General features: G+C 59.9%; 50 protein-coding genes (2 of these 50 only partly in view). 24 read left to right on the top strand and 26 right to left on the bottom strand.

Annotated features, from left to right (window positions below; genetic code table 11):
• On the bottom strand, nucleotides 1-942 hold the 5' portion of the coding sequence (locus GH983_RS02610) for a L,D-transpeptidase (RefSeq protein ID WP_054148744.1). It extends 51 nt beyond the left edge of the window; the window shows 942 of its 993 coding nt (coding positions 1-942); the start codon lies at nucleotides 940-942; its stop codon lies beyond the left edge, outside the window.
• Between the two features lie 188 nt (nucleotides 943-1,130).
• Here GH983_RS02610 and GH983_RS02605 point away from each other — a divergent pair, with 188 nt between their 5' ends.
• From GH983_RS02605 to GH983_RS02565, 9 genes are all read left to right on the top strand, one after another.
• Nucleotides 1,131-2,045 carry a LysR family transcriptional regulator gene (locus GH983_RS02605; RefSeq protein ID WP_054148743.1) on the top strand — a complete coding sequence of 305 codons (915 nt, stop codon included), beginning with the start codon at nucleotides 1,131-1,133 and terminating at the stop codon, nucleotides 2,043-2,045.
• A gap of 118 nt (nucleotides 2,046-2,163) precedes the next feature.
• Nucleotides 2,164-2,862, top strand: a complete 699-nt coding sequence (locus GH983_RS02600) for an SH3 domain-containing protein (RefSeq protein ID WP_246727484.1) — start codon at nucleotides 2,164-2,166, stop codon at nucleotides 2,860-2,862.
• A 42-nt stretch (nucleotides 2,863-2,904) separates the two neighbouring features.
• Nucleotides 2,905-3,243, top strand: a complete 339-nt coding sequence (locus GH983_RS02595) for a hypothetical protein (RefSeq protein WP_246727482.1) — start codon at nucleotides 2,905-2,907, stop codon at nucleotides 3,241-3,243.
• A 108-nt stretch (nucleotides 3,244-3,351) separates the two neighbouring features.
• On the top strand, nucleotides 3,352-5,418 hold the full coding sequence (locus GH983_RS02590; RefSeq protein ID WP_246727480.1) for a M13 family metallopeptidase: 2,067 nt from the start codon (nucleotides 3,352-3,354) through the stop codon (nucleotides 5,416-5,418).
• A 136-nt stretch (nucleotides 5,419-5,554) separates the two neighbouring features.
• Nucleotides 5,555-6,028 carry a hypothetical protein gene (locus GH983_RS02585; protein WP_246727478.1) on the top strand — a complete coding sequence of 158 codons (474 nt, stop codon included), beginning with the start codon at nucleotides 5,555-5,557 and terminating at the stop codon, nucleotides 6,026-6,028.
• A gap of 77 nt (nucleotides 6,029-6,105) precedes the next feature.
• Nucleotides 6,106-8,070, top strand: coding sequence for an alpha/beta hydrolase (locus tag GH983_RS02580; RefSeq protein ID WP_153761528.1), 1,965 nt, complete (start codon nucleotides 6,106-6,108; stop codon nucleotides 8,068-8,070).
• 11 nt (nucleotides 8,071-8,081) lie between these two features.
• Entirely contained in the window at nucleotides 8,082-8,978 is an 897-nt protein-coding gene (locus GH983_RS02575) for a CPBP family intramembrane glutamic endopeptidase (RefSeq protein WP_246727477.1), read from the top strand.
• A gap of 73 nt (nucleotides 8,979-9,051) precedes the next feature.
• Nucleotides 9,052-9,822, top strand: coding sequence for a CPBP family intramembrane glutamic endopeptidase (locus GH983_RS02570; protein ID WP_054148739.1), 771 nt, complete (start codon nucleotides 9,052-9,054; stop codon nucleotides 9,820-9,822).
• 334 nt (nucleotides 9,823-10,156) lie between these two features.
• On the top strand, nucleotides 10,157-11,818 hold the full coding sequence (locus GH983_RS02565) for a phosphoethanolamine transferase (RefSeq protein ID WP_246727599.1): 1,662 nt from the start codon (nucleotides 10,157-10,159) through the stop codon (nucleotides 11,816-11,818).
• 102 nt (nucleotides 11,819-11,920) lie between these two features.
• Here GH983_RS02565 and GH983_RS02560 read toward each other — a convergent pair whose 3' ends face one another.
• Together GH983_RS02560 and GH983_RS02555 are read right to left on the bottom strand one after the other, a co-directional pair.
• Nucleotides 11,921-12,460: a cytochrome b/b6 domain-containing protein gene (locus tag GH983_RS02560; protein WP_153761526.1), complete on the bottom strand. Its 540-nt coding sequence runs from the start codon at nucleotides 12,458-12,460 to the stop codon at nucleotides 11,921-11,923.
• Nucleotides 12,461-12,463: 3 nt separating this feature from the next.
• On the bottom strand, nucleotides 12,464-12,730 hold the full coding sequence (locus GH983_RS02555; protein ID WP_054148736.1) for a PepSY domain-containing protein: 267 nt from the start codon (nucleotides 12,728-12,730) through the stop codon (nucleotides 12,464-12,466).
• A gap of 156 nt (nucleotides 12,731-12,886) precedes the next feature.
• Here GH983_RS02555 and GH983_RS02550 point away from each other — a divergent pair, with 156 nt between their 5' ends.
• Together GH983_RS02550 and GH983_RS02545 are read left to right on the top strand one after the other, a co-directional pair.
• Entirely contained in the window at nucleotides 12,887-13,555 is a 669-nt protein-coding gene (locus GH983_RS02550) for a response regulator transcription factor (protein ID WP_153761525.1), read from the top strand.
• The gene (locus tag GH983_RS02545; RefSeq protein WP_153761524.1) at nucleotides 13,545-14,900 is read left to right on the top strand and encodes a HAMP domain-containing sensor histidine kinase; all 1,356 of its coding nucleotides are present in this window, start codon (nucleotides 13,545-13,547) and stop codon (nucleotides 14,898-14,900) included. Before GH983_RS02550 ends, GH983_RS02545 begins: the two co-directional genes overlap by 11 nt.
• Nucleotides 14,901-15,699: 799 nt before the next feature.
• Here GH983_RS02545 and phnF read toward each other — a convergent pair.
• Entirely contained in the window at nucleotides 15,700-16,473 is a 774-nt protein-coding gene (gene phnF, locus GH983_RS02540) for a phosphonate metabolism transcriptional regulator PhnF (protein WP_054148733.1), read from the bottom strand.
• Between the two features lie 13 nt (nucleotides 16,474-16,486).
• Nucleotides 16,487-17,653 carry an alpha-D-ribose 1-methylphosphonate 5-triphosphate diphosphatase gene (locus tag GH983_RS02535; RefSeq protein ID WP_069042113.1) on the bottom strand — a complete coding sequence of 389 codons (1,167 nt, stop codon included), beginning with the start codon at nucleotides 17,651-17,653 and terminating at the stop codon, nucleotides 16,487-16,489.
• 119 nt (nucleotides 17,654-17,772) lie between these two features.
• Here GH983_RS02535 and GH983_RS02530 point away from each other — a divergent pair, with 119 nt between their 5' ends.
• The 3 genes from GH983_RS02530 to phnE all read left to right on the top strand — a co-directional run bounded on the left by GH983_RS02530 (nucleotide 17,773) and on the right by phnE (nucleotide 20,239).
• The gene (locus GH983_RS02530; RefSeq protein ID WP_054148732.1) at nucleotides 17,773-18,630 is read left to right on the top strand and encodes a PhnD/SsuA/transferrin family substrate-binding protein; all 858 of its coding nucleotides are present in this window, start codon (nucleotides 17,773-17,775) and stop codon (nucleotides 18,628-18,630) included.
• 78 nt (nucleotides 18,631-18,708) lie between these two features.
• Complete coding sequence (locus tag GH983_RS02525) at nucleotides 18,709-19,455, top strand: phosphonate ABC transporter ATP-binding protein (protein ID WP_054148731.1); 747 nt, start codon at nucleotides 18,709-18,711, stop codon at nucleotides 19,453-19,455.
• Nucleotides 19,448-20,239 carry a phosphonate ABC transporter, permease protein PhnE gene (gene phnE, locus GH983_RS02520; protein WP_171901562.1) on the top strand — a complete coding sequence of 264 codons (792 nt, stop codon included), beginning with the start codon at nucleotides 19,448-19,450 and terminating at the stop codon, nucleotides 20,237-20,239. Before GH983_RS02525 ends, phnE begins: the two co-directional genes overlap by 8 nt.
• Nucleotides 20,240-21,297: 1,058 nt before the next feature.
• Here the strand turns inward: phnE and GH983_RS02515 are convergent.
• Both GH983_RS02515 and GH983_RS02510 read right to left on the bottom strand, forming a co-directional pair.
• Nucleotides 21,298-22,671 carry a sensor histidine kinase gene (locus GH983_RS02515; protein ID WP_069042115.1) on the bottom strand — a complete coding sequence of 458 codons (1,374 nt, stop codon included), beginning with the start codon at nucleotides 22,669-22,671 and terminating at the stop codon, nucleotides 21,298-21,300.
• On the bottom strand, nucleotides 22,668-23,339 hold the full coding sequence (locus GH983_RS02510; RefSeq protein WP_153761523.1) for a response regulator transcription factor: 672 nt from the start codon (nucleotides 23,337-23,339) through the stop codon (nucleotides 22,668-22,670). Before GH983_RS02510 ends, GH983_RS02515 begins: the two co-directional genes overlap by 4 nt.
• A gap of 143 nt (nucleotides 23,340-23,482) precedes the next feature.
• Here GH983_RS02510 and GH983_RS02505 point away from each other — a divergent pair, with 143 nt between their 5' ends.
• From GH983_RS02505 to GH983_RS02495, 3 genes are all read left to right on the top strand, one after another.
• Nucleotides 23,483-24,586, top strand: a complete 1,104-nt coding sequence (locus GH983_RS02505) for a tripartite tricarboxylate transporter substrate-binding protein (protein WP_153761522.1) — start codon at nucleotides 23,483-23,485, stop codon at nucleotides 24,584-24,586.
• Nucleotides 24,587-24,693: 107 nt separating this feature from the next.
• Nucleotides 24,694-26,688 carry a tripartite tricarboxylate transporter permease gene (locus tag GH983_RS02500; RefSeq protein WP_153761521.1) on the top strand — a complete coding sequence of 665 codons (1,995 nt, stop codon included), beginning with the start codon at nucleotides 24,694-24,696 and terminating at the stop codon, nucleotides 26,686-26,688.
• Between the two features lie 73 nt (nucleotides 26,689-26,761).
• Nucleotides 26,762-27,835 carry a 4-oxalomesaconate tautomerase gene (locus GH983_RS02495; protein WP_153761520.1) on the top strand — a complete coding sequence of 358 codons (1,074 nt, stop codon included), beginning with the start codon at nucleotides 26,762-26,764 and terminating at the stop codon, nucleotides 27,833-27,835.
• A gap of 541 nt (nucleotides 27,836-28,376) precedes the next feature.
• On the opposite strand, the gene GH983_RS02490 is transcribed toward GH983_RS02495, so the two are convergent.
• Nucleotides 28,377-29,696, bottom strand: coding sequence for an MFS transporter (locus GH983_RS02490; protein ID WP_153761519.1), 1,320 nt, complete (start codon nucleotides 29,694-29,696; stop codon nucleotides 28,377-28,379).
• A gap of 12 nt (nucleotides 29,697-29,708) precedes the next feature.
• The gene (locus GH983_RS02485; RefSeq protein WP_054148722.1) at nucleotides 29,709-29,984 is read right to left on the bottom strand and encodes a metal-sensing transcriptional repressor; all 276 of its coding nucleotides are present in this window, start codon (nucleotides 29,982-29,984) and stop codon (nucleotides 29,709-29,711) included.
• A gap of 119 nt (nucleotides 29,985-30,103) precedes the next feature.
• Here GH983_RS02485 and GH983_RS02480 point away from each other — a divergent pair, with 119 nt between their 5' ends.
• Genes GH983_RS02480 through GH983_RS02470 form a run of 3 tightly spaced genes read left to right on the top strand, consistent with a single transcriptional unit; the run spans nucleotide 30,104 to nucleotide 31,905 of the window.
• Entirely contained in the window at nucleotides 30,104-30,445 is a 342-nt protein-coding gene (locus tag GH983_RS02480; protein ID WP_153761518.1) for a hypothetical protein, read from the top strand.
• A 47-nt stretch (nucleotides 30,446-30,492) separates the two neighbouring features.
• On the top strand, nucleotides 30,493-31,224 hold the full coding sequence (locus GH983_RS02475) for a HupE/UreJ family protein (protein ID WP_153761517.1): 732 nt from the start codon (nucleotides 30,493-30,495) through the stop codon (nucleotides 31,222-31,224).
• 18 nt (nucleotides 31,225-31,242) lie between these two features.
• On the top strand, nucleotides 31,243-31,905 hold the full coding sequence (locus tag GH983_RS02470; RefSeq protein ID WP_153761516.1) for a transmembrane anchor protein: 663 nt from the start codon (nucleotides 31,243-31,245) through the stop codon (nucleotides 31,903-31,905).
• Between the two features lie 60 nt (nucleotides 31,906-31,965).
• Here the strand turns inward: GH983_RS02470 and GH983_RS02465 are convergent, their stop codons facing one another.
• A complete protein-coding gene (locus GH983_RS02465) occupies nucleotides 31,966-32,754 on the bottom strand; it encodes a glutaredoxin family protein (protein ID WP_153761515.1) in 789 nt (262 codons plus the stop codon).
• 53 nt (nucleotides 32,755-32,807) lie between these two features.
• Here GH983_RS02465 and GH983_RS02460 point away from each other — a divergent pair, with 53 nt between their 5' ends.
• Nucleotides 32,808-33,212, top strand: a complete 405-nt coding sequence (locus tag GH983_RS02460; RefSeq protein ID WP_153761514.1) for a MerR family transcriptional regulator — start codon at nucleotides 32,808-32,810, stop codon at nucleotides 33,210-33,212.
• A gap of 22 nt (nucleotides 33,213-33,234) precedes the next feature.
• On the opposite strand, the gene GH983_RS02455 is transcribed toward GH983_RS02460, so the two are convergent.
• From GH983_RS02455 to GH983_RS02425, 7 genes are all read right to left on the bottom strand, one after another.
• Nucleotides 33,235-33,681 (bottom strand): DUF411 domain-containing protein, encoded by a 447-nt coding sequence (locus tag GH983_RS02455; protein ID WP_153761513.1) that lies wholly within the window; start codon nucleotides 33,679-33,681, stop codon nucleotides 33,235-33,237.
• Between the two features lie 154 nt (nucleotides 33,682-33,835).
• Entirely contained in the window at nucleotides 33,836-34,210 is a 375-nt protein-coding gene (locus GH983_RS02450; RefSeq protein WP_153761512.1) for a hypothetical protein, read from the bottom strand.
• 19 nt (nucleotides 34,211-34,229) lie between these two features.
• The gene (locus tag GH983_RS02445) at nucleotides 34,230-37,382 is read right to left on the bottom strand and encodes an efflux RND transporter permease subunit (RefSeq protein WP_153761511.1); all 3,153 of its coding nucleotides are present in this window, start codon (nucleotides 37,380-37,382) and stop codon (nucleotides 34,230-34,232) included.
• Nucleotides 37,383-37,389: 7 nt separating this feature from the next.
• The gene (locus tag GH983_RS02440) at nucleotides 37,390-39,069 is read right to left on the bottom strand and encodes an efflux RND transporter periplasmic adaptor subunit (RefSeq protein ID WP_153761510.1); all 1,680 of its coding nucleotides are present in this window, start codon (nucleotides 39,067-39,069) and stop codon (nucleotides 37,390-37,392) included.
• A gap of 81 nt (nucleotides 39,070-39,150) precedes the next feature.
• Nucleotides 39,151-40,440, bottom strand: coding sequence for an ATP-binding protein (locus tag GH983_RS02435; protein ID WP_194842773.1), 1,290 nt, complete (start codon nucleotides 40,438-40,440; stop codon nucleotides 39,151-39,153).
• 73 nt (nucleotides 40,441-40,513) lie between these two features.
• A complete protein-coding gene (locus GH983_RS02430) occupies nucleotides 40,514-41,251 on the bottom strand; it encodes a response regulator (RefSeq protein ID WP_069042129.1) in 738 nt (245 codons plus the stop codon).
• 382 nt (nucleotides 41,252-41,633) lie between these two features.
• Nucleotides 41,634-42,278, bottom strand: coding sequence for a trans-aconitate 2-methyltransferase (locus GH983_RS02425; RefSeq protein WP_153761508.1), 645 nt, complete (start codon nucleotides 42,276-42,278; stop codon nucleotides 41,634-41,636).
• Nucleotides 42,279-42,852: 574 nt separating this feature from the next.
• Between GH983_RS02425 and GH983_RS02420 the strand changes: the two genes are divergently transcribed.
• A complete protein-coding gene (locus tag GH983_RS02420) occupies nucleotides 42,853-43,884 on the top strand; it encodes a CNNM domain-containing protein (RefSeq protein ID WP_153761507.1) in 1,032 nt (343 codons plus the stop codon).
• 22 nt (nucleotides 43,885-43,906) lie between these two features.
• Here GH983_RS02420 and GH983_RS02415 read toward each other — a convergent pair whose 3' ends face one another.
• The 8 genes from GH983_RS02415 to GH983_RS02380 form a co-directional block, all read right to left on the bottom strand.
• Nucleotides 43,907-45,358, bottom strand: coding sequence for a phospholipase D-like domain-containing protein (locus GH983_RS02415; protein ID WP_153761506.1), 1,452 nt, complete (start codon nucleotides 45,356-45,358; stop codon nucleotides 43,907-43,909).
• 80 nt (nucleotides 45,359-45,438) lie between these two features.
• Nucleotides 45,439-45,690, bottom strand: a complete 252-nt coding sequence (locus GH983_RS02410) for a hypothetical protein (RefSeq protein ID WP_153761505.1) — start codon at nucleotides 45,688-45,690, stop codon at nucleotides 45,439-45,441.
• 52 nt (nucleotides 45,691-45,742) lie between these two features.
• Complete coding sequence (locus GH983_RS02405) at nucleotides 45,743-46,759, bottom strand: mechanosensitive ion channel domain-containing protein (protein WP_153761504.1); 1,017 nt, start codon at nucleotides 46,757-46,759, stop codon at nucleotides 45,743-45,745.
• A gap of 898 nt (nucleotides 46,760-47,657) precedes the next feature.
• A complete protein-coding gene (locus GH983_RS02400; protein ID WP_069042134.1) occupies nucleotides 47,658-48,461 on the bottom strand; it encodes an inositol monophosphatase family protein in 804 nt (267 codons plus the stop codon).
• A 32-nt stretch (nucleotides 48,462-48,493) separates the two neighbouring features.
• Nucleotides 48,494-49,552, bottom strand: coding sequence for an ABC transporter ATP-binding protein (locus tag GH983_RS02395; protein ID WP_069042135.1), 1,059 nt, complete (start codon nucleotides 49,550-49,552; stop codon nucleotides 48,494-48,496).
• Complete coding sequence (locus GH983_RS02390; protein WP_153761503.1) at nucleotides 49,549-51,780, bottom strand: iron ABC transporter permease; 2,232 nt, start codon at nucleotides 51,778-51,780, stop codon at nucleotides 49,549-49,551. Before GH983_RS02390 ends, GH983_RS02395 begins: the two co-directional genes overlap by 4 nt.
• Before the next feature lie 81 nt (nucleotides 51,781-51,861).
• On the bottom strand, nucleotides 51,862-52,887 hold the full coding sequence (locus GH983_RS02385) for an ABC transporter substrate-binding protein (RefSeq protein WP_054148703.1): 1,026 nt from the start codon (nucleotides 52,885-52,887) through the stop codon (nucleotides 51,862-51,864).
• Between the two features lie 108 nt (nucleotides 52,888-52,995).
• Nucleotides 52,996-54,018, bottom strand: coding sequence for an ABC transporter substrate-binding protein (locus tag GH983_RS02380; RefSeq protein ID WP_371418411.1), 1,023 nt, complete (start codon nucleotides 54,016-54,018; stop codon nucleotides 52,996-52,998).
• Nucleotides 54,019-54,232: 214 nt separating this feature from the next.
• Here GH983_RS02380 and GH983_RS02375 point away from each other — a divergent pair, with 214 nt between their 5' ends.
• Together GH983_RS02375 and GH983_RS02370 are read left to right on the top strand one after the other, a co-directional pair.
• Complete coding sequence (locus GH983_RS02375; protein WP_153761502.1) at nucleotides 54,233-54,973, top strand: response regulator transcription factor; 741 nt, start codon at nucleotides 54,233-54,235, stop codon at nucleotides 54,971-54,973.
• Entirely contained in the window at nucleotides 54,970-57,120 is a 2,151-nt protein-coding gene (locus GH983_RS02370; RefSeq protein WP_153761501.1) for a PAS domain-containing sensor histidine kinase, read from the top strand. The genes GH983_RS02375 and GH983_RS02370 overlap by 4 nt, the downstream gene beginning before the upstream one ends.
• A gap of 311 nt (nucleotides 57,121-57,431) precedes the next feature.
• On the opposite strand, the gene cysG is transcribed toward GH983_RS02370, so the two are convergent.
• Nucleotides 57,432-57,671, bottom strand: partial view of a siroheme synthase CysG gene (gene cysG, locus GH983_RS02365; RefSeq protein WP_069042141.1) — the end only. Its footprint extends 1,236 nt past the window's final position; only the last 240 of its 1,476 coding nucleotides appear in the window; its start codon lies off the right edge, out of view — the gene reads right to left on this strand; the stop codon is at nucleotides 57,432-57,434.

The raw sequence follows: 57,671 nt of genomic DNA, 5'->3' as shown, positions 1-57,671 counted from the left end.
AGCGTCCGTCAGAATGAGGACTGCGCCGGGGTGCAGAACCCTTTGCATGGCCGACACGAAAGGCGGGTCGGCGGATATCCGGGAGAGAAGGTTTGCAGTCGTGCTGACAACAGCCTCGTCCTCGTTCGGATTGGCAAACGCAATCCAGCGCATGCCCAGGACGGCGTCATCGAGGTCGTCAAGCAGGAATACATGGCTGCTGAATTTGTCCCTGCCGCTCACGGTGATCCTTCCCTCGGCGCGGATTTCAGAGTTTTCGACCAGCAAGGCCCGCCCATCGAAGGTCGACATGATGACCGAAACCACGGGCTGCTTCTTCAGGTCCGTCCAGTCGTTCGGCCGCTGTTTGCCGTGCAGCGCCGCCACGGCATCGCCGAATTCCCGGGCGGCGTAGGCACCGAGCACCATGCCCGGATGGGTGAGTTCCTGCGGATCTGCGGCAGCGCCCGAAATGATGACGGGTGTGCCGAGATGGGTGATGTCGAAGAGACGTTCGGAAAAGGCCATAGGCAGGCGCACGCAGCCATGTGAGGCCGGATATCCCGGCAGATTGCCGGCATGAAGCGCGATGCCAGACCACGTCAGCCGGCTCATGTTTGGCATTGGCGCGTCGTCATAGGTGCTGGACTTGTGGTGCTTGTCCTTCTGCAGCACGACGAAAACGCCGGTCGGCGTCTCATGCCCCGGCTTTCCGGTGGAACAGGTGGCGACCGCTATGCGGATACCGTTGCGATAGACATGCACGCGCTGCTCCGGCAGCGAGACGACGATCGCCACCGGCCCGGTCCGCTGTCGTTCGGGATGCCAGGTGAATTCGCCGGGCTTCAAGGCCGCGACCTCCTTCATCACCTCCCCGGCCAAGAGTGCGACCGGACTGCCTAGAAGCGCGACCGCCGAAATGCCCTTCACAAAAAGACGCTTGTCATCGTCTGTCTTCGTCATGGTCGATCTCTCGTTCACAATTTCGACGTGAGAGACCATTTCAGGGCCGACCGCGGGTGTCCAATGAGTTTCTCTCTTGAATTTTAAATAATCCTCATGAAACGTTAGTTTCAGGCGCACCCACTCTCGCTTGTGCCGGGGTGCAGGGCGCCCGATATCGAGCGCATTGCCGCATCAAGGATTACGCGATGGATTTCAGGCATAATCTCAGGGCCTTGCACACGTTTGAAACGGTATCCCGCCATCTGTCCGTGGCGGCGGCGGCGGACGAACTGGGCGTCACGCAAAGTGCCGTCAGCCATCAGTTGCGGCTGCTCGGAGAGATCGTCGGAGAACGACTGATCCAGAAAAGTGGTCGCGGCATCGCATTGACAGACGCTGGCCGGGACCTTGCGCGACGGCTGCAGCCGGCCTTTGCCGAGATCGACCGATCCTTGGCCGTAGCGATCGGCGGCACACGCGATCGGGTGCGGCTCGCGATTTGCAGCAGTTTCGCCCAGGCCTGGCTGGTACCGCGGCTGCATTCCTTCTATGCGGCCCATCCGGATATCGATCTGCAGATCATCATGTATGCGCAGGATCCGGAACTCACGGATGCAACGGGTGATGCGTTCGTGACGACGCTCCCCAAGGATCGCGGCTATTACGCGCAACTGCTCTGGCCGGAGAATCTGGTTGCAGTCGTGTCGTCAACAGTTGCAGCGCGAAACAAGAGCTTCGATTACATTACCACCGAACTGCAGCCTGGAAAGATCGGCTCGGACTGGCAGACCTATGCGCGACACAGCGGCCGGGCGGATCTCCTTCCCCTCACCTGCCGCTGGCTGTTCGCATCCCACTATGTAATCGCGCTCGACATGGTTCGCCAGAACCTCGGTGCGGCGCTCGTACCAGACTTTCTCGCACAGCCCGACATAGAAACGGGAAGAATGGTGCTTCTGGACGAAGCACTGCTTCCCACCCACGAGGATTATCACCTGTGCATCAAGGAAAGCCGCAGAACTGAACCTGCTCTCGACGCCTTGCTGCGGTGGTTCAAGCAGGAGCTCGGCAGATCGGAGCGCCGCGCGACGGACAACCGTTTGAAACTGGTGCAACCATGAAACCCTCTCACATTGGACGAATATAATTCACTGGTTCGCAGGCTTTAGGCATGTCAGTCTCGGGACATCGAGAGGTTGCAATTCGATCTCTTGAAGCCTTCCCAACGGGAGATGTCGGATGCGTATGTGGCGTGCGTTCGTGGGTGTAGTGGTCGCGATGGCGCTTGTCGTCATTGCAGATTTCGGGCAGCAAGCGGCACTCGCGCAGGAACGCAGCGCCCGGGTCGAATTCGGCCGGGGCCAGAGCTCAACGGTCATCCGCGGGACGGTCCGGGGCTACGAAGGCGCCAATTACCGCATCAATGTCCGTGGCGGCCAGAGGCTCGCCGTCACCATGGATAGCTCGAACAGCAGCAACTACTTCAACATTCTCGGCCCCGGCGGTGGCGAGGCCCTTTTCAACGGCTCAATCTCGGGCGATTTTGCCGACATCATCGTGCCCGACAGCGGAGACTACACCGTGCAGGTCTACCTGATGCGCAATGCCGCGCGCCGCAATGAGCAGGCGCGCTTCACGCTGCGCATCGAGGTCACCGGCGGCAGGCCGATTGCGCCGCCCGCACCTGATTTCGCCGACGGCCTGTCCGGCGGGCCGGACTTCTTCCAGGTGGCGGGCATTTCGCGCGGCGATGCCTTGAACATCCGCACCCGCCCGAGTGCCCAGAGCCCAATCGTGACGCGCGTGGTCAATGGCGAGATCCTGCGCAATGGCGGCTGCCGCATGACCGGACAAACACGCTGGTGCCGGGTTTCCCGGCCTGATGGCAGCAATGCCGGCTGGGCGGCTGGACGGTTCCTGGTCGAGGCGAGCAACTGAGCCAGATCAGGCCCTGATGAAGCAAAACAGGAGGGGAGACGGGTGATCAGGTTCATAACGACATCAGGAATGATCTGCCTTGCTTTGGGGCTGCTTGCGGGCTGCACCTCGGACGGAACATCGCAACTGCCGCCAACGGCTGCCGCTACTCCGAGGTTGATGGACGAGAGCGTGCCGCCGGCTGCCCGTAGCGCCTGTCTGGCAGCAGTATCCAACACCACGAATAATGGCGATGTCGAGATCATCGAAATGATCTTCTCGGAAGCCAACTCGCAGGTCACCGTTGGCGTTGGACCGACGCGCGCACCGTGGAACTGCATCGTCTCCAATAGCGGAGTGGTCGCCAACGTGATGTCCATGACGAACGAGGGCTCTCTGTGAGAACCGCTTCCTAACGGTGCCGGCTCGCTCCGGCACCGGATCTCCGCACTATGAGCGGAGGACCCGGCCACGACACGTTTTCATCATTGATCAAAAACGAGGACCCTCATGCAGCGCCTGACGCCTCTCGTCCTGCTGTGCCTGTCTGCCGCCATGTCCGCGCAGGCGGCCGAATTGGTTCCGGTGCCAGAGATCGGCCCGGACCAGCTATCGTTCTCTGTGACCAACATGGACATGTCGGTCGATCCGGGCACCGATTTCTACCGCTATGCGGTGGGCGGCTGGCTCGACCGTGTCGAACGTCCCGCCGACCGCGTCAGCATCGGGACCTTCGACTTCATGGGGCTGAGACTGACGGCGCAGATGAAGAACCTGATCGCGGAGGCCGGGGAGAAATCCGCAACCGCGACAAAGGGAAGTCCGCTGCAGCAGGTCGGCGCTTTTTACAACTCCTACATGGATGTTGCCGCCCTCGACGCGAAGGGCATAGCGCCCATCGAGCCTGAACTGGCCAGGATCGACGCCATCGCGAGCCTCAACGATCTCGCGACCTATCTCGGGCACTATGTTTCCGTTGCTGGAGAGGTTCCCCTGGTCGGCATCGTTCCCTCGGCAGATCAGGCCGATACGACGAAGATGGTGCTCTTCATCGTCAAGGGTTCCCTAATCTTCAATCAGGAAAACCTCTACGAGGCTCCGGCGGGTTCGGCACTCGATATTGCTCTGAGGGGCAACCTGAAGACCGTGCTGGAACAGGCCGGATACGAAACTGCCCGTGCGGCGACCGTCGTCGACATGGTGGCCGATCTGGAGCGCGAGCTGCATGGAGCGACTCTGACGCCGGTCGAATCGATGAACCCGGACAACAGCTACCAGCCCAAACCCTTCGACGCTGTTCAGGCCGAGATCCCGGCACTCGATCTCACGAAAATCCTCGCAGCCGTCAACGCCGCGGTGCCGGAGACGATTGTCCAGACGCAACCCCGCTATCTTGCGGCACTTTCGCGGGTGCTGGCGGACAGGCCACTCTCCGACATCAAGGACTACCTCAAGGTCAGGGTCATCAACCACTTCAAGCCGTTCCTTGGGACACGCTTCGATGGCAGTGCCCGCGAATGGAACCGGATCGTCTTTGGCATTGACCGGCTCCCGCCGCGCGAGGAGCTCGTCCAACAGAGCCTGCAGGCCAACATCGGTCATCCCGTTTCGCGTCTCTATGTCGAGCGCCACTTCTCCGAGGAGACGAAGGTCAAGGCGACAGACATGGTGGAGCGTGTCCACCAGACCTTCGAGAACCGCATGAAGGGCCTGACCTGGCTCAACGACGACACCAAGAAAGCGGCCCTCACAAAGCTTGAAAAACTCTCTTACAAGATCGGCTATCCGGAAGACTGGATCGACTATTCGACCGTCGACATCCGCGCGGATGATCTGGTCGGCAACATCATGCGGATCAATGCCTTCGATACCGCGCGCTCCTATGCGAAACTCGGCAAGCCGGTGGAACACGAGGCCTTCGCGGATTCCACCTCGACATTGCCCGTTATCATCAATGCCGGCTACGACATGCAGATCAACGGCTTTGAGGTGCCAGCCGCGATCCTGCAGCCGGCGGCTTTCGAGGCGACGAAAGATGCGCCCACCTATTTCTGCCGCATCGGCGCGGTGCTCGGGCACGAGATGACCCATGGCTTCGACAGCCGGGGCCGGCTCTATGATGCCGATGGCAATCTCAACAACTGGTGGAAGCCGCAGGACGCGAACGCATTCGACAAAGAGGCCGCCAAACTCATCGAACAGGCTGGTGCCTATGAGGTGCTGCCGGGTCTCAAGCTGAACGGTGCGCTTAGCGTCGGGGAGAACATGGCGGATGTGGGCGGCATCAACTTCGCCTTCGACGCGCTCAAGGACTATCTGGCGGAGCATCCGGAAGAAAATGTCTCGATCGATGGCCTGACGCCCGAGCAGCGCTGCTTCATCTCCTGGGCCCAGTTCTGGGCGATGAAGGTGACGGACGAGGCCATCCGCAGCGTCTTTATGAGCAATGCGCATCCGCCCGGCTTCTACCGCGCGACGGCAGCGCTCAAGCATGTCGACGGGTTTTACGAGGCCTTCGACATCAAGGAGGGCGACAAGGAATGGGTGCCGCCGGAACGGCGCGTGAAAGCTTGGTGAGCGGATCGCCGACCGGCAGACATCAGGATCATGAACCAGACGAGTGCAAAGGAGAGGGACTATCAAACGCATCATCGCATTGCTGGCTGCCACGACACTGGCTTTTCAGATGGGTCTCCAGCCGGTTGAGGCCGGCATGAGCGACAAGGACAAGGCGGCCGCGGCCGCTGCAGCCATCGCCATCCTCGGCATCGCCGCTCTCGCCCACAACAAGCATCATTATGAGGAGGGCTATGAGCCGGGCGGCGGCGAGGAGACGGCTGAATTCGAGCGCGGCTATCGCGACGGCGTTCACGGTTACCCCTATTGGGAAGGAAACCGGACAAGCGGTTATGCCGCAGGCTATCAGGCCGGTGATCGGGAGCGCGAGAACTCGATGGCGCATCGCCAGCAGGCGTCCGCTGCCAAGGCGCCACCCATGGCCTATCAGGGTTGCGCCCAGATTGTGGCCCGCAACTTCGCGGTCGGCACCCATCAGGTCCACTTCACCAAGGCGCGCTCGCCGGGCAAGCATGAATGGATGATCGAGGCCGCAGTCGGGCGCCAGTACATGACCTGCAAGATGCGTGACAGCGGTGAGTTGATCGACCTGAGGGGCGGCCGCCTCTAACGCCTGCTGGCAGGTCGCGGACACAGGTGCCGCGACCCGTTTCATGACCGAAGATGCAGTAAAACAGGGGCTTTACGATGGACTATACCGGCATACTGGCCTTGATCTCCTTCCTCACCGGCAACGCCGAGGACGGGTTCGCCACGTTGAAAGCGGGTACGGCTGGAAGCACGCAGATCACCCAGATCGTCTGCCCCCGCCCGCTCCCGGTGGACGAGATCGAAGGTAAGACAGTATTTTGCGGCAGGGTCCAGGTTCCGGAGGATCATGCCAAGACGGACGGAAAGAAAATCAGCCTCGACTTCGCGATCCTAAAATCGCATTCGCTCTATCCGGAACCCGATCCGGTCGTCTATCTGCAGGGTGGGCCAGGCGCGAGCGCAATGGTGCAGATCCCGCTTCTGGCCCAGACCTTCGAACCCTTCCGGAAGACCCGCGACGTGGTGTTCTGGGACCAGCGCTCGGCAGGCCTGTCCGGCCATTCGGTGAAGTGCTTCAACGCTCTGGCAGCCAATGCCGCCAGCATCGCCAAGAAGCAGTATACGACCACCGCCATTGACGGATCGAACGTCAACAACAATACGATTGCCGATTGCCTGCGGGAGATCGAGGCCGCCGGCATCGACATCTCCAAGTACAACACAACGGAAAACGCCAGGGACATCCCGACAATCATCAAGGCTCTCGGCTACGAGAGCTACAACATGTATGGCATTTCCTACGGCACGAAGCTGGCTCTGGAAGCCATGCGGGTCGCACCCGAGGGCATCCGCTCGGTCATTATAGACGGTGTGGCGCCTTCCTGGGTAAAGCTCTACGACACCTTCGCGCTCAAGGTCAGCGAGCCAATCGAACACGTGGTCGAACAGTGCAAGGCGGATGAGACCTGCAATGCGACCTTCCCGGAGCTCGACAAGATCATCATCGAGACCCTGCATGCGGCCAAGGCCGGCAAGGTCATCCACCAGGGCAAGCCAGTGGAGCCGAAGACGATCTTCCGCCCTTTCGAGGAGCGCAATGCAAAATACGGCAACCTGTCGATGACGCCCTATCTGCCTGCCTTCATCTACGAATTGCATCGCGGTAAGGAGATGCCGACCGTCGACCTGCTGGTCGGTCGCGACTTCATCATGCCGATGCCGGGCGATGACGACGTTGCCAAGGCTTCCGCGACACTGCCCAAGGCGCAACGCGCCCTGATCGGCACATTGGCCGACAATGCCATGATTTCTGCCAGGATCGCCCGTTCCAACCAGAACGTCATCGAAGAACTGCGCAACGAGATCGATGCGGAAAAGAACTATGGCCCCGTCGCCATCTTGTTCGACACCGAGCTCGAGAAAGCGCTGATTGCCGCGCGCGGAACCGATGCGACAAAAGGTGTCAGCATGGTGGCCGATTACGCCGCACTGCAGGTCATCACGCCATCAAAGGAAGCCCTCGGCACCTTCGTCAAAACCCATACCACGGGCGAAGCCACGGCCCGGTTGACCGCTCTGATTGACAGCATGAGCGAGGCCGAACTCACCGGCTACTTCGCCATCATCCAGCGGGATGTCGCAAGATCAGAGGAAGGTTTCTTCGGCGACCTCTATCTCTTCAACTACGCCTGCCAGGAGGACCTGCCGTTCAACAGTTTCGAGGGCTACCAAGCCTTCACCGCTGCCCAGAAATACCCCTATATCGGGGATGACGCCGACGAAGCGGCCCGCTTCGTCTTCGGTTCCTGCATTCCCTTCAAGCAGGTTCAGCGCGACAACTGGCAGGTCCCGGTCAAGAGCGACATTCCGACCCTGTCGATCGGCAGCCTCTATGACAGCCAGACGCCGGCGAGCTGGGCCGAGATCGCGACCGAGGAGCTGAGCAATGCTCAGGTCTTCATGATCCCCGAGGCCGGCCATGGCGCCCTAATCTACCAGTCCTGCGTGGCCGACATGGGCGTGGCCTTCATCAACCAACCCGGGCGCAAGCTGTCGAACGATTGCGCGGAAAGCATCAGCATCGAGTGGCACATCCCCGACTGGGCAAAGGCAGCGAAGTGAGGTCAGGCACTTTGGCCCGTCAGGAACAGACGAGGGATTTAGGGGATGCAACAAAGGGTGCGCCGCCACTCTGGCTGCGCATCCTGCAGTTTCCGCTGACACGCATCCTTGTGCTCGCCCCACTGCTATTCCTCTTGATGGGCATCAGCAATGGGTTCTGGAGCGTACAATTTGCCGATCGGCCTCTGCTGGCGATTGCCAGCGCGGCCCTGATGGCGGCGCTGGCAATCGCCGTCTATGTGGGCTTCGTCCGTTTCGTGGAAAGGCGCACCGTGGACGAACTGGCCCTGTCGGCGATGGGCCGCGAACTGGGCCTCGGCCTGTTCGCTGGCGCCGGCCTATACACACTGTGTGTCGTGATCCTGGTCCTTCTCGGGGTCTACAGCATCGACGGCATCAATCCCGCTTCGCTCATGCTTCCGTCCGTGGCGATGGCATTGAGTTCGGGTGTCTTCGAGGAACTGCTGCACCGGGGCACGATCTTTCGCAATGTCGAAGCGCTTGCGGGAAGCTGGATTGCGCTGGTTGCCTCGGCGCTGATCTTCGGCCTGGTGCATCTTGGTAACCCGGACGGCAACATCATCGGCGCGCTCGCCATCACCATCGAGGCGGGCCTGCTGCTTGCCGCTCTTTATCTGGTCACGCGAAGGCTTTGGTTGAGCATCGGTGCCCACATCGCGTGGAACTTCACCCAGGGCGGCATCTTCTCCGGCTCGGTGTCAGGCGCCTTCGAACAGCCAGGCCTGTTCAAGGCCGTGATCGAAGGGCCGCAGCTTTTGACCGGCGGAAAATTCGGGATGGAAGCGAGCCTTGTCGCGCTCGTCATCTGTACTGCGACGGGCCTTTTGGTCCTACTCATGGCCGTGAAGCGCAAAAACATGGTGCCGCCGATGTGGAAACGGACCTGACGAGATGCCGGGAAGAGGCGCAATACTGCCGAGTATCGCCACGGCAAAGGCAAGTGAACAAAGGTAGGTTCAAATGAATTTTGCACACGGGAAGGCCCGTCTCCCTCTCAGCCTCATCGTCTACGTGCTCTGGGCCGCGATCACCATTGGCGGCGGGATCTGGCTGAGCGGCGGGCAAAAGCAGTCCTTGATTGAAGGCCTTTCCAAGGGACCACTGTGGAACGTTATCGCAGCCTTTCTCTTCCTCGTCCTCGTCATCATCACGGCGGGTTGGCGCGATATGAAATTCGGGGCGCCCGACCCGATGAGCTCGCTTCGGATCATGTGGTTCCCGGCACTTTACGTCATTGCGTTCCTCAGCATGGCAGGCCTCCTCGGCTTGCCACCGTTGAGCTTGATGCTTCTGATTTTTCTCAGCACCGCATTCGTCGGCCTGTCAGAGGAGACAATGTTCCGTGGTGTGCTGTTTGAGGCTCTGCGGACCCGGGTGAAGATCTGGCCCGCGATGATCTGGACATCGATCCTGTTCGGCTCCGTCCACATCCTCAACGCATTGACGACGGGCGAATTCCTGAACGCCTTGCTGCAGGCCTTTACCGCGACCCTGAGCGGCTTCGCCTTCATCGCCATTCTCGTTCGCACCGGCTCGATCTGGCCGGCGATCATCTATCATGCGCTGTGGGACTTCGGCACATTCGCGATCTCTGCCAGCAGCGAGGCAAGCGGTGCCGCGTCGAGCGGCGAAGTCGACAGATGGGCCTTCCTGCTGCCTGTACTGCTCGTCCTGCCAAACTTTCTCTATGGGATGTACCTTCTGCGACACGTTCGGAACGAGGATGTTTGAGTAGGAAGAAGCCTTTCGCCCAGTGACTAGAAAATGGCTTCACTGTGCCTTTGTGCCAGCAGCGTTTGTCGCCGACGTCATGGTCTCTGCCGTAGTCGATGCCAAAAGTCGGGAATGCGGCGTGATGCCACTCCCGCGCTGTGTCCGCTGCCAGGCGAGGGCAATGAAGACCGAACGACCGAAATGGAGGCGCATAGCAGAAATCATTACGGCAGGGGGGCCTGGGCATACTGCTGGGCTCGAAGCTGATCTGGCTGACCGTCGAGAACGCATTCCTCCATAAGCAACGTTCAGGTGTCTGTCAGCTTTGCACGGCAGTGCATCGGATCTTGGGATCCATGCACGAAAGGAAGCGGGCTTGTTGAAGACGCTTTTGAAGTTCAGACCGCGCTTGCGCAGCGAATGGCTGAGCATACTCACCGCAGTCTATCTGCTGTTTTTCATGAACGGGACTTTCTGGGGCAAGTCCTTCCTCTACCTCCAGGGGCAAGGCTTCGCGCTTGTTGGGCTGGCGGTCGGTCTTTTGGCCGCCTTTGTCGCGCTGACCGTCACGTTCTCAGCCAAATACCTGATCAAGCCGGCCCTGATCCTCATGGTGATCACCAGCGTGGCGAGTGCGTGGTTCATGGATCGTTTCGGCGTGATCGTCGACACTGAGATGATCCGCAACGCGGCCGAGACCAACACGGCCGAGGCCGGCCACCTGATGACCGGTGCCTTTGTCCTTCATATGGGGCTCTTTGGTATCCTGCCCTCGCTGTTCATCGCCTGGGTCGAGGTCGTGCACCGTCCACTCCTCAAAAAATTCATAGTCAATCTGATGATCATCGCGCCGTCTCTGCTGGTATTTGCTGGTGCTGGCCTCTCGAACAGCGGCACATTCATCTTCAGCACCCGTGAGCACCGTGACTGGTTCCGAACGCTGAACCCGATCTTTCCGGTCGGAAGCGCGGCCAGCTTCCTGATTGGACGATCACGCGAGCAAGCGATTGTTCTCCAGCCGATCGGTACCGATGCCAGGGTTTTGGATGCTCTGCCGGCCAATGGCCGCCGACCACGCGTCACGATCATCGTCGTTGGCGAAACCGCGCGGGCGCAGAGTTTCCAGCTCGGCGGCTACGAGCGCCCGACGAACCCTCAGCTTTCGAAGCGCGACATCACCTATTTCAGCGACACTTCTAGCTGCGGAACGGCGACGGCTGTCTCAGTGCCCTGCATGTTTTCGGTCTATGGTCGACGGGACTACTCGCACGCAAAAGCCTTGGCGACAGAGGACCTGATGGATGTCCTCACCCATGCCGGCATCAAGACCGAATGGTGGGACAACAACACCGGCGACAAACATGTCGCCGATCGAATCCAGAAGACCGATTTCTTCAAATCGAACGATCCGCGTTTCTGCCATGGCGGTGAGTGTCTGGACCAAATCCTGGTCGACGGCCTCGATGCCTGGCTGGACAAGGTGGATGGCGACGCCGTTCTGGTCCTCCACCAGCTCGGCAATCACGGCCCCGCCTATTATCTCCGCTATCCCGACGAGTTCCGCAAATTCGTGCCGGATTGCCGCTCGGCAGACTTTGATGCCTGTACGCCGGAGACCATCAGGAACGCCTATGACAACGCCCTGCTCTACACCGACCATATTCTCTCTGAGGTAATCGACAAGCTGAGCGCCCATGCCAAAACGCTGGATACGGCGATGATCTACATGTCTGACCATGGCGAGTCGCTGGGCGAAAACGGTCTCTATCTGCACGGCGCGCCGTATATGTTTGCGCCAGCCGAACAGACCCATGTTCCGCTTGTTCTCTGGACGTCACCCGACCTTCGACAGTCGACCGGCATCGACAAACCGTGCCTCACATCCAAGGCGGATTTGCCCCATTCGCACGACAACCTCTTCCACAGTGTGCTCGGCCTGATGCAGGTGAAGACTGCGGTCTATGACCCGGCCCTCGACATTTTTGCAGCCTGCCGCAGCAGAGTCTCGTCTTGAGGGGCACTTCAGAGATTCGGTCCATCAAACCCATCAAGCCTACTCACGACAGACAAGGACGCCGCGGTTTGCGGCGTCCTTTGTTTCGTTGGGGCTTCTCTTTCAGAGAATATCGCCGCCGTCCGGTGCGCGTTTGCGCCCGGTGAACATGGCAAGCGCAAGGTTTTCATGATGCCGGAGGCTGGCATGAATGACGCCCACCACGTGGAAAGCGATGGCCACCAGCAGCAATTGAGCGAGCGCTTCATGTGTCTCCTCGACCCATTCAATGCCCCAATAGGCATCCGTCGTCTGGATCCAGCCGGTGAGCGCGATGCCACCGACCATCAGAAGCAACACGACCACCATGGCGGCCCCGAGCGGGTTGTGGCCGAGATATCGGGCCTCCTTGTGGCGAAGCATGTCGCCAGCATAGAGCAGCGTGCGCTTTGGCGAACGGATGAACTGGCTGAAACGGGCATAGCGCGTCCCGGCTATGCCGAGAACGAGCCGCAGGCCAATCAGGCCGGCGGCTGCATAGCCTGCCACCTCGTGCAGGCTCTGCAACTCGTCCGCCGTCAACCAGCACAAGGCGACACTGCCCGCGAGGCTCCAGTGAAAGAGCCTGACCGGACGATCCCAGACCTTGACTGTCGACGTCATCGATCAGTCCTCGATCTTCATGTCGACCGACTGGAGGGTCTGCGGGTCAAAATAGGCTTCGACCTTCTTGCCTTCGGCATTGATGGCATAGGCTTCATAGCAGCCGTCTTCGGTCTTGATCGAGCGGACCTTCCAGCCTTCGCCTTCAAGCTTGGTTTGCAGCGCCTCGCGCGGCTTCCAGTCGGCCATGGCGACATTGCATTTTTCGGAAGCAAGTGCGGTGCCGCCAAAGGCAGCTGCGAGGCCGAGAGCGATGATGATCTTCTGCATGGACTGTGTTCCTTTCCTGGTGTTGGACACGAGGGGAGGATCGACCCGCAAGCTGACAGCCACCTGAAGGGCGAGCTCGGACCTTGCGGGCGGTTCAGCGGGCTGTCAGTTTCGTGCGCGACAAGAGATCGCGATCTCTTGGACAGGGGTAAATGAATGCGGGTCTTGCTGGTCGAAGACGATGAAATGCTCGGCGATGCGGTGAAGACATACGTGCACCGCCAGGGCCATGCCGTGGACTGGGCGCTCTCATGCGACGAGGCCGAGGCGAGCCTTCAAGCAGCCGCCTATGATCTCGTGCTCCTCGATCTCAGGCTGCCGGATGGGAGCGGGCTCGATATTCTGAAGGCTCTGCGGGCCCGCCGCGACGAGATGCCCGTCATCATCATGACGGCCCACGACCAGGTGTCCGATCGCATTGCCGGATTGAATGCCGGGGCCGACGACTATCTTGTCAAACCTGTCGATCTCGGCGAGCTGCAGGCCCGGATCCACGCCGTATCGCGCCGCTACGGCACGCACAAGCTGCCCGATCTGACCATAGGAGGCATCGGAGTTTACCCTTCCGAGCGGCGGCTTGAGGCTCGGGACGGCGCGGAGATCCTTCTCTCCTCCCGCGAATGGGCCGTGCTCGACAGGCTGATCGCCCGCAAACGCGCCATCGTGTCGAAGGCCCAGATCGAGGAAGCGCTTTACGCCTTTGGGGCGGAGGTCGAGAGCAACACGGTCGAAGTCTATGTCAGCCGCTTGCGCCGAAAGCTGGGCAAGGATGCAATCGAGACCGTGCGCGGTGTCGGCTACAGGATTTCCGCCGATGCGAGTTGACACCCGAAGCCTTTCCGGACGCCTTGTCCTTTCTCTGTCGGTCCTGCTCGTGCTATTCTGGACGATCGCGGTCGGACTCTCCATTCACGTCATGCGTGCTGAATTCGATGAAGTGTTTGACAGCGCGCTGCAGGAGACCACGGAACGCCTCGCCCCTCTCGTCATCGACGATTTTTTCCGTCGCGACATCGGCAAAGGGCCGGACCAGGTGGCGGCGCTCAATCCTGGCGCAACAGACGAATACCTGACCTATCAGGTGCGCGATGCCTCCGGAAGGGTGCTTCTCCATTCGCACAATGTCGGAGCTGAACCTTATGCCGCACCGCTCTTGCCCGGCTTCTGGAGCGGCGATGACAGACGGATCTTCACCATCGCGGCGGTCAGCGATACGCTCTTCGTCCAGGTGGCGGACTCGCTCGCGCATCGACGCGAGGCGACGCTTGAAAGCGCCTTGACGCTGTTGCTGCCGATCCTGCTTCTGCTTCCGCTCGGCATGTTCGCAATCCGCTGGGTCGTCGTGCGGGCGACAAGGCCGGTCAATGAACTGCGGGACGCGATCAGTAGACGCGATGGCAACAACCTCGAACCCATCGCTTTGCTTGGGCTTCCGACAGAAATCGCGACGATACCGGGCTCGGTCAACACGCTTCTCGGACGCCTAAAGCTCGCGCTACAAGCCGAACGGGAGCTTGCCGCCAACAGCGCCCATGAACTTCGAACGCCACTCGCCGGTGCACTCGCCCAGATGGAGCTGCTGGCAGATCAACTAAACGAGCCGGATGACCGGTCGCGGTCGCATCGCGTGCTGGAAGCGCTCCGCCGCCTGTCGCTGATGCTGGAGAAACTACTGCAGCTCTCCCGCGCGGAGGCAGGCGTCGGATTATCTAGTACTCCGGTTGATTTGCTCGCCCTCGTAAAGCTGCTTGTCGAGACCTTCCAGCGCTCGCAGCATCCAACCGCGATGATCGAGTTGCGGCCGGAACCCGGGTTGCTGGGCCTCGTACGAGCAATCGACCCAGACGCCTTCGCCATTGCCTTCAACAACCTTCTGGAAAACGCAGCTCGTTACGGCGATGCCGAACTGCCCATCACGATCGCCATCTCCGCGGATGGGCGCATCACGGTGACCAATGCCGTTTCCGTTCCACTCGATCCAGACCTTAATGTTTACCGAGCGCGCTTCAGGCGCGGCCATACGAGTAAGCCTGGAGCCGGTCTCGGTCTTGCGATCGTCGAAAAACTGGTGGCTCAGATGAGCGGCTCGATGAGCTTGAGGACTGTGGTTCTGCCTGAGGGAGTCACGGGATTCGAGTGTGAACTCTCACTCCCGCCGCCAGAACAATAACCCAAATGCGGGCCTGCGAAACCAGCGAGCCAAAGGAGACAGTCACATCAGCTTGTGAACCCGCCTGCGGACTAAATCACCGCTTCCGTCCCTATTTGTTTTAGCGCCTCCGCAAAAAACGCCGCTGACGTGCCGCGTAAAGCTGCGGCTTTAGAAGCCGTGAATTAACCTGGCGAACGACCGTAATGAAGACGCTTAGCTACCCCGCGTAAGTACTCACCTGGCCTCCGGCTTGGCGCTCCCGAGCGGAAATAATTGCCGCTCCTCCGCCATGTTGACGTCGGCCCAAAGCCAGGGCACAAAGATGGCATCCACGGTCGCTTACGGCAGGAAAACAGAGGAAAATCAAAGGCGAAATTTCTAAGTCTTTGAAATCATGTGAAAATTCAGGTTCTCCAGGCAGGCCATTTTAGGCCGGTTTTTCGCTGAAAATCAGCGACTATTTCTCACAGAAAAAAGCGACGCCTTCTCAACAACTTGAGCAATTCCGGCTGCTGTTATTCTGGCCATCCGTCGTGCGCAGCGGGCCTCCCAAGATTGGCTGGGGACCCGCTAGCGCAGTATTCACGGGGCCGAAAGAAGAATGTCCGTTGCTGGAGTACCGCTAGGGTCAAGGCGACATTTTTGCGCATCAGATAAAGTTGCCTAAGTTCGGCCGAAACGCGGACATCAATCCCCGAACGTCAAGTGGTCGGTTTGCGGGTTCTTCCCGACATCAGCGAAATTCGCGTGACCGTCTAAAAGCCGTGTGTCTTTGCCCACCGCTCTGGGAGCCGCAAACGTCACCAAACGCCTGGCGCTACTTCGTCGGGGCTCCAAAAACGAATTCAACGGACATCAGCGGCCAGCAGCCAGATGTCCACTCAATCGTGCGGCCCTTGTCGTCCTCGTTGCGGGCGTTCAGGTGAAACACCGGCGTTCCCGGCGTCAGTCGCAGGTTCTCGGCCTCGTCCGCCGACGAGAAGCCGCCGCTAATCCGGGTCTCGACCCTTCGGAAGGCGGCGATGCCACTGGCGCGGAAGACATCCGTCACCGATTGGCGTTCAGTATAGAGTGCCTCGAAATCGGGAAACCGGTCGGCGGGAAAGTGCTTGTCGTTCACGTAGACTGGCTGGTCGCCAAGCAGCCGCAGACGCCGTAGGTGGATGATGCCCGCTCCCTCGGCAATGCGCAACCGCGCCGCGAGTTCGGCAGTCGCCAGTTCGCGCCGTACAAAGCGTGTGTCGGTGGTGATGGGGGCGCTGTGGGTCTCGATGTTCTCACGGAATGGATGCCCATCGCGGACAGAGAAGATTGCTGGCGGGCTGCGCACAAAGATGCCCACACCCTTGCGCGCCGTCAGGTGTCCTTCGGCTTGCAACTGCTGGAGCGCCTGGCGCAGCGTGATGCGGGTGACGCCGAGGCTTGCCGCCAAATGCGTTTCGCCGGGCAATTGGCTGCCTGGCCTCAAGGCTCCGCCTTCGATCAGGCCAAGGATATGGTCGCGGATCTGCTGCCATATCGGCATGTCGCTGCGTGGTCCAAAGACCAGGCCCTCAAAGGTGGCGAGAGGGATTTCGGGCGTGTCGAGCATGATGATTTCCGGTTCAGGCGGCGGCTGAGGCAATCGTGGATTCGGTCTCTATCAGCGTATGTGCCGAGTAGACCAGCCGACCGCCGACGAAGGTCGCCACCACCTTCGGGTGGCGCATGTCCTTCGCATCGACGAGGATGACGTCGGCGCGTTTTCCCTCCTCGAGGCGCCCCCGATCCTCAAGTCCCGCAGCGGCTGCGGCATTGGCTGACACGAGCTGCCAGACCTTGGCGAAGTCAGCATCATCAGGGGATGCCAGCCGGAAGGCTGCATGCAGTGGTGACGGATAGTGGTAGTCGGAGGCAAGCACGGTGCAGAGCCCGTCGCGGATTGCCGTCGTTGCGTCAAGCGCTCCGTTGTGGCTGCCGCCGCGCACCACGTTTGGCGCGCCGAGGATGACATGCTCGCCGACTGCGCGGGCTTCGGCAGCCGTCTCGAGCGTCAGCGGAAACTCCGACGACACGGCACCCAGTGCCCGGAAATGACGGCGCTCTTCGGGCGACGCTTCGTCATGCGCGAGTAGGACATTGCCGTTGTCGCGTGCCGCTGCCGCCAGTTGTTCGATAGCGCCTGCCACTTCGCCGCGCCGCGCCCAGACGTCGTCGAGCAGTGCCATGTAGTCGTCGCGCGACAGGCCGGAGCGCTCGGCCATCTGGCCGATCTTGCGGGCGATCGTGCCCTTCAGCACCGATCCCGTCGTGTGGTCGTTGAAGGCCACGAGCGGCTTCGGGTCGAGCGACAGCCATTGGCTGACCTGCGGCAGGGCATCGAGTGCGAAGGTTTCCCAGCGCAGGTGCAGGCGTGTGTCGCAGGCCAGATGCGGCCGGGCGGCGTCAAGCGCGGTGACGAAGTCGCCGGCAGCCTGCAGCGAACGGAGGCCGGGCTCCCAGGACACCGTCACGCCATGAAAGGCGGTGGTGATGCCATTGGCCACCAGCTGCCTGTCGGTGTCGCGCAGCGCGAGACCGACGTCGAAGCGTACGCCCGGCCGCGGCATGATCTGCCGCTCGAAGCCGTCGCCGTGGATGTCGACGATGCCCGGCAGGACAAGCAGGCCTGAAGCGTCGAGTTCGGGGCCTCCATTGGCCCTGTTCGACAGCATGCCGCCTTCGATGAAGAGGTCGGTGTGTTCGAGCCTGTCAGGGCCCAGCACGGTGCCGTTGCGAATGGTCCAGTTCATCCGTCTCTCTCTGTTCCGTTTTTCGCCATCGGGCCGTCAGACTGTCACGTGCCCGTCACGTCTTGCCGCTAGGGATAGTCGCAGAAGATGCTCCTGTCTATACAGCAAAGGAAGATATCATGATCCGTTCCCTTCTCGCAGCCTGTGCAATCTCTCTCGTCTCGCTGGCGCCAGCCGCAGCCGAAAGCGTCAAGTTCGCCGTCACCGATATTGAGGGCCTGGAAGCCCTGCAGCAGGAATTCGGCGGCTTTGAAAAGGCCCTCGAACAGGCGACCGGCCTCGAAGTCGAGCTCTTCCCGGTAAGCTCGCGCACCGCAGCGGTCGAGGCAATGAATTCCGGTCAGGTTGACCTCGTCCTCACAGGCCCTGCCGAATATGTCGTCATGAAGGAGCTTGCACAGCCGCAGATCGTCGTCGCCTGGCAGCGTCCGGACTACTTCGCCCAGATCGCCGTCCTCGCCAATGGTCCGATCCGTACGGTCGATGATCTCAAGGGCACGAAGGTGTCCTTCGGCTCGGTCGGCTCGACCTCTCAGCATCTTGGGCCGGCCCAGACGCTCACCGACTACGGCCTCAAATACAATGAGGACTACGAACCCGTCATCCTCGCCCGCAACGTTGCCGCAGAAGCGCTGATCCGTGGCGACATCGCCGCTATCGGCCTTAACTTCGGACATCTTGCCTCCGTCCGCGAAGCCTTCCCGGATGTCGCCTTTGCCGTGGTCGCCCGCGGCCGTGATCTGCCGAACGACATTCTCGTTGCCCGCAAAGACCTGGCCGAGGAGACCGTCGCAAAGATCCGCACGGCCTTCACCGAAAAGGGCACCGACATCATGGCTGCTGTTCTCCAGGGCGAAGACAATCAGAAGTTCAAGGGTGGCTTCTTCCTGACCGACGTGAAGGACAGCGACTACGATTACGTCCGCTCGATGTATCGCACGATCGGCGTCGACACCTTCAACGACTTCGTCAACTGAACGGATTTCCCCGAGCCAGCGAACGGGTCGGCGCCATCAGCGCCGACCCCTCGCCATATCCGCAGAAAGAAGACCGCCATGGACGTTATCAGCACACAGGGCCTGAAGAAGGGTTATGCCAACGGGAAGCCGGTGTTTTCCGGCGTCGATATCCGCATCCGGGGCGGCGAGCGCGTGGCGCTGGTCGGCGCCAACGGAGTGGGCAAGTCGACGCTGCTCAAATGCCTGATAGGCCACACGCCATTCTGCGATGGTGAGATCTCGACGCTTGGCGAATCCTTTTGCCGCGCGCCGAACGGGTCGCAACTCAAGCGCATGCGCCAGCAGATCGGCTTCGTCTTCCAGAATCATGGCCTCGTCCGTCGGCAGTCGGTGCTGACCAATGTCGTCCACGGCAAACTCGGGCTGCCCGGCACCTGGCGCGCCTGGCATCAGGCGATTGCCGAGCGAGAAAGTCGCGAAGAGGCGATGGATGCGCTCGACCAGGTGAAGCTCTCGCACAAGGCGACGGCACGCGCCGACCAACTTTCGGGCGGTCAGGCGCAGCGCGTCGCCATCGCCCGCGCGCTGGTGCGCAAGCCCAGGCTGATGATCGCCGACGAGCCGGCTGCCAGCCTCGATCCGACGGCGGGCCGCGACATGATGGCGCTGTTCTCCGACCTCGTCCGCGAAAAGGGCATCACGCTGGTCTATACGACCCACGACATGGATCATGCGCTGAGCTTCGCCGACCGCATCGTCGCGCTGAAGGCCGGCCGCATACATTTCGATCTCCCGGTTGCCGATGTAGACCGCGAACGCCTGGATGGTGTCTTCCATGCGTGATGCTGTGCCTGCCCGTTTCTTCCGTGCCTCGCCCTTTGCCTTTGCCGTTCTGGTCGCTCTTGGTGCGCTCTTGATCGTCTCGGCCACGCAGGTCGCGCCGACACCGAACCAGTTGATCAACGGCGCTCCGAGAATGGCAAACCTGATCGAGCGCATGCTGCCGCCGAGCCTGGAACCCGGTTTCCTGATGCGCGTCACCTGGCGTACGATCGAGACCTTGCAGATCGCCTTCGTCGGCACCGTCATCGGTGTGCTACTGAGCCTGCCGATCGCTTGGCTTGCCTCGCGCACGCTGTCGCCGATCGGACCCTTCCGGCATGTCTTCAAAGTGATGATCTCGCTGTTCCGCACGGTGCCTGACATGGTCTGGGCGCTCCTTTTCGTTGCCTCCATCGGCCTTGGCGCAGTCGCCGGCACCATGACCATCATCATCGACACGATTGGCTTTTGCGGCCGCTTCTTCGCCGAAGCGATCGAGGATGCCGACAAGGAGCCGCAGGAAGCGCTATTTTCCGCCGGCGCCGGCCGCTTTTCCGTCCTCTCCGGCGCGGTCATCCCCGATGTCATGCCGTCCTTGATCAACACTTCGCAGTTCGCGTTGGAAAAGGCGGTCCGCTCGTCAGTCGTTCTCGGCCTCGTTGGTGCCGGTGGGATCGGCCAGGAGCTCAAGGTGGCATTCGATCTCTTCCAGTACCGTAATGCTTCCACCATCATCCTGGTAATCTTCGTAATCGTGCTTGTGATGGAGCTTGTGACCGACCGGTTACGGCTGAAGGCGCAATGAAGTGCTGCCGGGATGCACCTGTCAGAAGTGCCGTCCGATAGTCTCACCAGGTCTGAAATCACCACACGAACGCAATAGTTGGCAGTATCGCTGGGAGCGGAGAGAATTGTGCCGGTCTTGAGTTGGGCCACCACCTGGCCTAGAGCCCTAGCTCGTTGGCGAGATGAGGCCGCTATGGCCTCGATTCCGCTTTCGGGCACCGCCAGCGGATGCCCCGTCGTCCAATATGGCGGCACATAGCTGCCCCTCCCCCGAAAACGCTCACCTCACCTCCAGCTTGGCGCTCCCGAGCGGAAATTATTGCCGCTCTCCCGCCATGTTGACGTCAGCCCAAAGCCAGGGCACAAACATGGCATCCACGGTCGCTCGCGGCAGGAAAACATAGGGAAATCAAAGGCAATTTTGCTAAGCATCTGAAATAATGTGAGAATCCAGGTTCTCCAGGCGGGCCAATTTAGGTCGGTTTTCCGCGTAGATTTGGCGGCTGTTTCTCACAGAAAAATGCGACGTCTTCTCAACAACTTGAGCACTTACGACATCTGTTTTTCAGGTCATCCGTCGTGCTCAATTGGGTCTCGTAAGATTGGCTGGGGACCCTCATTCCGATACTGAGCCAGCAGAATTTGACCGCGTTTCCGGGCGATATGCGGTTGACTGCCTCATAGCTCTCACGGTCTCCCGCCCACCTTGTGGTCGATGCTTTATCGTCCCGATCAATCAGAAACCGGATCCAACGGTTGCGACTGTAGGAGGAGGCAGTTGCCGCTTCCGCCTAACACGGCGGCGGCTTCCTTCGTCGGATCGATCTGGGCGGTAGCAATTTGCCTGATCTCTGCTTCGCTTTTCAGTACGAGCCGCCAAGTCATCTTGCTTACTGCACCGTCACCTTCTGGGATCTGCCCGAACAGGCCTGAAAGATCTCGGCTTGCCACGCATCCTGTCCGGAGTTGTACCGGGCGACCTGACTCGTATCCCGGTGACCTGTTTGACGACGAAGGGTTCCTGTTTGAGAAGGTGATGCCACAACTGACCGCGCCTGTTGAACGCGCGAGCAATGACTAATGCTGATCTAAAGGCAAACGGATCTCGAAACGTGCGCCCTTTTGGGAAGAGACGCATAGGGAATTCCCTCCATGCGCTTCGGCGATATCGGCAACGATGGCAAGCCCCAGGCCACAGCCATCGCCAAAGTCGAGATCGGCTCGAAAGAAGCGGTCAAAGACCCTGTCCCGAAGTTCTTCATTGATCCCGGGACCGTCGTCCTCCACGACGATGGCAACCTCTTCCTTTGAGAACGACAGCATGACATCCAGCTCGCCGCCTTCGCGCAAACCGTAGCGCAACGCGTTGTCCAACAGATTGGCCATCATCTCTTCAATCATGACAGGATCGCAAACAACTGACCTTGATATTCCATCGACTTCAAAGCCGACTGAGATGTCGTTGAGGAGCTGGACCTCTGCAAAGGCGCGAACTTTGGCCGAAACGAGAGCAACGAGATCAGTCTCTTCGAATAGGGCCCGCAGACTTCGCCCGCGCACGCGTTCGAGGGAAAGCAACTGATTGGTGAGCCGGCCGGTCGCGCGGGCGGATTGCGCTATGGATGCGACACGCTGCCGAAGGGTGTTCTCGTCAGGGGAGGACACGGCCGCCTCCGCCTGCGTAACGATCGAGGCGATCGGGTTGCGGAGCTGATGCGCGGCATCGGAGATGAATGCCGAACGGATCTCGAACGCCTTCGACAGACGTTCGAACAAGGAATTGGTCGTCTGGACGAGCGGACGCAGCTCCACCGGGATCCATCGGCGGATTGGCCTGAGATCATCGGGGGTTCTGAGGCTGATCGCATTTTGGAGGTCGAGCAGAGGCTTCAGCCCGAGCTTGATCCCGAACCAGAGGATCACGGCGGCCGACAAGATGATGGTCGCCAACAGCGCTATGCTCTGAAACAGAAGATCACGGCTCAAGGCGGCGCGTTGAGATACAGTCTGCCAGACCTCGACGGTCATCCACCCCTGTAATCTCGGCTGGTTGAGGAATTCCCGCAAAACGACGGATCGAACCTCTAGCCCGAGATATGTGCTGTCAAAGAAAAACGGCTTGCCGCTCTGTATGTCAGAAGCATCCGGCACGTCCGGCGGATCGGAATAGCCAGTCACGAAGCCACCACCCGGCCCAGTGATGCGATAGTAAACCGGATCGCCCAAAGCGGTGGTCAATTCTTCCAGAAGCTGTTCGGTGAGAATGTCACCCTCGGAGATCGCGACATCGCGCGAGATCGTCAAGGCGACGGCCAGAAGCGTGTTGTCGTAAAGCGTCTGGGAGAGCCGTTGGGCCTCTTCGAAGCGCGCATAGGAAGCGATGCCCGCGATGACGATCAGAGGCAGAATGAGAAGCAGGAACAGTCTGGAGCGAAGCGAAAGGCGCCTCATGCCGGCCCTACATTCAGCATATAACCGAGGCCGCGCGCCGTCTTGATTTCCACTTGCGTCCCATCGAGTTTCCGTCGAAGCCTCGAGACCAGGAGCTCGATCGCGTTGGCTTCCACTTCAGCTCCCGCGCCATAGAGCGACGAGAAAATCCTCTCTCGATCCATAAGCTTGCCCTTGTGGTCAAGCAGCAGTTCGAAAAGTGCGAGTTCCCGCCGGGGCAGATCGATCCTTTTGTCCTTGTGCATGATGACGCGCTGTTGACGATCGTAAACGAGGTCGCCGATCAGTTCCTGTTCCGGCATAAGCTGCGGCCTTCGACGCGTGAGTGCCCTCAAGCGCGCCATCAGTTCGGCCATCTCGAACGGCTTCACGAGATAATCATCCGCACCGGCATCGAGGCCAACGACGCGATCGGACGTCTTGCCCATGGCGGTGAGCATCAAAACCGGCGTGGTGTCTCCACGGCTGCGCATCCGTTTGGTGACTTCGATCCCCGTCAGACCAGGAAGATTGATGTCGATGATGGCAACATCGGCGGTCTCAGTTCGCAGGAAAGTGTCAGCAGCAAGACCGTCATCGAGATGATCCACCCCATGACCTTGATCTCGCAAGGCGTCCTCGATGCCTTTTGCCAGGCTCCTGTTGTCCTCGACCAGAATGATCCGCACCGCAGTAGAATTCCTTTACGGACAGCTTATCGACAGCAAAACTCACTATGAGAGCTAGAAGCAGATTTGGCGAGGAGAAATCAAGTCTGTGCAAGCTTTGAGGAAACCGGCAGATCAGATCGCCGGATTGGGAGGATAAAACCATGCTGAATACCTCTTTGAGCCGCCGCGCCACGATGGGCCTGATGGCCGGCATTTTGGCCGCCGGTCTCGCAGGACCTGCGGCAGCCGAAGTCAATTTCGCGGGCAAGACGATCGAGTGGATCATTCCGTTCTCTGCCGGCGGCGGATCCGACACCTGGGGCCGCTTCAATGCACAACTGCTCGGCAAATATCTTCCCGGCAACCCGGTGGTCGTAGTTGTGAATGAACCGGGTGGTGGCTCGACAAAGGGAAGCAACCTGTTTGCCGCGCGCGCCAAGCCCGATGGTCTGATGATCCTCGGGACCTCGGCATCCACGCAGTTCCCCTATCTGCTCGGCGATCCGCGCGTACGCTACGAATACAAAGACTGGAAGATCGCGATGGCGAGCCCGACGGGTGGCGTAGTCTACACCACGCCGACACTTGGTCTCAAAAGCGTTGATGACATCGGCATGCTCAAGGGCAAGGATCTCGTCTATGCGAGCCAGGGCGCGACTTCGCTTGATCTTGTGCCACTGCTCGGCTTCCGGGCGATGGATCTGAACGTGCAGCACGTCTTCGGCTTCAAGGGTCGCGGCGATGGCCGCCTCGCCTTCGAACGCGGAGAAGTCAACATCGATTTCCAGACCTCATCTGCCTACATGAAGAGCGTTCAGCCGCTCGTTGAGGCCGGTCAGGCGGTTCCGCTCTTTAGCCTTGGCGTCCTCGACGCAGCCGGCAATGTGGTGCGGGATCCGACCTTCCCCGACCTGCCAACATATCCCGAAGCCTATGAGAAGCTGACAGGTCAGAAGCCCAGCGGCCCTGCTTATGATGCCTATATGGCTTTCTATGTTGCCGGCTTTCCGGCTCAGAAGATGGTGTTCCTGCCCAAGGATACGTCGGACGAGATCGTTGCCGCCTACCAGAAGGCCTTCGAAGACATGAAGTCCGACCCTGACTATAAGGCCAATGCGGAAGCCGTGCTCGGCACCTATGAGCAGGTGACCGGCGAACTTGCGCAGGCGCTGTTCGACAAGGCAACGGATCTGGCACCTGAGTTGCGAAAGCAAGTCGCCGACATGCTGGCCGAGTCCTACGGCGTGAAACTCGGTCAAGACTGATCGATTGAAAGGCGGGTCTCCTTAAGCAAGCGCGACCCGCCACTTCTCACACTTCCCCACAATTTACCCAATGTCGCGCTGGTCGCGGCAAACGCGGAGTCATAACCGTGATCGAGACCCTGTTGTCTGCCTTGGGCTCACTCCTGGCAGTTGAACACCTTTTCTTCATGCTGATCGGCGTCTCGGTTGGCCTGATCATCGGGGTAATCCCTGGTCTGGGCGGCATCGCTGGGCTGTCCCTGCTTATTCCGTTTCTTTATGGAATGGACGAGATCAGTGCGCTTGCCATGCTTATCGGTCTTGTCGCCGTTATCCCCACCTCCGACACCTTTTCGTCGGTGCTGATGGGCATACCCGGCTCGTCGGCGAGCCAGGCGACAGTCCTTGATGGTTTTCCGCTTGCCCGCAACGGGCAAGCTGCGCGGGCACTCTCTGCCGCCTTCATATCCTCCATGTTCGGAGGGGTCTTCGGTGCGATTGTCCTGACAGGTTTTGTCGTTATTGCCCGACCGCTGATCCTGTCTTTCGGATCGGCCGAGCTTTTCATGTTGGCCTTATTCGGCCTCTCCATGGTCGCCGTTCTCGCGGGGAAGAGTCTCGCCAAGGGTCTTGCGGCCTGCTGTGTCGGCTTGATCATTGGCTCGATCGGCGGCGCACCTGCTACCGGCGAATTCCGGATGATCTTCGGATCCGACTATCTTTATGACGGAATTCCTCTGGTCATTGTCGGTCTTGGCTTCTTCGCAATCCCGGAAATCGCCGATCTGCTGCGCCGCAATGCTGCAATTGCACAGGGCAATGCACTTGGCGCAGGTTGGTTTCAGGGATTGCGGGACTGGTGGGCCAATGTCTGGCTTTCGATCCGCTGTTCGGGGTTTGGATGCATCATTGGCGCCATTCCTGGACTCGGCGGGTCCGTAGTGGACTGGATTGCCTATGGCCACGCCGTTCAGACAGTCAAAAAGGATCCTCAATTCGGCAAAGGCGATATCCGTGGCGTGATTGCGCCGGAAAGCGCCAACAATGCCATGCAGGGCGGCGCGCTCCTACCCACGATGCTGTTTGGCATCCCTGGCTCCGGTGCCATGGCCGTTTTCCTCGGCGGCATGGTGCTGCTCGGCATTGAGCCTGGTCCCTCCATGGTCGGCACGGACCTCAACATCACGTATTCCATCATCTGGTCGCTGGCCCTTGCCAACATCTTCGGCGCCGGGATCTGCCTTTTGCTTGCGTTGCCGATCTCGAAGCTGACGCAAATACCCTTCCAGAAGCTGGCCCCTTTCATGATCGTGCTGATCTGCTTTGCGGCATTTCAAGCCACGCGCTCTCTCGCCGACCTCGTTGCTTTGGTCGGGCTTGGCGTGCTCGGCGTATTGATGAAGCGTTTCGGTTGGCCAAGACCTGCTCTGCTGATCGGATATGTCCTCGCACCTCAGGCCGAAACCTATTTCTACCAGGCCCTCCAGTTCAACGGATGGGCTTTCCTTGGTCGCCCGGGCGTTATCGCGCTTGGTCTCATGACCCTTGCTTCTGTATGGTTCGGGCTTCGCAACCGTGTGGATGAGAGCGCGCCCACCGCCGGTTCGGACCAGCAGATCCACAAGCTGACGGACAAAGCCAGCCGTCTGCCGCAGCTAGCCTTTGGTGCAGGCATTACAGCAATCTTTTTGCTCGCCGCCGAGGACTCCCTGAACCATGGGTTCCTCGCCCAGGTCTTCCCTCTATCGGTAGCGCTGATCGGCCTAGTGATGAGTGCGATACTGCTGCCTCAACTCTGGTTTTCCAAGGCTGGCCATCACGCCCACTGCGACAACGAACTGACCGGCGACCATGTCGGCCAGGACGGCATGGGTAATCTGTGGGGCGGACTGGCCTGGATTACGGGACTTGTCGCCATGACAGCGCTGGTTGGCTTCTATCTCGCGCTGCTCGTCTTCTTTCCCATCTTTCTCAGGGTCAGGGCTCAAACCGGCTGGCTGGCAACAGTCATCATGACCGCAGCAGCCGCAGGCTTCGTCCTTCTGCTTGCCTGGGCGCTGTCCCTCAACTTCCCAAGTGGTGTGCTCCAGGACTTCGCAGACCTCCCCTGGCCGTTCCGTTGAGCTACCGCCGCCGGCTCGGGCGTGCTCGAGCCGGGCTGTTTCCCTGACTTTCATTTCATCGATGGAGACGAGCATGGCGCAGACTGCCATTCCCTTCCTGTTCATGCGCGGGGGAACATCCCGCGGCCCATACTTCCGCCGCGAAGATCTGCCGAGCGAGCTCGTCGACCTTGAGCGCGTGCTGGTGGCGGCGCTTGGCTCTGGCCATCCGCTCAACATCGACGGCATTGGCGGCGGCACGGCGGTCACGACCAAGGTGGCCATGCTGTCGAAATCGAAGGAACCGGGCTGTGATGTCGATTACTTCTTCGCCCAGGTGAGCGTCGCGGACCGGAAAGTCGATTTCAGGCCGACATGCGGCAATATCCTTTCCGGTGTCGGGCCGGCAGCCATCGAACTCGGCATCGTGCCGACAACCGAGGACGTAACGCGTGTACGCATCCATTCGGTCAATACCGGCGCAAAGGTGGAAGCTGTCGTGCAGACCCCAGGCGGCACCGTGTCTTACGAGGGGGATGCCTCCATTGATGGTGTGCCCGGAACAGCCGCTCCGATCTATCTCAACTTCATGGACGTGGTCGGGTCATCGACAGGCGCCTTGCTGCCAACTGGCAATCTGGTCGACGAGATCGACGGCATAGCCGTGACCTGCATGGACGTCGCCATGCCCATCGTCATCGCGCGCGCTGATGCCTTCGGACTTTCAGGCTACGAAACGGTGGAAGAGTTGGACGCAAATCGCGCATTCTATGAGCGGATGGAGCCGATCCGCCGCGAGGCGGGGCTGCGGATGGGCATGGGTGACGTCTCAAGCTCCGTCGTTCCGAAGTTCGCGTTGCTATCGCCCCCGCGAGACGGCGGAACGATTACCGCGCGTTACCTTATGCCACTCAACTGCCATCCCACCATGGCAGTCACGGGTGCGCAGTGCCTTGCGTCCTGCGTTCTCACGCCCGGCACAGTGGCCGAAGGACTTGCCACACTTCCTGACGGCATTCCTGCTCTGGTAAAAATTGAACATCCGAGCGGCTCCATCGACGTTACGGTCGACTACGAGGACAGTTCAGAAGGCTTCGTTCTGAAGTCCGCAGGCCTACTGAGAACAGCAAGATTGCTGGCAAGGGGAGAGGTGCTCGTCCCCAAATGAGTTTTTTGCAAAACGAGCTCTCGTGCCTGAGTACTGGCATCGTCGTAACGGGCCGTCGTTGGTACAGGTCCTGGCTCCCTATAAGTGCTGCGGATGTCAGAGGAACCAGATCTGCAAAAGCAAAATCAAGGCACACTGCATTCTTGCGAGCCCTACTCGGTAAGCGGAAATTATTGCCGCTCTCCCGCCATATTGACGTCGGCCCAAAGCCAGGGCACAAAGATGGCATCCACGGTCGCTCGCGGCAGGAAAACATAGGGAAATCAAAGGCTATTTTTCTAAGCCATTGAAATCATGTGAGAATCCAGGCTCTCCAGGCGGGCCATTTTAGGTCGCTTTTCCGCTCAAAATCAGCGACTGTTTCTCACAGAAAAAAGCGACGCCTTCTCAACAACTTGAGCAATCCTGGCTGCCGTGCTTCAGGCCATCCGTCGTGCTTGAGCGGGTCTCGCAAAACCGGCTGGGGACCCGCAAGCAATCTCTGTGTTGGGCACCGACATCGGACATTCCACAGATACCGAAAAACTTGTATCAGCCGATATTAGTGCTCACGTGGCCAGTCCGGATGTAGCCGATCGATCATGAAGGCATGACTGTGCCGGCGACCTTGGCGATGGTGTCCCTCGCGCAGATGTGGGTCATCATCTGCAAGGTCATCGTGACTGTGTTCCACCTCGGCTTCATCCGCCATCTCCCAAAGGGACACCGCGGTAACAAGACCCGCCGCGCCCATCGCCGCCATGATCAAGGCGGTCCCAGGAAGACCAACGACGACACCGAGCCACCCGGCAAGTGGATAGGTTATCAGCCAGCAGGCGTGAGACAGGGCGAAATGGGCCGCGAAGAGTGCTGGCCGGTCCTCCGGATGAGCTGATCGCCGCAGCAGACGGCCGGATGGTGTCTGAACAACGGAGTAGCCGATCCCAAGGAGAAACCAGAGCGCCAGCAGCAAAACGTAGGTCTCGATGAACGCGGTCGCGATCAGACCTGCACTGAGCAGTGCAGCGCCGTAGAGCATGACCAACCTGTCTGGCATTCGGTCGAGAAGCCTGGGCAGAACGAGTGCCGCGACCATCGATCCCGACCCGAATGCAGCGAGCGCGATCGCCGTGTCGGAGGCTGTCAGTTCGAACTTTGCCTGCACGAAGACGACGGTGTTGACGATCACCATGGCGCCTGCGGCAGACACCGTGAGGCAGAGTGCGAGCAGACCGCGAAGCCGTGGCGTCGCGAGATAGATCTTCAAGCCGCGTGTCGTGCGCTCGTAGATGCTCCGGCGCTCTTTCGCGGGATGATTGGGCAGCGTCACAGAAACGACGAGTGCCGCCGAGGCCAGAAATCCGAATACGGTTCCGGCAAAGAGCGAGTGGAAGGAGATGACCGTCAGCAGGGCAGCCGCCAGCATCGGGCTGACAAGGCTTTCCAGATCATAGGCGAGCCTGGAGAGAGAAAGCGCCTGAGTATAGTCCTTTTCTTCCGGCAGGACATCAGGAATGGTCGCCTGGAATGCCGGGGTGAAGGCGGCAGACGCAGACTGGAGAACGAAGATCAGGACATAGACCTGCCAGATCTCCGAAACGAAGGGCAGACAGAGCGCGACTGCGGCCCTGATGAGATCGAGCGTAACCAGCATGGCCCGGCGCGGCAGCACTTCAGCGAAGGCTCCGGCAATCGGCGCGACGGCGACATAGGCGATCATCTTGATCGCCAGCGCGGCACCCAGCACCGCTCCGGCACGGTCGCCTGCGAGATCGAAGGCAAGCAGACCCAGGGCGACGGTGGCAAGCCCCGTTCCGACGAGCGCGATGACCTGCGCGAGAAACAGATGCCGGTAGGTTCGATTGCGCAGAACATCCAGCATCTGTCGCCTCCTTCAGAGGTATTTGGTGATGGTCTTGAAGTCGTCGATCGTCTTTCGCTGGGAGAGATCCAGCGCGCCCACCGTTTCCTCCAGGCAATGGTCGAGATGATCCTGGATCAGCGTGCGCTTGGCGTTGCGGACGGCCTTCTCAACGGCATCCAGTTGTTGGGCGATGTCGAGGCAAGGCTTGCCCGCCTCAATCATGGCGGTGACACTCCTCAGATGGCCCTCGGCGCGCTTGAGGCGCTTGATGATGTCGGGATGCGTTTCGTGTCGATGTTCGCTCATGGAAAAATCCTATCCCCCCGGAGGGGATATTTCAATGCGCTTTCTTGTTTCCGCCATCAATCAGGGCTATCTCGTCGGCCATGAAGTTTCGCGGTGGACGACGATTCGGATCTCTGTTGATGACCATGCTGGCGATCCTCGCCACGCTGGTGTTTTCGTTCGTGCCCCAGAGTAGTCATCCGCTGATCGAACACGCCTCGGCTCAGTCCATGCTGGACCATTCCCATGGACATGATCATGGCGATCACTCTCACGACGATGATCAGGATTTTGGCGTCGGCACGGCTGATACTGACCATCATCATGCTGACCATACGCATGAAAAAGCCGGTCTCGTGTCCGGATCCCGGCCCAAGGTGCCGGATGGTCGGCACTCGGCCTTCATCCTGATCGATACGACGCGGGATGATGGTCGCCTTTATGGCATCGACCGCCCGCCACGCTTCGTGAACATCGTCTGATCCATGCCGCCCCAGGCGGTCGGTTCAACCGTTCACGGATATCCAACATGACAACACTGCTTCTCGGAGGCGTGTGGCACAGGGATTATACCCGCCACATCGTCGCCACCCTGCTGCTTGCCAGCCTCTCTTTGCTGCTCTTCGCCCATGGGGCGGCGGCCCATGCCGTTGCCGAAGGCGACAAGGGCTATATCCAGGAGATCTCGGGGGTCCACATCATCCCCTTCATCTATCTGGGCGCCAAGCACATGGTCACGGGCTATGACCATCTGCTCTTCCTCTTCGGTGTGATCTTCTTCCTCTACAGGCTGAAGCACATCGCCCTCTATGTCAGCCTGTTTGCCATCGGGCATTCCACCACGATGCTGCTCGGCGTCTACTTTGGCTGGAATGTCAGCGCCTATCTCATCGATGCGATCATTGGGCTTTCGGTCGTCTACAAGGCGCTCGACAATCTCGGCGCCTTCCAGCGCTGGCTCGGCTTCCAGCCGAACACCAAGGTGGCAACACTCGTCTTTGGCCTGTTCCACGGGCTTGGTCTGGCGACCAAGATCCTCGAATACGACATTGCCGAGGACGGGCTGATCCCCAACCTGCTCGCCTTCAATGTCGGCGTCGAGATCGGCCAGCTCATCGCGCTCGCCATCATCCTGATTGCCATGAGCTACTGGCGCAAGACCTCCGGCTTCCTGCGCCATGCCTATACCGCCAATGTCCTGATGATGACCGCCGGCTGGCTGCTGTTTGGCATGCAGATGACCGGCTATTTCGTTTCCTGAACCCCAGAGGAATAAACCATGTTCAATTCTCAAGCCCCCAATCCCGACGACCTGCCGACCTCGGCCCAGCTCGTCAAGTCGACTGTTATCTCCGTCATCGCCGCAGGTGTTCTGCTGGTCACCGTGGTCATGCCCTCGGAATATGCGATCGATCCGACAGGCCTCGGCTCCGCCATGGGCCTGACCGAGATGGGCGAGATCAAGTCGCAGCTTGCCGAGGAGGCGGAACTCGACCGCCAGAAGGATCAGAATGCTGGCGAAAGCCTGATTGCTCCACAAGCGGCACCGGCACCCCCGGAAGGCTCAAGCCTTCTTGACCGCATCATCCGCGAATTCGGCATCTCTGCGGCCTATGCGCAGGATGCCATGCGTCAGGACGAAGTGTCGATCACGCTGCAGCCCGGCGAAGGTGCTGAGGTCAAGCTCGTCATGCTCAAGGGCGCCAAGGCGAACTATGCCTGGACGGCGAATGGCTCGAAGGTGAACTTCGACACCCATGGCGACGGCGGCGGCGAAAGCATCAGCTACGAAAAGGGTCGCGGCGCGGCCGAGCATGCCGGCGTGCTGGAAGCCGCCTTCGATGGCAATCACGGCTGGTTCTGGCGCAACCGGACCGGCGATCCCGTGACGGTGACGCTGAAGACCGACGGCGCCTATAGCGACATCAAGCGGGTGATGTGAGATGTCAGATGCCGGCGGATCGCTCCGCCGGCATCCTCGTTTCGTTTGATGGCTAGGTTATCACATTTGATGTCCTGGCATGATCCCGGAGTAGGCCAATGCCATCCACACCGCCATCGCGATCATCATCAGGTTCTCGGTGAGTGAGATGAACCCGAGCGGTACGTTGCTCGATCCACCGACGCAGGCGCATTTCAGCTCACGCTTGTCGATGTAAACGGCCTTGAAGACCGAAGCTGCGCCAATGCCACCAATAAACAGAGCCACGGGAACGGACAGCCAGTTCGCGATGCCGGCGACCATCAGGACGCCCGCGAGTCCTTCGGCATAGGGATAGATATAGCTGTATGGCACCCACCGCTTCGCGAGCAGATCATAGTTCAGGAACATCGTCGCGAAGGTTTCGACATTTTGAAGCTTGAGCATGGCCAGAACGACCATCGAGAAGGCGATGAACCATTCGGCTGCCCTGATGGTGAAAGGCGTCCCGTGAACGGCGTAGCTTGCTGCCGTTGCCATCAGGGCAGTCAAGACAAACAGCACGACGACAGGCCGATAGGTCGTCGCCTTGGGATCTACAACCGGCTTTCCGAAGTGCCGCCGCAAATCGTCATAGCCTCCGATACGGCTTCCGCCGATAAAAACCTGGGGCGTTGTCTGGACGTCATGCTCCTGCTTGAACTCGTCCGTTTCCGCGCGCGTTTTCAGATGATGGTCTTCGACCTCGTAGCCTGATCGCTTGAGCAGGTCCTTGGCTTTCAGGCCGTACGGGCACGTATGCTCCGCAGTCACCATCCGGTAGAGCACGGCTTTCTTCGCTGTGGTCGAGGGTGTTACTCTGTCCAACATTTCACGTCTCCTTTGGCTTGTGAAACAGTTGGCAAGACCATAGGTTCCGTACCATGGTACGGAGTCAACACCCCATGGACATGACAATCGGAAAATTTGCATCAGCCGGCGGCGTCGGCGTGGAGACGGTCAGGTTCTACCAGCGCAAGGGTCTTCTGAAGACCCCTAAGCGTCTTGAGGGTGGCAGGCGCTATGGAACTGAGGATCTGAGGCGTCTGCAGTTCATCCGACAGGCCCAGACCGCTGGATTTACGCTGGAGGAGATAGGGGAACTGCTCGAACTCGATGCCGGAGATGACAGGGAGCGGGCACGCGAGGTAGCAAAGGCGCGGCTAATCGCGCTGGAAACGCGGATCGCCGAACTCAATCGGACCCGCGACGCGCTCCAGCGCCTGGTTGCAGAGTGCTCATCTGGGAAGAGCGGTCCGTGCCCGATCCTCCAGTCGTTTGGACTGTAGCCTGCAAAAGCAGCAGCTCCTGTCAGTCCGGCTTGAATGACTGATAAACATACATCTCACCGCCATCGCGCGGAATTGCGATGACGTCGTAGGGTTCCGGCGAACCGCCCATACCGAGCGAACCCAGTGGCATTCCTGCGACTGCGAGCCCGGCCAGGGATGGTCGTTCATCGAGCAGCCTTCTCACGGCATCGATCGGCACATGTCCCTCGAGGAAATAGCCTTGTACTTCCGCTGTGTGGCAGGCTCGAACGGACAGCGGAACCTTGAAGCGCTGTTTGACCTGATCCATGTCCGGTTCCTCAACAGCGCGAACCGAGAAGCCCGCCTTGGTAAAGGCATCGCCCCATGATGAGCAGCAGCCACAATTGGGATCCTTATGCAGGATGACCGATGGCGCTGCGGCGAAGCCAGTGGCGGGTGTCATAGCCACCGTGGCAGCCACAGCCAAAAATTGTCTGCGTCTCATTCTCTCTCCTGCGACCTTCGGTTAGCCCCCCAAAATGAAGGGAGATGTACGGCAGGGCTCCAGACAGTTGATGACCTGAACTTGGCACGGCGATGGCGTGACATCTTTGCCCCAAGTCAAGGATCCTACCACTCTCCCTCGCGCGCTTCCGAGATTAGAATTTCCCCTGCGCGGTGGTCCCGTCCGGGGTGATCACCTGGATCGCACCCTTGACACCCGGATTGACCGGAACGGGCGAATTCCCCGTGAGGCGGTTGCCATCAGCAGCAGACAGCGCAAACCGACGAACAGCGCCGTCGATCAAAAGGATTGCATTGCCTGTGTGTCCGGTTGCCGAGACAGGCTGGTCTGCAGCATCGAACAGATAGACCGTCACTTCAGTCGTTCCTGTCGCCACGAGTTCGACATGGTGGTTTGCGCCTGCGTCAACCTTCAGGCCGCCATTTGGGCCGGGGCGTGGCGCGTGTGCATAGGCTGGCAAAGCTGTCATGCAGAAGACGAGGGAAAGGGCGAGCAGACTGCGACGCATGGAATTCTCCTGGTAGGACTTAAAAGGCTTCAATGGTTTGTGTGGACGTTCCGGCGGGTTGCACCGCGTCCCTCACTTGAGTGCGAGCCTGCTCGACGAGGCGCTCCAGTGGCTTGCGGCCGTATTTCAGGAACAGCGTCGGCGTGAGAAGCGTGTCGAGTACGGTCGCTGTGACCAAGCCTCCAAAGATCGTGATCGCGACCGGGTGGAGGATTTCCTTGCCAGGTGCGGTCGCATCGATCATCAGCGGGATCAGGGCGACACCCGCGGACAGGGCCGTCATCAAGACCGGGGTCAGACGTTCCAGTGAGCCCCGCACGACCAGTTCCTTGCCGAACGGTAGATCTTCCTGGATCGCGAGGTTGATGTAGTGGCTGATCTTCAGGATGCCATTCCGTGTCGAGATGCCGGTCAGGGTGATAAAGCCAATCATCGAGGCAACAGAAAGCGGCTGGCCGGCAATCCAGAGCGCGGTGACCGAGCCGATCAACGCAAGCGGCACGCTCGCCATGATGATGGAGACGAAGAGCACCGAGCGATAACGCGAATAGAGGATTGCAAACACCATCGTCAGCGAGATGATCGAGAGGAGGCCGATGGTCCTCATAGATTCCTCCTGCGCCTGGAAGGTGCCTTCCAGGCTGACGAAGAAGCCGGGCGGAAGCGTCGAGGTCGCGATCACCTTGCGGATCTCGGCAATAACTGTTGCCATGTCGGCTTCGCCGTCCGTATTGGCGAGCACCACGACGCGACGCTTGCCGTTTTCGCGAAGGATCTGGTTTGGACCATCGGTCTCGCGGACTTCTGCGATCTGGCTGACTGGGATCCAGCCTGCAGGCGTCTCGATGAGGAGATCCGATAGCCCCTTGGTGCTGCGGGTCTCGTCCTCGAGACGCAGCACGACGTCGAACCGCTTGTTGCCGTCGACGATGCGGGACACGACCGTCCCGTTCGACAGGCGCTCAAGCTGCTCGGTGACGGCCGCCGGCTGGATGCCGTAAAGGGCAGCCCGGCGGTAATCGACGATCACTTCGAGATGCGGAATGCGAACCTGCTTTTCGACCTGCAGGTCGACGATCCCAGGGATCTCCGCCAGCTTGCCACGAAACTCCTCGGCAAAGCCGCGGATGCTGTCGAGATCCTCACCGAAGATCTTGAGTGCGATCTGCGCCCGCACGCCCGAGAGCATATGATCGAGGCGATGGGAGATGGGCTGGCCGACATTGGTCGCGACGGGCAGGACCGAAAGTCGCGAGCGGATATCGGCAATGATCTCGTCCTTGGACCGACCGTCTGCAGCGAGCGCCACTTCGATTTCGGACGAGTGGACGCCCTCTGCATGTTCGTCGAGTTCGGCGCGTCCCGTGCGACGGCCCACCTGCTCGACCTCGGGCACTTCCATGATCAACCGCTCCGCGATCAGGCCGACCCGATGGCTTTCGGCAAGCGAGATGCCGGGGTTGAAGAGCATGCTGATCGTCAGTGTCCCTTCATTGAAGGGCGGCAGAAACGATCGCGGCAGTTGGGTGGCAAACAGAACCGCTGCCACGACACCCGCGACCACGGTCGTCATCAAGATGTTCGGATGGCGGAAAGACCAGTCGAGCAGCCGACGGTTGGCGCGTTTGAGGACCCGCACGACCACGCCCTCATGCTCATCGAGACGCTTCAAGCCCGGCAGCATGTAATAGGCCATGACGGGGGTCAGCGTGATCGAGACCACGAGCGAAGCGAGGATGGAGATGATGTAGGCCTGGCCGAGCGGCGCGAAGAGCCGTCCCTCAATGCCTGACAGGGCAAACAAGGGCACGAAGACCAGAACAATGATCATCGTTGCGTAGACGATGCCCGAGCGGACTTCCTGGCTCGCGGAGACGACGACGTCGAAAACTGAACGAGGATTGCCCTTTTCCCGGTTTTCCCGCAGGCGCCGGAAGATGTTTTCCACGTCAACGACGGCATCGTCCACCAGTTCGCCGATGGCAATCGCCAGACCGCCAAGCGTCATGGTGTTGATCGACAACCCGAGCAGATGAAAGACGATAGCGGTGACCAGAATGGATACCGGAATAGCCGTCAGCGAGATCGCCGTCGTTCGGGTGTTCAGGAGGAAGACGAATAGGATGATGGCAACAACGACGATTGCCTCGGCGAGAACCTTCTGCACGTTTCCGATCGAAGTCTCGATGAAATTGGCCTGCCGGAACAGGACCTGATCGGCCTTGACGCCTGCAGGCAGCGTGGCCCCGATTTCGCTCAGTGCCGCTTCGACCTGACGCGTCAGTTTCACGGTATCGATGTCGGGCTGCTTTTCCACCGAAACGATGACGGCAGACTGCCCCTGGTAACCGGCATCTCCGCGCTTCAGGCGTGGTGCAAATCCGACTTCCGCGACCTGCCGCAGGAGAACCGGCTGGCCATCGACGCTGGCAACCACCACGCTCGCCAGATCCTCGATGTTTTGAGTACGACCGACATTGCGGATCAGGAACTCGCGGCTGTACTGGTCTGTGAAGCCGCCCCCGGTGTTGGAGCCGAACTGCGCGAGAGCCTGTTCAATCTGTTCGAAGGACACGCCGAGTGCCCGCATGGCGGCGGAGTTCGGAGATACGCGGTACTGGCGAACCTCGCCCCCGATCGGAATCACCTGGGCGACACCGGGAATGCTCAAGATTCGCGGGCGGACGGTGAAGTCAGCCAGTTCGCGCAACTCCATGGCCGAGACGTTGTCCGACCCGGTCACGGCTATCAGCATGACCTGGCCCATGATCGAATTGATCGGGCCCATCTGCGGCACGACATTCGCCGGCAGTTGCGGCCGCACAAGCGACAGCCTCTCGGCGATCTGCTGGCGGTTGCGATAGATATCCGTGTCCCAGTCGAACTCGACATAGATAATCGAGAGACCGACGCCCGATGTCGAGCGGACGCGGCTTACACCGGGAAGCCCGTTCATCTGGGATTCGAGCGGATAGGTGACGAGCTGTTCGACTTCTTCCGGTGCCAGACCCTCCGCCTCCGTCATGATCGTGACGGTCGGCCGATTGAGATCTGGGAAGACGTCGACGGGCAGACGGGTGACCGTGAACGCGCCGTAGATCATCAGCACGGCGGCAATCGCCAGGACGAACAGGCGGTTCCGCAGCGACTGGGTAACGAGAAAATTGAACATCGGAGCCTCAGCGGATCTGGTTCAGGAGTTCAGCACCCTGTGTGACGATGCGCTTTCCGGCTTCGATCCCGGAGACGATGAGAAGACGGTCACCATCCAGCGGCTCGGTACGGACTTCCCTCGGAACGAAACGTTCCGCATTGGTGTGTTCATAGACAAGTGATTGCCCGTTGGAAGCACGCAGAACACTGGTGCGCGGAACAGCGATGCCTGCACGCTCTTGCGTGGTCGACGACAAGACGGTCAGCAATTGCCCGGCGCGAATACCATCAGGCGTCTCCTCGACGCTGAAGTGTATGGGGATCGCCTGATTACGATCGGCAAGGCCGCTTCCTCGATAGGTGAGCTCGGCGGTCCGGCCGTCCATGAATTTGCCTCTGGCCATACCAGTGACCGAATGCGCGTCGAAGCTCAAAGCTTCAACCCAGTAACGGCTGGGATCGATGATCTGGAATATGATGGTGTTGGGCTCGGCAATCTGTCCAGCAACGGCCTGGGCGGCAGCGATGACGCCTGATACGGGTGCGGTCAGTTTTTCAGCCGCCGTCGGTGCCTGTTCCAGATTGGCGCGCCGCGCCTTGAGGCCCTGGAGTTCCAGTGTTGCATCCTCGATTTCGGCGCGCGCCACCACCGACTGCAGCCGCTCGAAGCGCTGCAGCTTGCGTTCGACCAGCATGATCTCCTGATCGAGTTCGCGGGCCTGCTGCTGCTGGCTCGTCAAGTCTGCGGCACTGAGCGAGGGCTGGACCAGCGCCAGCACATCGCCAGCGGCGACACGCGTGCCGAGTTGGGGGAAGCCGCCGGGCGGCGGCAGAAGCCTTCCAGATACAGAGGCCTGAACATAGCCTGACGTTGTGGGGTCTGGGATGATGCGGGCCGGAAGTTCAACCGTCCCCGCGTGAGCTGCCTGCTCGGTGAAGATGGTCCTGATGGCGAGGATGCGCTGGGTTGTCTTCGGAACGAAGATCGAGCCATCGGCAAACCGCTGGGCGACATCCCGCTCGGCTGCTTGCGCTGTGGGTGCTGCAGGTCCGGCGGCCTCGGACTGCGGCGCTCCGGCAAGCACGAGGGCTGCCGCGATCGCAGCGACAGATGCGGCAGGTTTGCGGCGGCGGAAGAGTGCAGCAAGGAGAAGCCCGACCACGATACCGCCACCGCCGACGGCCCACAGTGTCATGTCCTGTCGCTGCAGCCGCGCGCCCACGTCCTGCGCAAAAGCCGAACTGATCAGGAAACCATCAGCGGCAGCCACTGGCACGGCGGTACTGGCCATCTCGGGGATCACCATGGTGACTGTCAGGACGTCGAAGACGTCTCCGGCCATCACGGTGATGGCAAGAACATACGAGCCGGGATTTGTCAGCCATGGCGCATTCGCCACGTAGGTCCCCTCGCCCGCAGGTTCGACTGTCAGCGTTCCTGAAGGGCCGTCAATTTCAAGCATCGCAACGTCGACCGGTTCATTGCCCTTGAAGCTGTCGAGGAAGATTTCCAGCCGCTCTCCGCGCGCTACAGCAACCAGCTCAAGATCGGCCGTCGAAGCGTCGGCGCGCGGTGCGATCGTGGTGGAGACAGGCGGAGGCGGAGCGCCGTGATCATGGCCCTCATGGGCCGCAGCGGAGGATGCAGCAAGTCCTGTGATGGAAAGGCAAATTCCAGCGAGGACAGAGGCGAATCGGTCGACCATCGTAACCCTGAGCAAAAGTTGATTTGCTTCGGTGTAGCTGCGCCTCTTTGTCCGTCGATGTCCCGATTGTTACAGAATGTTTCAGGATGATTTTGGCGAGTCCTTCGGGAGGATGACACTGACGACAAGTCCTCCCGTTTGACCGTTCTCCAGGCGAAGCGTACCGGAATGCCCGTCAATGATCGCCTGGGCAATCGGGAGTCCGAGCCCGAAACCGCCAGTTTCAAGGTTCCTGGACGGCTCGAGCCGAACAAAGGGAGAAAGGGCTCGTTCGATGTTCTCTGCTGCGATGCCGGGGCCTTCATCACTGATTGTGACGACAACTTCGGACTGCCGGTCGATGACCTCGACCCGCGCCCTCTCGCCATATTTGAGTGCGTTCTCGATGAGATTGGAGAAGGCTCGCTTGAGCGCCAGCCGACGCCCCGTGATAATTGCATGAGCAGCACCGGAAAGCTCGACGGATGCGCCGCGATCGACCGCATCATCGACGAGGGTTTCAAGGATCGCGACGATGTCGATCGGCTTCAGTTCCTCGTCGCTACGATCACCGCGCAGGAAAGACAGCGTCTGATCGAGCATCCGCTCCATCTCAGTCAAATCCTCGGCCATTGCGTCGCGCGCGACACCATCGGCCAGATCCTCGGCTCTGAACCGCAGTCGTGTGATCGGCGTCTTCAAATCATGCGAAACGGCTGCGAGTGCTTGGGTGCGATCTTCGATCAATCGCTCGATGCGCCGTTGCATGTCGTTGAAGGCGACGGCCAGTTCAACCACCTCCCGCGGCCCCTTTTCCGCAACGGGCACGACGGTCTTGCCTCGATAGAAATCCTTGGCCGCGGTAGCGACAGCAGTCAGAGGACGAGTGAACCAACGCACCAGAAGCATGGAGACGACGACTGCCCCGAGAGCCATCAAGGTCGTCGAAACCAGCATTCCTCCCGGCGGCGGCACTTTGCGATCCCAGGAGACGAGATTGACGTTGATCCATGAAGCGTCAGGCAGCTTGATCGACACGACTGCCAGATGCGGATCGTCACCTGTCTGATTATCCGGCCCGATAATGAGACCGTCCTCGGCAATCTCTGGAGCAAGTGCTCGAAGGTTTCGACGAAGTGGCTCCCAGTTCTGACCAGCGGTATCGCCCTCAACCGCATAGGGAGTGGAACCCCAATGGGCGTCTATCGAACCGCCGGAGAAGTCGTGCGCGACATCCTCCCGTTCATCGAGCGGCGCACGCATGACGGATCGTTTGATAGTCAGAAGCTGGTCTGCAAGCCGGACTTCATTTGCGAGGTCCAGTTCTTTTTCCAGGCTCTGGTGGTAAGTGAAGAGGCTTCCAAAATGGACGAGAGAGATGCCAAACAGCACGACGAGGGCTGTCCGCAGTCTCAGGCTGTCTATCGACCGCCACCAGCACTGTAACCGTGTTTCGGAACGACCATCAGGCACGGACGACATCCGTCGCAAAGAGATAGCCCGCACCGCGCACCGTTTTGATGAGATCCTCACGCCCGTCGAGCTTGCGACGCAGACGACTGACCTGGACATCGATCGACCGATCATAGCCTTCGATTGCGCGATTGCGGGCCGCATCCAAGAGGAACTCACGACTGAGCACGCGCTGCGGCGCTTCTAGGAAAGCAAGCAGCAGGTCGTATTCCCCCGTCGACAGATCCACGACAACGCCGCTCGGTGCGGTCAATTCACGCTTCATCGTGTCGAGCGACCACCCAGCAAAGCTGAAGCTCCGACCGGCACGCTCAGTCGTCGGGTTGCCAGCCGTGCGGGTCCGCCTTAGCACGGCACCGATGCGTGCCAGCAATTCGCGAGGATTGAAGGGTTTGGGCAGATAGTCGTCGGCCCCGACCTCAAGACCGATAATGCGATCCGTCTCGTCGCCCTTGGCCGTCAGCATGATGATTGGGACGGACGAACTGCGACGGAGCTCACGGCAGATCTCCAGCCCGTTCTTGCCCGGGAGCATCAGATCAAGGACAATTAGATCCACTGAAAGCCGCTTCAAAGTCTCGGCCATCTCGACCCCGTTACGCGCCGTGTGAACACGGAACCCGTTTGCCCTCAGGAACTTTGCCACAAGGATCAGGATCTGGCCGTCATCGTCAACGATCAGAATTTCGGCTAAGGCATCCAAGGGTATTCTCTCCGCAAGTCCATTCATAGCGCAGCCCTCCTCACTTAGCAGAGGGCTGGGCTGCAGTTTGTGTCGAGAAGGTAACAGATTGTTTCACCAGCAATAGCCTACACAGGAAAACCGACGCATTTAGCCCTTGAGCATCATGGGGCGAACGGTTTCTTCTGGGCTATTGTTCTGCAAGCCGAACGCCGGAAATGAAGGCGCACAGGCGATATGACACTTCTTGGATTCACGTCCGCTTTAGGGCAACTCAGGCGGTGGCCTCCACGTCCGACATGGAGGCGCATAGCGAAAATCATTCCCGCAAGGGAGCAGTCCGATGCTTGGGTGCCGAAAGGCGAGAGCCGACATCCAAACACCTGGCGATTGGTCCTAGTTCGGCCCATAGCGGAATGTCGTTATGGGATTAAAGCTGATGGCCGGGCGCTTGGCCTCCGACCTTTTCAAAAATGCTGAACTGGAATTTCTGCACCGTTCCCCATGGGGTTGTGTGTTCATGCCGCCGCGTCGTAGCGAGCCTAAACTGTTCCCCAAGAACAGCTTGCAAGCTCTCCGAATCGTAACGGGCAACGGGCAAGCCGCTGCATTTCTCTGGCCCATCCATTGCGAAGGTGCCGATCACGGCTTTGCCACCGACTTTGAGAGCCCGTGCCAGCACGCGAACATAGGCTTGCTGATCGACGGCTGTTGTCAGGAAATGGAAGGCGGCTCGGTCATGCCAGAGATCATACTCGCGGTCAGGCGTCCATACGGTCACATCCGATACAACCCATTGCACATGAGCCGTGTCTGCCAGTCGGGACTTGGCTGCCCCGAGGGCCGCGCTAGAAAGATCAAGAACGCTAACGTGGGCCTGACCGGCATCCACAAGCGCATCTACCAACCGCGACACACCACCACCAATGTCGATTACTGACATTCCTGGCATCAGTCCCGCTTCATGCAGCAGCGTCAGCGATAGGTCCGGGGCCTCCTCATACCAACTGACTTCGGTGTCAGACTTGGTGGTGTATACTCCTTGCCAATGCGTCTGTCGGTCTTGTCTTGCCATTAAATCACCCCTGTTCGGCATGTGAGTCTACCAGATATCAGTCCATCCAGTCGTGAAGCTTTTACGAAGCCGCCGTTCTCCAAGGGAACCATCCGGCTGCTTTTGGCGCACAGGCGACGTGCGCCGCCACAGAGCTATGTCCGCTCTCGGGCATGAGAGATGACGATCTCTCAGACCGAATTGGAGGCGCAAAGCTGCCACGCGAACATGCCCGCCTCACCCCCGGTTTGGCGCTCCCGAGCGGAAATAATTGCCGCTCTCCGTGCCGGATCCCGTTTTGGCGTCATTGGCGACCTGATGCTCAAAAACCTATGGCCAAGCCGAAATCGGCAATGGATGACCGCTGAGCCGTGAGGGGATGGTCCGCTTCTGTCGGACGAACCACAGAAGCAGACGTCACATTTCAATCTCTAACTGGATGGAAGTGCAAGCCGCAGGAGGCATGGTAGTCAGGTCTCAGCCTCTGCGAACGCCAAGGAATAGCGAATAGGAACAATCCAGCTTCGAAACCATTGGCGAATGATGGAACCTTCCGAGGTTGCGTCCTGAAGCTCTCCTTCGATCCTGGAAAACCATGACCCTGCTTGTTCTCTACGTCGCAATTGCGATCTCTATCTCGTTTGTATGCTCGATCCTCGAAGCTGTATTGTTGAACATCACGCCGAGCTACACTGCCACGCTCGAAGCGATACAGCCGGAGACAGCCCGCAAGGTGAAGATGCTCAAGGACGATGTCGATCGCCCCTTGGCAGCCATCCTGAGCCTGAATACCGTCGCCCACACTGCGGGTGCGGCCGGAGCGGGTGCACAGGCGGCCCATGTCTTTGGGGATGCGGCGATCGCGGTTTTTTCGGCCGTGCTGACGCTGCTAATCCTGGTGCTTTCGGAGATCATTCCAAAGACGCTGGGTGCGATGTACTGGAGAGCATTTACGCCGCTGGCCGCGCGCATCCTGCCGCCGATGATATGGTCCATGTGGCCATTGGTGAAGATGTCTCAGCTCATCACCCGCCTCCTGTCGCGCGGCAGACCGCAGCCGCCCGTCAGCCGCGACGAGATTGCGGCAATGGCTGACATCGGCCATCGCGAAGGTGTCATCGACAAGGGGGATTCCAAGGTCTTCCGCAACCTTCTGAAGTTTGATCGGCTGACCGTCGCTGACATCATGACCCCGCGCACTGTCGTGTATGCGCTTGAACAGAAGTTGACGATTGATGCGGTGATCGCGCGCAAGGCCGATTTGAAATTCTCCCGCATCCCGGTCTTCGACGGTTCGATCGATCAGGTCGCAGGTTTCGTGCTCAAGACAGACATTCTCTACGAAGCCGTGGATGGCAAGGGCGGCACGCGTCTACAGGACATGAAGCGCGACCTGGAGGCGGTCACAGAGTCGATGCCACTGGAGGAGCTTTTCGATTTCCTCATCCACAAGGATCGGCATGTCGCTCTGGTCGTCGATGAGTTCGGGGGAACTGCCGGCATCGTGACCTTGGAGGATCTGATCGAAACGCTGATCGGCGAAGAGATTGTCGATGAGTTCGACAGCATTGCGGATCTTCAGGCCCATGCGCGCCAGAAATGGAGCGACCGCAACGTCAAGACTTAGCGCGCCTCGAAGTGGTTCCAGTTCAACGCAAAGCGCCCGGACGCCATCCGCCTCCCGTCAAGCTTGCGTAGAGCTTTTTGGGGCTTTCGGGGTCCAGAAGGTCGTTTTCTGCCAAGGTCTCCTCGAAGGCGCCGACCTCGTCAGGCACATAAGGCCGCAGCGTTTTTCCTGGCCCAAGCAGGCGATCGATCGCTTGCACGAACGACCCTTTCGCCAAAGCGATGGCGTCTCGGATCGCATGCGGCTCGGTCGCAAGATGCTCGGCCAAAAGCTCCGTCCGGATCGTCTCGATTACCGATGCGGTTGCGCTTGCCCTGTCGTCAGATGGGGCCTCGATGGCAACGTCACATTCGGAATCAAACCCCATCGAGCGGTTGTTGAAGTTGGAGGACCCGACACGCAGCAGCCGATCGTCGATAATCGTGATCTTCGCATGCACGTAGATCGGGCTTCCCTTCTCGGTGACCGGGGTGAAGATGCGAAACCTGTCGTGGCGGTCTGCCACGCCTACGAGTTGGAGCAAACGTGCTCGCGCCGTATCCATGGTTTTGGATTCCAGAAATCCGTCTGCGGATTCAGGGTTGATCACAATGATCTCGGGACCGTCCGGCTCCTGCAGGCGGGCTGCCATGGCCTCGGCAATCCGGCGGGATGCGAAATACTGGCTCTCGCAATAGTTGATGTCTTTCGCGGCTGCGATTGCGTCGAGATAAAGCGTCTCGATTTCCCGGACCTCGGATCGATCGCGATAGGCGGGAAGCGTGCGCGTGATCGCAACCTCGACATCCCTGATCAACACCTGGACTGCCTCCGGCCACGGATGATCGCGGCGGTTCGGTTGCGTCAGTTTTTCGTCGGTGGCGGCAAACCATCGCTCACGGGCAACATCACCCAGCAGCTTTGCAACGGGCCCGCTGAGAACCGATGTCGCATCGTGCCATGGCCCGTGGGGCTTGCCATTCGGCATTTTACGACGCGCATCCTCATCAAGATGCCAGCGCGTGTCCCAGCGCTCGGTGGTGATGTCGATCCCGCCGCAGAAGGCCAGCACGTCGTCGATGACCACGATCTTCTGGTGATGGGCGGAGGCAGGCGGATGTGCGCCATCCAGTTTGAAGTGGATATTAGAAGAGGACATGAGGTTGAGGAGGCGGAAGGGCATGGTTCCCCGTCCCAGGGATGTGAACAAGCCCAGATCCCATTTGAGTATATGGACCTGCAGATCGGGACGGGTCTTGCCGATCCACTTCAGGAACCGTCCCAGCTTGTTCGGCCCTTCGAGACTTGCGCCCTCCGGCTCGAACTCGATCCGGGTGTCGAAATCCCAGCCGATCAGGTAGACCACCTGCCGAGCTTCGAGGATGGCCTGCTTGACGGCAACGAAATAGTCTTCGGCGTCGAAGATGACGCCGAAGCGATCTGCGCGCGCCTTCTTCCAGCAGTTGCGACCTGATTGCAGGATGCTCGATGTCATACTTCGCTCATTCTGTCCTTGACGAAAGAAGAGGCGTGATTGCCCCTTCTTGTGAACTTGGAATTCTGGGAACGAGCCAGTCACGGCACCAGATAGATCGTCACTCGTTTTTCGGAACTCAAGCCACTCTCTGCGTCTGCGAGTTCCGCTCCGATGACATCGCTTGCAGCGACGCCCTCGCTGCGCATGGCTGTGTAAAACAATGCGCTGCTCTCGATCGCTGCCTGCAAACGCGAGACGTCGGACTCTCGCTTTGCAAGCTCCGGCGCCACCATGTCCATGATGTCCGGCTTCAGCGCAACGAAGTGGAAGCGATTGGCGCCAAAGACCATCCTCACTTCCTCGGCTGTTTCTCTGGCCCGTTGAACGGCTCTTAGCGCCTTTTCAGCGACCCGCGTGCTGTCCGTCTCCCTGGCATCGATTTCGTATCCGAACAGCTTGGCCGGATCTTCTCCTGGATAAGGGGCCGACTGCGCAAAAGCCGGTGACGCTGAACTGGCGAGGGCGACCAACAATGCAGCGGATCTGCGTTGCACGCAATTCGATCCGTTCGACAGAACCCTCCGTCGGTCCGACAACAATCTGATCCCCGATTTCGAATGGTCGAAGCGCCAGGATCAAGAGACCACTGACGAAATTCGACAGGATGTCCTTGAGCGCGAAACCGAGCACGAGACCCGTCAGGCCAAGCCCCGTCACCAGCGCGCCCGGACTGAACCCCAACGCATCAGCTGCGACAAGCACGCCAAGCAGAATGAGAGAGTAGTACGACAACTGCCGGATCAGGTTCTCGAGTGTTTTGTCCGCGATCCGGCGCTTGAAGAGAACGACGAGAACGCGATTGACACCCGAAGCAATCAGCAAGGTGGTGCACATCACCAGTGCCGCGGCCAGCAATCGCGGAACAACGCTAACGACCGAATTCCAGGCCCGAGAGAGAACGGTTTGCAGGGCCGCCATGGTGTCTGCGAAAAAACTGCCGCCGAAACCCTGACGGCGATCGACAGCATCTTGCAAACCCATTTCGATCGCATTTGCCCAACGGGCGGCCAGAGTGTCGATGTCGGTCAGACTGTCTTCCGCATCGATCGGCGAGACGGTCGTGATCCGAACACCTGCTACGACGATGACGCGCTGGTCTCCCGAAGCTTCGACGGCAGCCTTCGGCACGGTTTCGAGTGCCCTGACCAGAACGCCAAGGCGCTGCTCCACACGCCGAGCCCGTTCTTCGGCGCCAAGGGTATCACTCGAGCTGACAGAAAAAAGCGCGCGACCATCCAGCCTGACCGTCTCAGCGCCCTCCTGCGCCATGGCCCGATTTGCCAGAAGCAAGAGGAGCCCGAGGAACAGCGTGACCACCAGCAGTCTGAACCGCCTGCCTGCGCCGGCAGTCTCAGGCATCAGAAGATCAACATCAGGAAAAGAACCACCACGGCCAAGCCGATAAGAAATATGACGCCAATGGTGCCGCCGAGAAACTTGAGCATGAATAATCTCCTTTACCAATTTGAATGGAGGACGCGGCGAGCCTTTCGAACTTCGCGTCCCATCGAGGGAACAGGTTCGGGGGAGACATGGTTCCCTCCCCAGGAACAATCGCTGTGTGCCGTCCAGCAAAGATGCCGGTTGCTCAGATGGGGTTCAGCTCGACACTTTGCCCAAGACGCCAGACTGAAGGCCCTGATTGCCTTGCAGCCCAGAAGTGGCACGTCGGGATCCTTGAGACTGAACCGCCCCGGCTTTACCGAAGACCGTTTGGTTTAAGTTATGCGGCCATAGCTGGTGCTTCCGAGCGGAAACAAGTGCCGCTCTCCCGCAATGTTGACGTTAGCCCAAAGCCAGGGCCCAAAGATGGCATCCACGATCGCTCGCGGCAAAAAACAGAGGAAAATCAAAGGCTATATTTCTAATCCGTTGAAATCATGCGGGAATCCAGCTTATCCAGGCAGGCCGTTTCAAGTCCGTTTTTCCGCGGAAAACAGCGTCTGTTTATCACAGAAAAAAGCGACGCCTTCTCAACAACTTGTACAATGCTCGCTGCTGCTCGTCAGGTCATCTGTTGTGCTAAAAGGGTGTCGCAAAATCGGCTGGGGACCCCCTACGCGTAAGCCTCTTTCAAAGACTTTGTTTCACCAAACCTGCTCAAACTGGCTAACGCGAGGACTTCGATTGGTGCCACAAAGTCCGCGTTTAGCCAGAAGAGCCCGACATCATTTCAGAGGCCTTGGCCCCAGATCTACAACGCAACGGTCAACGTCGGCGTAGTTGTCCGCAAATTCGTCATCCGGACCCCTAGGCTCTAAAGATTGTTGAGGTGAAGCTGCAATAGTTCATCGTAGCAGGACTGGTTTGCGGCAAGAACCGGATGTCCGTTCAGGAACTCGGCACCGCTTCCAGGAAAGGCAAGGTTCCTGCCGCCGGCTTCGCGCACGAGGCAGAAACCGGCCATGCAATCCCACGCTCGCATATGCGGTTCGTAATACCCAACCAAGCGGCCGGCTGCGACATAGGCCAGCATCAGCGCCCCTGAACCATTGCGGATGAAATTTCCGCCCTTCGCCATCAGGCCGCCGATGATCGCACCGACTCGTTCGGGGGTGACGTAGTTGTTGCAGCCTATCCCCGTCATCGCATTCTGCAGATTGCGGCTGGGATCGAGGCGCAGGGACTTGTCATTCAGCGTCGCGCCGAAACCGAGCGCCGAGGCATAAAGCTCATCCGAGCATGGCACATGGATCACGCCAACAACTGGCTCCCCATCCCTTACGATCGCGACGGAAACACACCAGGTCGGCATGCCGTTTACAAAGGGGGCGGTGCCGTCGATCGGATCAACGACCCATGTAAAGCCGGAGGTGCCCTCGTCATGGCCGAACTCCTCGCCTAAGAACCCGTCATTCGCATAGATTTCGGCAACCCGCTCCTTGAGGAAGGTCTCGACGTTGCGGTCGGCGATGGAAACCACGTCCTGTAGGTCGCGCTTCGTTTCGATCACCAGCGTGTCTCGACGATTGAAGTAGTCGAGCGCCATGGCTCCCGCTTCCACCGCCAGCGTCTTGGCCAGGGCGAAACGCGCTGCGAGTGCCGTATCATTTACTGTCATTCTGATCTTTCCTTGAACTTCTTGAAAATTCATCAGCCGTTGATGACGGCAATGCCACGGTTCTTGAACGCCAATGTGACGTCGCTCGTGGCGGCATGGGCATGATCAACGTCGTGATCGATGACGAAGAGCGTACCAACATCGGTCTCGACCTCATATTCGACATGACCGCCGAGATAGGCGGAGTGCAGGACGCGACCCTTCAGGCCCTCTGCGCCAGCAGAGCCGATCCGGATGGCACCGGGCCGCACGGCGAGTTTTGCAGGGCCTCGGCCCGCCTTGGACTGCAGGCGATGCTCGAGATTGCTGACACGCACCAGAACTTCGCGGCCATCGGATTGCACGACCTCGCAGGGCAGCACATTCGCCTCCCCCATGAAGTCGGCAATGAAGGGCGAGGCCGGCGCTTCGTAGAGTTCACGCGGCGCGCCCGACTGAGCGATCTCGCCGTCTTTCATCACGATGATCCGGTCGGAGACCGCAAGTGCCTCGTCCTGATCATGAGTGACATAGACTGCGGTAAAACCCAGGCGTTGCTGGAGATCGCGGATTTCGGTGCGGACGCGGCGGCGCAGACGTGCATCGAGATTGGAGAGCGGCTCGTCGAGAAGCAGCACCTGCGGCTCCAACACCAGGGCTCGCGCCACAGCGACGCGCTGCTGCTGGCCGCCCGACAATTCTGCCGGAAGGCGATGCCCCATGCCGGCGAGGCCGACGAGCTTGAGGCCTTCCTCGGCCTTCTCACGCGCCTCCTTCTTGGCCAAGCCGGACGACTGTAAGCCGTAGGCGACGTTTTCGAGCGATGTCATATGCGGAAAGAGCGCATAGGACTGAAAAACCATGGAAACGTCGCGTTCGTTCGCAGGCAGCATGGTCACATCCTTGCCACCGATCAGGATCTTTCCAGAAGTCGGATGCTCCAGACCCGCCAGCATGCGCAGCGTCGTCGTCTTGCCGCAGCCGGAGGGACCAAGCAGGGTCACCAGCGTTCCGGGTTCGATGGTGAGTGAAAGATCATGGATGGCGGTAAAGGCGCCGAAGGTCTTGCGAACATTTTGGAAGGTGACGGATCCGGCGTTGACGGTGATCATGCGGTTTTCTCCTGACCGAGAGGAACGGGACTGGTGTTGCCGAGGCCGGCGACACGATTTTCGCGGCGGAGCCTGCGTTCGCCGACAAGGAGCTGGAAGCCGGCGATGATCGTGATCATCACGACGATCAGCATCGAGGAATAGGCGATCGCCACGCCGTATTCGCCATTCTCGACAAGGCCGACGATGTAGGAGGTCGCCATGTTGTGCTCGGCGCTGACGAGGAAGATCACGGCGCTGATCGAGGTGATGGCGCGCACGAAGGAATAGACGAGCGCGGCGGTGATCGCCGGGCGCAGAAGCGGCAGGATAATCTTGCGGACCGTGCGGAAGCTGTCAGCCCGCAGCGTCAGCGAAGCTTCATCCAGGCTCTTGTCGAGCTGGCTCATCGCCGCGATCCCGCCGCGGACACCAACCGGCATGTTGCGGAAGACGAAGCAGGCGATCAGGATCAGGGCAGAGCCCGTCATTTCGAGCGGCGGCAGGTTGAAGGCCATGATGTAGCTGACGCCGATAACCGTGCCGGGGATGGCAAAGCTCATCATCAGGGCGAACTCGAAGAGGTTCCGGCCGGCGAATTTCTGCCGGACAATGATGTAGGCGGTCAGAAGTCCGACGGCTGCGGTCAACGGCGCGGAGATCAGCGATATCTCCATGGTCGTCCAGAAGGAGTTCCAGGCAACGCCCGTCCAGGCGATCGAGCCGTTCTGGATGCTGACGGAAAAGGCTCGGGCGTAATGTTCGAGGGTCAGCGTATTGTCGAGGCCCCAGGTGGTCACGAAGCCTCCGACGAGGATCATGCCGTAAACGACGACGGTGAAGATCATCCACGGAATGACAATGGCATGCACGCCGACCGAGATGCCACGCGGCAGGGCAATATGGGCGCCACTGTCTCCCTTGCCGGTGACGGTCGCGAAGTTCTTGCCGGACAGCCAGAGGCGCTGGGCGAGAAAGGCTGACAGCGTGAAGAAGAGGAGGACCAGCGCCAGGACAGCGGCACGCGACGGATCGTTCTGGGAACCGACCACGGCGAAGAAGATTTCGGTCGAGAGTACGCCATTGCTGCCGCCAAGCACCAGCGGATTGCCGAAGTCGGCCATGCTTTCAATGAAGCCGATCAGGAAGGCATTGGCGAGGCCGGGCTTCATAAGTGGCAAGGACACCCGCCAGAAGGTCCGCCAGCGGTCAGCCCGCAACGTTTGCGACGCCTCTTCCATCGAGGGGCTGACGCCCTCGACGACACCGATCAGGACGAGGAACGAGATGGGCGTGAACGACAACACCTGCGCAATCCAGATGCCCGTCAGGCCATAGAGCCAGCGGCCAGGCTCGATACCGAACAGGCTCGACAGCGTCTCGGTCACCACTCCGGCACGACCAAAAAGCAGCACCAGTGCGAGGCCGATGACGAAGGGCGGCGTGATGATCGGCAGGACCGTCAGCAGCCGCAATCCCTTCTTGAACGGGAAGCGGGTGCGCGTGGCGACGAGCGCGAAAGCGAGCCCCAGCAGGGTGGAGGCCGACGCCGTCATAATGGCGAGCGTGAAGGTGCGCCAGGCGACGCCGCAGCGGCCGTCACCCACCAGGCAGCTCAGGCTCCAGATGCCCGGATCCTGCAGGTTGCGGATGAAGTCGTCGGGCTTGAAGGAGCCATCGAAATCCTGGACGGCGGCCACCAGCATGCTGCCGATCGGATAGAAGACGAAGACGAAGACGAGAAAGACTAGCAGTGAAATAGATCCGACGACAAAGGCGTCGCCCTTCATCACTCCGCGCTCGACGAGACCGAAGGCGAACATGAGGACGAAGACGATAGCCATGGTGACGGCACCGGCACCCATGGAGGGTTGCCCGTCGGACAGCGGTCCGAAAAGGGCTTCGCTGATCCCCCAGGTCCAGCCGGAGAAACCGACCGCCAGCCCCTGCAGACAGAGATAGACGAGACCCGCCGCACCTGCCGCCGCAAAGAACGCACCACGGCGCATCGGATCGACAACAAAACGTGCCGCGAAACCGAGACCGAAGAAGAGGACGACACCGAGAAGCCAAAGGCGACCATGGCCTAACAACTGCAGGACGCCTGGCGCAGCGCTCTCCGTGAAAGGAAAGTCGCCGAGCCAATCAAGGCCGAAGAAGCCGGATTCCAGCCTGTACCAGGGAAGCAGAATGAAAGACGCGGCTCCGAACGCCAGCAACAGGTCCAGTCTGCGGTTGCCATGTCTCATGGTCGACCTCATTCAAAGAAATTAAGAAGAGAGCAGAAGGGGGTCGGCAGCCTAAAGGCTGCCGACAGTACGACGCAAAGATCAGTTTGCGACAGCGCCGATCTCACGATCCCAGCGCTCGAGCAGTGCCTTACGGCGTTCAGGATCGCCATAGGTCTTGAAGTCGTAGTCGATGAGCTTGATGTCCTCGAAGCGTGGGGCTTCCTTGGGGATCTCGGCGCTCTTGTTCGATGGAAGCTGGAAGGATTTGGCGTCCTTCATGCGCGACTGCACGTCAGGCTTCAGCGACCAATCGTACCAGACCTTGGCATTCTCCATGTTGCGGGCGCCCTTGACGATCGACATGGAGCCAATCTCGTAACCGGTGCCTTCGCAAGGCGCGATCGACTTGACCGGGAAGCCCTCGGAAGTCTGGGCCACCGCATCATGCATGAAGACGATACCGAGGCCGGTCTCGCCACGGGCAGCCGCCTTGACCGGCGCGGAGCCGGATTTGGTGTATTGCGAGATGTTGGCGTTCAGCGCCTTCAGGTATTCGAAGGCCTTGTCTTCACCCATGATCTGCACGAGCGAGGCAAGCGCTGTGTAAGCCGTTCCAGACGAATTGGGATTGGCCACCTGGATCTCGCCCTTCAGCTCGGGAGCAAGGAGGTCGGCCCAGCAAGTCGGTTCTTTGTAGCCTTTCTGCTTGAAGATCTCGGTGTTGTAACCCCAGCCGAGCGCGCCGGCGTAGACGCCGACGGTCTTGAAGCCCGAGCTTTCGGCCTGGCTCTTAGCCCAGTCCTGCAACTGGTCCAGCATCGGCGACTTGTACTCTTCCGTCAGCCCTTCGGAAGCGGCCTGAAGATGGGGATCGCCGGTGCCAGCCCACCAGAGGTCGGTCTTGGGGTTGCGGGCTTCGGCGCGGATCTTGGCATAGGCCTCGCCAGAGGACATGCGCACCATGTTGACCTTGATGTCATGGGCCTTTTGGAAATCGCCCTGCATCTGTTCGCAGATGACCACGTCGGCAGCGCAAATGAGGTTGAGTTCACCGGCAGCCAGAGCCGAACCCGCACTCAAGCTGGTGCCGGCGAAGAGTAGAGTGGAGAGTATTGTCAGTCGCATGGGTATCCTCCTGTTGCTTGCGTCTGATGGAAGTCGAGAAAAATGGACAAGCCTTCGGCGGTGATGCCGAGACGGCACCTTTTCAGCGGCGGTCCAGTTGTAGAAAAATCAGTTGGTCGGATTGATCTCGCTATCGAAGCGGCTCAGCAGTCGACTTCGCTGTTCGGGTGATCCGAAGGTGGCAAAATCATAGTCCACCATCTTGATCATCGAGATATCGGGAGCGGCGGGCGGCAGCACGGCCCGGGCATTGGACGGCACCTGGTTCTGGCCTGCGGCCCCACCCGTTGCCTGCCCTTCGGGGCTCAGCGCAAAATCAACGAAGCGCCGCGCCTCCTCCAGATGGCGGCTGCCCTTGACGATGCTGACCGCTCCGATTTCGTAGCCGGTGCCCTCGCAGGGCGCGACGATGACGAGTGGAGCACCCGCTTCCTTTTGCGTGACGGCATCGTGCATGAAGGAGATGCCGATCGTGATCTCTCCCCTGCCCGCAGCCTTGACCGGCTCTGCTCCGGCCTTTGTGTATTCGGTGATATTACGTCCGAGTTCGCGCATATAGCCAAACGCCTCGTCTTCGCCGAGCAACTGCACGAGCGTCACAAGCGTTGTGAAGGCGGTGCCTGACGAATGCGGGTTTCCTGACAGGATATGGCCGCGATAGATCGGCTTGGCGAGATCCTTCCAGCAATTGGGTGCTGGCAGACCGGCAGACGCAAGAAGCTCTGCGTTGTAGGCGAAGCCGAGCGCGCCAGCATAGAGGCCGACGGATGTGCCGCCGGACAGAGAGAAGAAATTTCGTGCCCAGGGCAGAAGGTCTGCCTCCTGTTGGGGACGATGAGGTTCAAGGAGGCCTTCATAGGCGGCCTGAAGGTGCGTGACCCCAGTACCGCCCCACCACACATCGACCGTCGGCGCTTCCTTCTCGGCCCTGACGTAATCGAGTATCTCCCCGGTGCTCATCCGCGGCATGTTAATGGCCAGGCCGCTCCTCGCCTCGTAGGTCTTTTCCATGACGGCGCACCAGACCTCGTCGACACCGCAGAGAATGTTCAGCGTGTCTCCTGCCTGCGAACCAGTCGCCGTGGCGAAGGTCACAAGTACACCGGCGCCGATGGCGGTCAATAACTTCACGTCGTCCTCCCTTGGAACCTCCCCGTTCCAATGACCGAAGCATGTCCATATCGGCCCAGGCTGGCAACCCGGAGAATGGTTACCGATCTTTCACCGCGACGTCGTCACCCGTTGCAGAGATTGCAAATATTACAATTGTGACGTTTGCCGATAACCACCAAGTCTTTGGCGTTTTCGCCAGGCCCGGTTATGATACCCTCGGGAGGACTGCAACGTGTTGAACCAGAAGGTGAAAATTCTGATCGTCGAGGACGATCCGGATATGGCGGAGCTCATCTGTGATCTGGTGGAGGCAGAAGGCTGGATACCATTGACGGCCCCCTCAGCCGAGGTTGCACAGGAGCGATTGCAGCATGAGACGGTTCAACTGGTTCTGGTCGACCACAATTTGCCGGGCCTCTCGGGCCGAGCCTTCGCGCAGCGTTTGAGGGCACAGACCGATGTCGGCATCGTCATGGTGACGGCAGCCGGCAGTGCGACCGATCGGGTGCTGGGACTGGAGACGGCAGCGGACGACTACGTGGTCAAACCATTCGAACCGAACGAACTCACCGCACGGATCAAGGCGGTTCTCCGTCGTACCCATCCGCAACTGCGCCATGACAGGGAGATTGAGCGCGAACAGCCGTCAACGGCGCTCAGGCTCGGCGAATGGGCAGTCGATCTCGGTCAACGCCGTGCCGTTTGCCTCGCTGATCCCACGAAGACGCTGACGTCCGCCGAATTCGCCTTGCTGGAAATCCTCGCCGAGACCCCGAATACGCCCGTCAGCCGCGCGCAGATCCTCGACCGCATGGGGGCCGACTCCGATCGTTTTGTCGATCGAAACGTCGATGTTCTGGTCCTGCGGCTCAGGCGGAAGATCGAGCGCAACCCCGACCTGCCCCGCCATATCCAGACGCGACGCGGCAAGGGTTATGTGCTGCACACCGACGACGCCGGATTGTCGCCTTGATCAACCGCGCCTTCCTCTCCTCCATCGCCTTTCGATTGCCCTTCGCAATCGCCTTCATCTGCGTTTCTGTTCTCACCCTTTCGACCGTCGCGATCTACGGTCTGCAGAGGGCGCGCAGCGAAATGTCGGCCTACAGCGTGCAGGCCTTCTCAAGTCTCGCCAAGGCCTCGCTCGTCTCAAGGCAGGTTTCCGACCTCGTTTCGAGCGCGCCTTTCCTGATGAATGCAACGTCCCCTTACCGTGTCTCAAGTGAAAGCCGCGCCGTGGTTGTCCAGGTGGGCACACTTCTTCAGACCATGGCACCGGATAAGCCGGGCGCTGCCATGCCAGGCACCGGCGCGCACCGGATCATCGAACTGCTGGAGAGCATCGAGGCCCAGACACTGGCACTTGCGGCAAATGCAGATGCCGCACAGGTACACAAGGCCGAAGCGGCCGTCGCACTCGGAGAGATCGCGACCGCTCGCGCCATTCAGGATCAGGAGCTACGGCAACGTCTGAACGACATCGCACAATCAGCCTCCACGTCGGACAGTCTCTTCCAGCTTGGCGAACTTCAACGACGCTTCGTCGCCGAGACGACCGTCCGAATGCTGGTGCCAGGCCCCAATTTGAGGGTCTCGCCTCAGCAACTGGAACCCTATCGACGGATCTTCGAGGCTCAGACCCGTTACCTCCTCGAAATGTTCACCATCCGCGCATCGGTCTCGCGCCTGCACACCGTCTCGCGCGACCTCTCGCATGCGACCGAAACCCAGAGTGCGTTCGTCGCCAGCGCGCTGAACCAGAATCTCGAAGCCACATCAAGCGCATTGCGCCAACTGCTTGTCATGATCGTGCTTGCATCCTTCGCGGTCGTCATCCTTGCCATTCTGTCCATCCGCTCGGTAATGCGCGTTTCACACGGAATAGGTGACCTCTCGCGCGGCATGAACGCGCTGGCTCGCGGAGAGGAAAATGTCGGGCCGCCCGTTTATTCCGGGACTGAGACGGAACTGATCCGCTTGCTTGACGCCTTTCGCGCTTTCAAGGAGAGCGTCGATCGCGTGTCCCGTCTGAGACGCACGGCAGAAGCGGCTGCTCGGACTATCCGATCCACTTTCCGGACGATGAATGAAGGCATAGCCCTCTTCGATCCGACGGGACGACCGATCACCATGAACCGTCGCATCATCGAACTGATGCGACAGACGGGATCATCGCGAAAAATGTCGCTGCGCCGGTTCGTTGGAACGGTCCCGGAGATCGACCCCCTTCTCATGCCCACCGAAAACGAGAGCGGCTCGCTCGTTGAGCGTCAGATGCTGCGGCACCGGTTCATCGACGACCAGGTGGTGGAGATTTCTGCATCAAGGCAACCTGACGGCGGCGTGGTCCTGCTCGCCCGCGACGTGACGGCCATGGATCGCCAGGAGATCGAGGCGGCCCGCGCACAGCGCCTGGATGTGGTCATGCGCATGACGCATCAGGTAAGCCACGAGGTTGGCAACATGATCGGCATCATCACCGGAAGCCTTGGCCTACTGGAGCGCGAACCGGGCTTCACCGAACGGCAGAAGCGCCACCTCGGGCGCATACGAAAGGCCGCTGAACGAGGACGCGCACTCGCCTCCAGCATGTTATCCGTCGGCAGCCAGCAGCAGATACGTCCAGCCTCGATAGACATCGCCACGATCCTTCAAGGGATGGCTGATGTTCTGGAAATGGCAATTGGCGCCCGCAATCGTCTGGAGCTGGAGCTCGCAGCCAATCTGCCAACCGTTAGCCTTGATCCTGCGCTGCTCGAGCAATCCATTCTGAATCTTTGCCTCAACGCGTCGGCCGCCATGCCGGATGGCGGAACAGTCCGTATTGAAGCGCGGGGCGAGGTAAACACGGTCACCATCGCAGTCATCGACGAAGGTGTCGGTATGTCGCCCGAAGTCCTCGACCAAGCGTTGGAACCCTACTTCACCACGAGGTCGAAAACCGGAGGGTCCGGCCTCGGGCTCGCCATGGTCTACGGGTTCGTCCGCCAGTCTGGTGGTGAAGTCAGAATCACCTCTCGTTTGGGGGAAGGCACACGCGTCGAGCTTTGTTTCCTTCCGTCGAAGTCCGATGCAACGCCGTGGCAGGCTGAACACGAGCGGGTCCAAGCTACCCAATGAGGGCCCTTGGCCCTGACCATTCAACCGAGCATCACAGAAACCTGGATAACCAAAAGCGGAAATAATTGCCGCTCTTCCGGCATGTTGGCATCGGCCCAAGCCACAGCACAAAGATGGCTTCCACGGTCGCTCTTGGCGAAAAAGGCGACGCCTTCTCAACTTGCGCAATCCTGGCTACTGTTCTTCAGGCCACTCCTCGTGCTTAAAACGGGTCTCGCAAAATCGGCTGGAGACCCTCTAGAACGCTAGCTCTGGCGCGCCCAAAACGGCAACAGCGCTAGTACTTCAAAAAGGGCGTTCGCTCACGTTGGTCAAATGGGCCCGAACCTCTGTTCCTGAGAAAGGGATTCGTGGTTGAGAACCGTAGCTTCGGCTCGCCGGCTGAACACTGCGCCTACACCGATCAGAACAGGTTCGTCGACGCCGATTGTCCGCATGGCATCTGCTAGGCGTCCAAGAGAGCCCGCCCAGCGACGTTCTTGCGGGCGGCTGACTGAGGAGACAATGACGACAGGCGTTTCAGACGTCATGCCGTTGTCCCTCAGGCGCTG

This window comes from Agrobacterium sp. MA01, assembly GCF_009650195.1.
GTDB lineage: Bacteria > Pseudomonadota > Alphaproteobacteria > Rhizobiales > Rhizobiaceae > Allorhizobium.
This window is presented reverse-complemented; position numbering and strand designations above follow the sequence as displayed.

Coding starts and splice junctions, on each gene's coding strand:
- GH983_RS02485 (WP_054148722.1), bottom strand. CDS start 29,984: ATGAGCGAACATCGACACGAAACGCATCCCGACATCATCAAGCGCCTC.
- GH983_RS02400 (WP_069042134.1), bottom strand. CDS start 48,461: ATGACAGTAAATGATACGGCACTCGCAGCGCGTTTCGCCCTGGCCAAG.
- GH983_RS02410 (WP_153761505.1), bottom strand. CDS start 45,690: ATGGTCTTTGGCGCCAATCGCTTCCACTTCGTTGCGCTGAAGCCGGAC.
- GH983_RS02390 (WP_153761503.1), bottom strand. CDS start 51,780: ATGAGACATGGCAACCGCAGACTGGACCTGTTGCTGGCGTTCGGAGCC.
- GH983_RS02395 (WP_069042135.1), bottom strand. CDS start 49,552: ATGATCACCGTCAACGCCGGATCCGTCACCTTCCAAAATGTTCGCAAG.
- GH983_RS02475 (WP_153761517.1), top strand. CDS start 30,493: ATGACAACACTGCTTCTCGGAGGCGTGTGGCACAGGGATTATACCCGC.
- GH983_RS02415 (WP_153761506.1), bottom strand. CDS start 45,358: ATGACATCGAGCATCCTGCAATCAGGTCGCAACTGCTGGAAGAAGGCG.
- GH983_RS02470 (WP_153761516.1), top strand. CDS start 31,243: ATGTTCAATTCTCAAGCCCCCAATCCCGACGACCTGCCGACCTCGGCC.
- GH983_RS02505 (WP_153761522.1), top strand. CDS start 23,483: ATGCTGAATACCTCTTTGAGCCGCCGCGCCACGATGGGCCTGATGGCC.
- GH983_RS02465 (WP_153761515.1), bottom strand. CDS start 32,754: ATGTTGGACAGAGTAACACCCTCGACCACAGCGAAGAAAGCCGTGCTC.
- GH983_RS02605 (WP_054148743.1), top strand. CDS start 1,131: ATGGATTTCAGGCATAATCTCAGGGCCTTGCACACGTTTGAAACGGTA.
- GH983_RS02445 (WP_153761511.1), bottom strand. CDS start 37,382: ATGTTCAATTTTCTCGTTACCCAGTCGCTGCGGAACCGCCTGTTCGTC.
- GH983_RS02405 (WP_153761504.1), bottom strand. CDS start 46,759: ATGCCTGAGACTGCCGGCGCAGGCAGGCGGTTCAGACTGCTGGTGGTC.
- GH983_RS02460 (WP_153761514.1), top strand. CDS start 32,808: ATGGTACGGAGTCAACACCCCATGGACATGACAATCGGAAAATTTGCA.
- GH983_RS02550 (WP_153761525.1), top strand. CDS start 12,887: ATGCGGGTCTTGCTGGTCGAAGACGATGAAATGCTCGGCGATGCGGTG.
- GH983_RS02450 (WP_153761512.1), bottom strand. CDS start 34,210: ATGCGTCGCAGTCTGCTCGCCCTTTCCCTCGTCTTCTGCATGACAGCT.
- GH983_RS02385 (WP_054148703.1), bottom strand. CDS start 52,887: ATGCGACTGACAATACTCTCCACTCTACTCTTCGCCGGCACCAGCTTG.
- GH983_RS02570 (WP_054148739.1), top strand. CDS start 9,052: ATGAATTTTGCACACGGGAAGGCCCGTCTCCCTCTCAGCCTCATCGTC.
- GH983_RS02515 (WP_069042115.1), bottom strand. CDS start 22,671: ATGAGGCGCCTTTCGCTTCGCTCCAGACTGTTCCTGCTTCTCATTCTG.
- GH983_RS02555 (WP_054148736.1), bottom strand. CDS start 12,730: ATGCAGAAGATCATCATCGCTCTCGGCCTCGCAGCTGCCTTTGGCGGC.
- GH983_RS02495 (WP_153761520.1), top strand. CDS start 26,762: ATGGCGCAGACTGCCATTCCCTTCCTGTTCATGCGCGGGGGAACATCC.
- GH983_RS02585 (WP_246727478.1), top strand. CDS start 5,555: ATGAGCGACAAGGACAAGGCGGCCGCGGCCGCTGCAGCCATCGCCATC.
- phnE (WP_171901562.1), top strand. CDS start 19,448: ATGCGTGATGCTGTGCCTGCCCGTTTCTTCCGTGCCTCGCCCTTTGCC.
- phnF (WP_054148733.1), bottom strand. CDS start 16,473: ATGCTCGACACGCCCGAAATCCCTCTCGCCACCTTTGAGGGCCTGGTC.
- GH983_RS02530 (WP_054148732.1), top strand. CDS start 17,773: ATGATCCGTTCCCTTCTCGCAGCCTGTGCAATCTCTCTCGTCTCGCTG.
- GH983_RS02425 (WP_153761508.1), bottom strand. CDS start 42,278: ATGGCAAGACAAGACCGACAGACGCATTGGCAAGGAGTATACACCACC.
- GH983_RS02455 (WP_153761513.1), bottom strand. CDS start 33,681: ATGAGACGCAGACAATTTTTGGCTGTGGCTGCCACGGTGGCTATGACA.
- GH983_RS02545 (WP_153761524.1), top strand. CDS start 13,545: ATGCGAGTTGACACCCGAAGCCTTTCCGGACGCCTTGTCCTTTCTCTG.
- GH983_RS02490 (WP_153761519.1), bottom strand. CDS start 29,696: ATGCTGGATGTTCTGCGCAATCGAACCTACCGGCATCTGTTTCTCGCG.
- GH983_RS02420 (WP_153761507.1), top strand. CDS start 42,853: ATGACCCTGCTTGTTCTCTACGTCGCAATTGCGATCTCTATCTCGTTT.
- GH983_RS02600 (WP_246727484.1), top strand. CDS start 2,164: ATGCGTATGTGGCGTGCGTTCGTGGGTGTAGTGGTCGCGATGGCGCTT.
- GH983_RS02535 (WP_069042113.1), bottom strand. CDS start 17,653: ATGAACTGGACCATTCGCAACGGCACCGTGCTGGGCCCTGACAGGCTC.
- GH983_RS02430 (WP_069042129.1), bottom strand. CDS start 41,251: ATGAATGGACTTGCGGAGAGAATACCCTTGGATGCCTTAGCCGAAATT.
- GH983_RS02440 (WP_153761510.1), bottom strand. CDS start 39,069: ATGGTCGACCGATTCGCCTCTGTCCTCGCTGGAATTTGCCTTTCCATC.
- GH983_RS02480 (WP_153761518.1), top strand. CDS start 30,104: ATGACCATGCTGGCGATCCTCGCCACGCTGGTGTTTTCGTTCGTGCCC.
- GH983_RS02580 (WP_153761528.1), top strand. CDS start 6,106: ATGGACTATACCGGCATACTGGCCTTGATCTCCTTCCTCACCGGCAAC.
- GH983_RS02525 (WP_054148731.1), top strand. CDS start 18,709: ATGGACGTTATCAGCACACAGGGCCTGAAGAAGGGTTATGCCAACGGG.
- GH983_RS02590 (WP_246727480.1), top strand. CDS start 3,352: ATGCAGCGCCTGACGCCTCTCGTCCTGCTGTGCCTGTCTGCCGCCATG.
- GH983_RS02560 (WP_153761526.1), bottom strand. CDS start 12,460: ATGACGTCGACAGTCAAGGTCTGGGATCGTCCGGTCAGGCTCTTTCAC.